Here is a 57671-nt window from a genome sequence, read left to right as displayed (position 1 = left end):
GAAAAGATCCGCGCCTGGCGCCAGTGCATCCCGGATGGCGGCTTTCGTCCGCACATGTGCAATGAGTGGCTGGACCTGGTGGACGACCCCGACTATCCGCGCACGCCCGTGCGCAGCGGCTATGTGCTGCGCACGGGGCGCACGGGCTTGATCGATCTGCTGGGGGAATGGCAGGAAGCGGGCGTCAACCATGCGGCACTGGGCATCCAGCATGGCCGGCGTCCGGCCGCCGAGGTGCTGCAGGAACTGGCGCAGGAAGTGCTGCCGCATTTTCCGTCGCATGCGGCGCCGGCCAGCGCCGTGCCGCGCTGGTAAGTATGGTTAGAACGCCTGGCTGGCGGCGTAAATCAGCAAGCCGGCCAGGCCGCCCACGATGGTGCCGTTGATGCGGATGAATTGCAGGTCGCGCCCGATGGCCAGTTCGATGCGCTCGCTCATTTCTTCCTTGCTCCACAGGTCCAGGCGGGCGGCGATGAAGGCGCCCACTTCGCCCCGGTAACGGCGCACCAGCGATCCGCTGCCGGCGACGATGGCGCCGTTCAGCCATGCCCGCGCATGGTCGTCCGTGCCCAGCACCCGGCCCGTGTTGCGCGCCAGGCTGGCGATCGCTTGCGCCAGCACGGGCTGGTCGGCGTGCAGGTCGGCCAGCACGCGCGTGCTGATGTGCTTCCACACGTCGCCCAGCATGGCTTGCACCGTGTCGCTGGCGATCAGCTGCAGCTGGTAGCGGCGCACCGTGTCCTGCCACTGCGGGTCGGCCTTCAAGTGCAAGGCGCTGTCGGCGATCCAGCCGGCGATGCGCTGGCGCAGCGGGTGCTCCGGATCGATGCGCACGGCGAGCGCGAATTTTTGCAGCGAGGCGATCATGCGCGGCTCGTACGCCTTCACGGCTTTTTTGATCAGCGCGTTCTCGATCTGGAAGGCGCCCAGCACGAAGTCGCCGATGGCCGCGTGGTGCGCCTCGTCGTCGAGGTAGGCGGCGCCGCGGTCGAGCAGGAAGTCCAGCAGTTCCTGCGGCTTGCCGTCGGCGATCAGCGCATCGATGCAGTCGGCCGCCACATCCGACAGATTCAATTGGCCCAGGTAGCCGCTGGCCTGCTCGCGCAGCAGCTGCCCCAGCTTGTCGTGGTCGGCCATCGCCAGCAGCTGCTTCGCCACGCCGGCGCTGGCGACACCCAGTTGCCGCGCGTGGGCCTCGTCGGCCAGCCAGGCGCCCAGGCGCGCGGCGGGATCGGCTTGCGCGATGCGTTCGGCGATGCCTTGCTCGGTAATGAAATGGTTTTCCACGAAGGCGCCCAGGCTACGCCCGATGTCGGCCTTGCTGTTCGGGATGATGGCCGTATGCCACAGGGGGATGCCCAGCGGGTGGCGGAACAGCGCGACGACGGCGAACCAGTCGGCGATCGCCCCCACCATGGACGCTTCGGCGAACGCTTCCACATAGCCCCAGGCCGGGTGGCCGCCGCGCTGCGAGCGGGCCACGGCAAAGACCAGCGCGGCCAGCAGCAGCAAGCCAACGGCCAGCCACTGCATGCTGCGCAGGCGCGCGCGCTTGAGCTGGTCCGTGCTGTGGTCCAGCTGTTTGATGAGGTCGGGGGAGCGTTGCATCGATGGCGGTCTGCGGGGTTGCGAGACCGCCATCTTACTGCGATGGCGCAGTGGAGGGGATTACTGTTGCGGATGCAGCAGCGAACGGCGGCGCGCGTAGCCGAAGTAGATGACCAGGCCGATCACGAGCCAGATGGTAAAGGCCACCCAGGTGACCCAGCTGAGGAAGGTCATCAGGCCCACGCACAGGATCACGGCCAGCGCCGGCACGTACGGCACGCCAGGGCAGCGGAAGGCGCGCGGCAGGTCCGGACGCTTCTTGCGCAGCACCACGACGGCGACGGAGACCATCGTGAAGGCGGCCAAGGTGCCGATGTTGATCAGTTCAGCGAGGATGTTGAGCGGGATCACGGCGGCGATCAGGCCGAAGACGATGCCGACCAGCCAGGTGGCGAAGAACGGCGTGTGGAAGCGCGGGTGCACGGTCGACAGGCGCTTGGGCAGCAAGCCGTCGCGCGACATGGCGAAGATGATGCGCGTCTGGCCGAAGGCCATCACGAGGATCACGGTGGTCATGCCGAGGATGGCGCCCAGGTCGACGAAGCCGGCGATCCAGTTTTCGCCCGCATACTGCAGGGCCAGCGAGACGGGATGGTCGACGCCGAGGAATTTTTGATATGGCACGATGCCCGTCATGATGGCCGACACCACGACGTACAGCACGGCGCACACGGCCAAGGATCCTATGATGCCGATCGGCAGGTCGCGCGACGGTTTCTTGACTTCCTCGGCGGCCGAAGTGACGGCGTCAAAGCCGATGAAGGCGAAGAAGACGAGGGCGGCGGCGCTCAGCATGCCGTGGTAGCCGAACGGCATGTAGGGCTGCCAGTTGGCCGGCTGCACGTGGCGCGCGCCGAAGATGATGAACAGCAGGACCACGCCCACCTTGATGGCCACCATGATGTTGTTCAGGCGCGCCGATTCGCGCACGCCCCAGCCCAGCATGGCCGTCAGCAGCAGCATGATGACGAGGGCGGGCAGGTTGATGAAGGTAGTCACGCCAGGCAGGGCGCCGGGTGCGGCCGTCAGGGCGACGGGCAGGGCGATGCCAAAGCCCGACAGCAGCGACTGGAAGTAGCCGGACCAGCCGACGGAGACGGCGGCCGCGGCCAGGCCGTACTCGAGTAGCAAGTCCCAGCCTATCATCCAGGCGGCCAGCTCGCCTAAAGTGGCATAGCTGTAGGTGTAGATGGAACCGGCCACGGGCACGGTGGAAGCGAATTCCGCGTAGCACAGGGCGGCGAAGCAGCAGGCGACGGCCGCCACGACGAACGACAGCGACAAGGCGGGCCCGGCCGTCAGGGCGCCCGTGCCGGTGAGCACAAAAATGCCCGTGCCGACGATGGCGCCTATGCCCATGAGGACAAGGTCGAAGGGCCCCAGCACTTTTGCCAGACCTCCCGGTTTCTTGCTGTGGGCGATCATGTCATCCAAATTCTTGGTTCTAAATAAGCTCACTGTGTCTCCTGGTGGTTTTTGTCATGGCGCCATTGCCGCCTCGTGAGTAGCACGACGCAGCCAGATTCTAGCCCACGCGCCCTTGATTCCAGAAGGAAAACCGTACGGTGCCGTGCGCGCCAGCCCCGCAAACTTGTCCGGCAGGCAAAAAAACAGCCCCGGATGGTGGCCCGGGGCTGGAAAGGAGACTGCTACAGTTGGTTACTCTGGCTTACTTGGCAAAGTGCGCTTCGATCTCTTCCAAGGTCTTGCCCTTGGTTTCGGGGAGCAAAAACGCTGCCGCCAGGAAATACAGCACCGTGCAGCCGGCGCCAAAGAAGAACAGGGTCGAATAGCCGTGCAAGCCCACGGTCGGCAGGAAGATGGCGGCGATCACCGTCGAGACGAACTGGTTGACCAGCAGCGCGATGCTCATGCCGTTCGAGCGGATGCGCGTCGGCATCAGTTCGGACAGGGCCAGCCACACGCACACGCCCGGTCCCACGGCAAAGCTGGACACGAACACGCAGATGGCAATGGCCACCAGCCAGCCGTGCGTGGACGAGGGCACGGGGCCCAGGCTGGCCTTCTCGATGCGCAGCGGCGCTTCGCGCCCGGCGGCCGGGTCGGCGAACGGATTCAGGTGCAGCTTGCGGAAGAACACGCCGATCACGCTGTCAGGCTGCACGGCGTCGTCGCGGGCGATCGTCACCTGGCGCAGTACGGGATCGTCGCTGCGCAAGCTTTTCACGTTGGTGAACGGGCCGTAGGCGTAGGCGATGGTCAGCTGCTGCGGCGTGCCGTCGGCCGCCGCGCCCAGGGCCGTCAAGGCGGCCGCATCGAGCTGCAAGGCCAGGCCATCGGCCTGCACCTGCGCCGCGATGGCGGGGCGCACGTCGGCCAGGTGGGCTTCGGCGCCGCGGAACAGCAAGCCGGCCGCCAGCAGCGAGACGACGATGCCGCCCGTGCCCAGCATCAGCAGGAATTTGCGGCCCTTGCGGTCGACCAGCAGCACGGCCACCACCGTCATCACGGCATTGAGTACTTTCAGCAAGACGTCGGCCATGTTGGCCGAGGCGCCCGACAGGCCTGCCTGGTTCAGGATATTGACGACATAGGCGAGGATGGAATTGATGCCCGTCGCCTGTGTGCAGGCGAGGATCAAACAAGCGAGCAGGAAGGGCAGCACGTAGCGGCGGCTCAGCAGCGGGTCTTTTGCCTTGCCGCTGGCCTTGGCCGTATTCTCGGGCGTATCTTGCATCTCGCGCAGCTCGATGTCGGCGGCGGCGGGCAAACGCGTACGCAGCAGCGACTGGCGCGCCTGCTCGATGCGGCCCCGTTGCGCCAGCCAGCGCGGCGACTCGGCCAGCAGCAGGGCGCCGACGGTAAACACGAGGCCCGGCGTCAAACAGACCCAGAAGATGCTGCGCCAGGCCTGGTCCTTGGCCGTGAAGATGGCGGCGACGCGGCCCGCTTCCGGCAACGCTTGCGCCGCCTGCGTGGCCGTTTCCACCGTCTGCGCCTGCATCAGGCCGATCAGGGCGGCGGCCACCAGGCCGATGGTCAGCAGCAGCTGGAACAGGGCGGCGCCCCGTCCGCGCTGCTGCGCGGGCAGGCATTCGGCCAAGTACAAAGGCACGACGACGCCGATCAAGCCGCCGCTGATGCCTTGCAGCAGACGGCCCAGCAGCAGCGGCGTGTAGCCGTCGGCCAGCGCGATCAGCGGGATGCTGGCGCTGAACAGGGCGCCGGCCAGGAACATCACCCAGCGCCGGCCCAGCAGGTCGGCCAGGGCGCCGGCGAACAGCGACGACAGCACGGAACCCAGCAGCACGGCGGCGACGATAAAGCTCAGTTGCTGGGCCGTCAGTTTCCAGGCCACGGAGGCCGTCGATTCCAGGTAGGGCAGGGCGCCGGCGATGATGCCGATGTCTATGCCGTACAGCAATCCCCCCATGCCGGCAATAAATAGCAGGTAGCGCATGGCCCACACGGGGGCCTTGTGTGACGTGTCGTGCATGGTAACTCCGGGACGGGGTTGAGGTTGTGGATGGTCTAGCGGGTGGAAAGATCGATGGCCGTGCCTTCGACGAAGACGGACACTGGCTGTAATTGGGAATCGAGGACGACGATATCGGCCCAGGCGCCCGGCGCCAATCGGCCCCGTTCGGATTCGCCCAGGTAGTCGGCCGGGTACAGCGACAAGCGGTTCGAGGCGTCGGCCAGGTCCAGGCCCAGGTCGACGAAATTGCGCAGGGCCTGGTCCATGGTCAGCACGCTACCGGCCAGGGAACCCGTGGCCAGGCGCACGCAGCCCAGGCATTTGTAGACGCGCTGCGTGCCCAGGCCGTACTCGCCATCGGGCATGCCGGTGGCCGAGGTGGCATCCGTCACGCCGTACAGGCGCGGGATGGCGCGCAGGGCCGCGCGCAGGGCGCCCTTGGCCACGTGCTGCAGGTCGGGGATGATTTCCGCGTATTCGGCATGCGCCAGCGCCGCGCCGACCATGCCCGGGTCGTAATGCGTCATGCCCGTCATGCCGTTGTACAGGTGGGTAAAGCCGGACACGCCGGCGTTCAGCGCGGCCACGCCTTCGTCATACGTGCCGGCGCTGTGGCCGATCTGCACGCGGATGCCCATGGCCGCCAGTTGCGGGATCAGTTCCAGATGGCCGGGGATTTCCGGCGCCATGGTCAAGACCTTGATGGGCGCGATGGCGTGAAAGCGCTGCACCAGCGCCAGGCTGGCCTGCACGACGTCGGGCGGCTGCGCGCCCAGGCGGTGCAAATTCAAAAACGGTCCTTCCAGGTGCACGCCCAGCATGCGCGCGCCGTTGGCGGGGCGCTCGGCGATGACGCCGGCCAGGCCTTGCAGGGCGCACAGGATCGACGGTTCCTTGGCTGTCAGGGTCGTGCCCAGCAGGGCCGTGGTGCCGTGGCGTGCGTGCACTTGCGCCACGGTGGCGCCCGCGTTCCCGCCTTCCATGATGTCGACGCCGGCCGCGCCATGCACGTGCAGGTCGATGAAGCCGGGCAGGATGGTCAGCGCGCTGTCGGCGGCAGGGTCTTCTTGTATCTGGACGATGCGCTGGTCAAAGGTGATGGTGCCCGTGATCCAGCCAGATGGGGTAAGGATTCTGCCGCTCAGCATGTGTTATTCCGCTATAAAAAGTTCGATGCCCAGCTTTTGCAGCCCTTCGCGGTACTCCTGGCTGATGCTGGCATCGGTGATGACGGTATCGACCCGGTCCAGCTGCACGATGCGGTGCAGGCTGACGCGGCCGAACTTCGAGGCGTCCGTGAGGACGATGATTTTCTTCGCCCGTTCCACCATCTTGTGGTTCAGGCTTGCTTCCGCTTCGTGGTGGGTGGTCACGCCAAACTGCAGGTCGAAGCCGTCGACGCCCAGAAACAGCTTGTCGAAGCTGTAGGCCTGCAGACAGGTTTCCGCCTGGCTGCCCTGGATCGACAGCGACTGCTTGCGCAGCAGGCCGCCCGTGAGGATCAGGTCCACGCCGGGCGCGTCGGCCAGTTCCCACGCGATGTTCAGGCCATTCGTGGCCACCGTCACGCCCGTCGCATCGCGCAGATGGCGCGCCAGCGAGATGGTGGTGGTGCCCGAGTCGATGATGATGTTGTCGCCCGGTTCCACCAGCCGCGCCGCATAGGCGCCGATGCGCTCCTTCTGCTCGTGGTTGATGGCGTCTTTCTGGCGTATCGTGTGTTCAAGCGGGGGCGTGCGCGTGAGGGTCGCGCCGCCGTGGCTGCGCGTGGCCATGCCTTGCGCTTCCAGCGCATTCAAGTCGCTGCGGATGGTGACAGCGGACACGCCGAGCTTTTCCACCAAGTCGGTCACTTGCACCGAGCCCTGCTGGGCAAGCATTTGGAGGATGGATTCACGGCGTTGGCTGGTATTTCGCATGGTGGCGGGCTCGGTAAAAAGTGAAAATACCGAGCTTAACAGATTGCCGCTTCGGCAATGACGGGGACTGCCGCATTGCGGTTGCAGGCGCGCGCATATTGCGCCAGCAAGCTGCCGATCTTGTGCTCGATCAGGGCCTGCGCCTGCGCCGGCAAGCTGCCCTGCACCACGGCCAGATACTGTTCCGGCAAATGCTGGCTCAGGAGCGGCAGCGGAATGGCCACCGTATCCAGGTTGGCCAGCAGTTTGCCGACGGCGGCCGCCACTTCCGGCTCGCCCCAGTAATAGCGGCAACGGTCGCTCAAGCCGTAGCGGCGCATCAGGCGCTGCTCGTCCGGCGTGCCCAGGTAATGCTTGATCCAGTTCTTCGGCTTGGCCACCATCACGTCGTCGAGCACCTGCATCAGCTGCGAGGTGGCGTGCGCTGGCAGCAGTTCCTCCTCGATCTGGCACAGGGCGAACAGCGCTTCGCGCAGGGCGAAGGTGGCGGCCGGACCCACTTTCAGGATGGCGAAATGGTCGCGCACCATGGCGTGCAGCGCCGTTTCGCGCTGGTAGTCGGTGGAATGGGCTTCGAACACGAGGCCGGGCTGCTCGGCGACAAAGGCCGACAGTTCTGTGGCGGCATCGGCATCGTAATGCTGGATGCTGCTCTGGTCGAAATCGACGCCCGGCTGCACCACCATGGCGATGACGCGGCGCCAGGCGCCATGCAATTCCTTGTCGAGGAAGGCGCGGCGGTGCACGTCGAGCGTACGGCGCGCCGCCTGCGGACTGGTGACGGCGCCGGCCTGCGCCAGCGACGCTTCGCCGCCGGGAACCGGCACTTCCGTGCCGATCACATAGACGGGCGGCGCGAAGCCAGCGGCGGCCGCTGCCTCTTCGGCGACGATGCACAGGCGCGCCGAACGGGCGGCCACGGTTTCATCGTCGAGCTGCAAGGGATCGTCCGCACAGCGCATGCTGCAATCGAGGTGGATCTTATGGAAGCCGGCCGACGCATATGCGGCGATCAGGGTTTCGGCGTGGTTCATCGCGGTGGCCGCATCGAGGTGCTGCCAGGCGTTCGGGCCCAGATGGTCGCCGCCCAGCACGAGGCGGCTGGCGGGGAAGCCCTGTTCGCGAGCCAGGGCCAGCATGGTGTCGCGGAAAACGGCCGGTGTCATGCCCGTGTAGCCGCCGAACTGGTCGACCTGGTTCGACGTCGCCTCGACCAGCAGCACCGTGTCGTACTCGCTGGCCACGCGCATGGCGGCGCGCAGCACGCTCGGGTGGCTGCAGCAGACGGCGTACAGTCCCACGCGCTCGCCGCGGCGGTGCGCCTTGATCACTTGCTGGATCGGGGACAGGGTAAAAATCGGGTTTTCCGCTTGCTTCATCATGTTTACGCCTTTGTATGTTGTCGTATCAAGAGGGCCGCGCCGCGCGCGCCGCCGGCGTCGCCAAAGCGGGGCGGCAAAATCGGCGGCACGTGCACGCCGGGGAACAGATGGCGCTTCACGGCGGCCGGCAGCTTGTCGTACAGGTGCGGCAGCTTGGACAGGCCACCGCCAAGCACGATGACGTGCGGGTCATAGGCCAGCACGAGGCCGGCCAGCGCGTGGCCCAGCACGTCGAGGTGCACGGCCACCGTGCGCTGAGCCACGGCGTCGCCCATGTTGGCGCGCGCGACGATGGCCAGCGGCTCGGCGCCATCGCCGCCAAAGTGGGCGTGGAGTTTGCGCATGGCGGGGCCGGAGACATAGCGTTCCAGGCAGCCCGCCTTGCCGCACGGGCAGTCGTAACCGGCCAGGCCGTGCTGCGCCAGCAGGGTGGCGGGCAGGCTCCAGTGACCCCATTCGCCGGCCACGCCGTTAAAGCCGCGCAGCAGCTGGCCGCCCACGCAATAGCCGCCGCCGGCGCCGGTGCCGAGGATGGCGCCGAACATGCTGGCGGCATTGTCGGCCGCGCCGCCTTGCGCTTCCGACAGGGCGAAGCACTGGCAATCGTTGCCGATGGCGACAGGGCGCTGCAAGGCTTGCTGCAGGGTTTGCGCCACGAGGCGGCCGTTCAGGGCCGGCACGTTGGAGCTGAGCTGGCGTCCGCTGGCGCTATCGATCACGCCAGGCAAGCCGATGCCGACGGGCGCCGTCGTGCCCAGTGCCGCGTCGCCGCGTTCCACCAGGCCGATGATGGCTTGCACGAAGGCGTTGAAATCGTCGCCGGGCGTAGCGACCCGTTCGCGGAACACTTCTTCCAGCGCGCCATCGCGGTCGGCAAAGGCGACCAGCTCTATCTTGCTGCCGCCGATATCGATGCCGTGGTAGCCGGCTGTGTGATTAGAATTGGTCATGGCCATAGATGGTGACGCCTTGCACGACACGGTTGACGATGCCGCCGGCGAATGGATTGTCGGGGCGCAGTTGCAGCAGTGCGGACTGGTGCAGCGCATATTGCTGCGCCATCAGCAGCCACAGCGGGGCCAGCCAGGCGTCGGGCCAGGCCGGCGCATCGGCAGATAAGTCACCGCCGATACCCACGGTCAGGCACGTCTGCGCCACGCTGTCGCGCTGCAGTTCTTTCAATAGGTCGTCTTCGTACTGGCGCGCCAGCGGCTTGCTGCTGCGCAGCAGGATCACGAGCGACTCCGTGGTGACGGCCGATTTCGGGCCGTGGCGGAAACCCAGCGGCGTATTCGCCATCGCCATCACTCTGCCACCCGTCAATTCCAGGATCTTCAATGCCGCTTCCTTGGCCAGCGCTTCCAGCGGGCCGCTGCCAAGGTAGACGACGCGCCGCACGGGTGTCGAACCCAGGTCCGCCACGGGGGCAGACCAGTCGTGCAAGGCGTGTTCGCCCAGCTGTGCCAGGGTGTCCAGGCGCGACAAATCAGTATCCTTGCCCAGTACCGACAGGGCCGCCAGCAGCATGCTGCTGAAACTGCTGGTCATGGCGAAGCCGCGGTCGCAGCTGCCTTCCGGCATCAGCAGGTTGTAGGTGTTGGCATCGTTCGCACCCTGGCGTGCCAGCTTGCCATCGGCGTTGCAGGTGATGTTCAAAAAGCGCGCGCCGGGCACGACCTGGCGCAGCAGTTCCACGGCCGCCAGGCTTTCCGGGCTGTCGCCGCTGCGGGCAAACGAGACGAGCAGGGTGGGCGCATCCGCTTCGAGGTACAGCTCATGGTGCGTCAGCAAAGTCGTGGTGGCGATGGCGCGGATTTGCGCGGGCCAGGCCGCATTCAGGGTATCGACGACGATTTCGCCCACGTAGGCGGAGCTGCCGGCGCCCGTCAGGATGACGCGTTGTTGTGGGTTCGACAGCGCGTCGCCCAGGAAGGCGGCCAGTGTCGCTTGCTCCATGCGCAAGATGCCGGCCAGCGCGCGCCAGATGGCCGGCTGGTGGGCGATTTCCTCGGCCGTGTGCAGGCCGCCGATGTCGCGCCAGGTTTGAATGTCACGCTGAAGAAGGGTAGTCATGAGAGGTCAGTAAAGTGTTTGTTGGAGAAAGCATAAATACTAAATTTCGAAAAGTCAAATACGAAAGTAAAACGAAAGTAAATAGTTGGGCGGCTTGCGAAATAATGTCGTTTTAATGGCCATGAAGCATGCTGCGGTGCAGCGCAAAAGCCCGTGGCGGCGCGGCCTGTCGCTGAAATGCCACGATAACGAAAGTATGTTTTGTGACATTTTGGTGAAACGTAAGAAAAATGCGCCAATTCTGGGCATTTTATTAATAAATTGTCGCTTTAACTTTCTTTTGATTGACGATATTTATTTTTCTTCTTAAAGTATTTCCATCACTTCGATTTTCTGAAAGCCAGCAGATGAAACCTCTCCCGCTTCCCCGCCGCGCCCTTGCCGCCTGTGTCCTGGCCGCCCTTGCCACCCTGGCCGGACCCGGCCTGCAGGCCGCGCCTATCGGTAACCTGACCAGCTTGAGCGCCGTGCATGCGGCCGACGTGGCCAAGGGCGAGGCGCTGGGCTGGGACCTGCGCAGCGACACGGGCATGCAACTGCGCATCAGCCTGCCGCAGGTGGACGTGCTGCGCATCGAGGCCGGCGGCAAGGCAGGCTTGACGGGGCCCGGCGACAAGGCAGCGCCCATCGTCGTGGGCCAGCCTGCCGCACAGGTGGTGTACCAGCTCAAGGAGCAGCCTGACCATATCCTGATCAACACGGATGCCCTGAGCCTGCGCATCGACCGCAAACCGCTGCGCTTTACCCTTTTCCGCAACGGTGATGCGGTGCCCTTGTGGCGCGAGGTGCAGCCGCTGTCGCTCGACGACAAGCAGGGCGTGCAGGTGCTATCGAGCTTGCCGGGCGAGCGTTACTTTGGCGGCGGCCAGCAGAATGGCCGCTTCGAATTCAAGGGCAAGCAGGTGCCCGTATCGTATTCGGGCGGCTGGGAAGAGGGCGACCGGCCGAATCCCGCGCCATTCCTCATGAGTTCACGCGGCTGGGGCATGCTGCGCAATACCTGGTCCGACGGGAACTACGATCTGCGCGACAAGGAGCAGATCTCGCTGCAGCACGCGGAAGGCCGCTTCGATGCGTATTTCTTCGTCGGCAAGGACTTGCGCGACGTCGTCGCCCGCTACACGGACTTGACGGGCCGCGCGCGCATGCTGCCCCGCTGGGCGCTGGAATACGGCGACGCCGATTGCTACAACGATGGCGATAACGTGAAAAAGCCCGGTTCCGTGCCGAAGAACTGGACGGACGGCCCCACGGGCAAGACGCCGGACGTGGTGGAAACGGTGGCGCGCCAGTACCGCGAACACGACATGCCGGGCGGCTGGATACTGCCCAACGACGGCTACGGCTGCGGCTACACGAATTTGCCGGAAACGGTGAAGGGCCTGGCCGGCTACGGCTTCCGTACGGGCCTGTGGACGGAAAACGGCGTCGACAAGATCGCCTGGGAAGTGGGCCAGGCGGGCAGCCGCGTGCAAAAGCTCGACGTGGCGTGGACGGGCAAGGGCTACCAGTTCGCCATGGATGCGAACAAGTCGGCCTACGACGGCATCCTGAACAACTCCGACAGCCGGCCGTTCCTGTGGACGGTGATGGGCTGGGCCGGCATCCAGCGCTACGCCGTGGCGTGGACGGGCGACCAGAGCGCCAGCTGGGACTACATCCGCTGGCACATTCCCACCCTGATCGGCTCGGGCCTGTCCGGCCAGGCCTATGCATCGGGCGACGTGGACGCCATCTTTGGCGGAAGCCCGGAAACCTATCTGCGCGACCTGCAGTGGAAAAGCTTTACGCCCGTCCTGATGGGCATGTCCGGCTGGGCCGCGGCCGAGCGCAAGCACCCGTGGTGGTTCGATGAGCCGTACCGCGACATCAACCGCCGCTATCTGAAACTCAAGATGCGTTTGACGCCGTATATGTATACCCTCGTGCGCGAAGCGGAGCAATCGGGCGCGCCGCTGGTGCGCGGCCTGATGTGGGATTACCCGCAAGACCCGGCCGCCTATACGGAAGCCTATAAATACCAGTTCCTCCTGGGCCGCGACGTGCTGGTGGCGCCCGTCTACCGCAGCCAGGCCGTCAGCGGCGGCTGGCGCAAGGGCATCCACCTGCCGCAGGGCACGTGGTACGACTACTGGGATGGCCGCCAGGCCACGGCCGACGCCAAGGGGCGCGACCTCGATCTGCAGGTGACGCTCGATAAACTGCCCGTGTTCGTGCGTGCCGGCGCCATCCTGCCCATGTATCCGGAAATGCTGTACGACGGCCAGAAGCCGAAGGATCAGCTGACCCTCGATATCTACCCGCACGGCGATTCCGACTACACCCTGTATGAAGACGACGGCAACACGCGCCAGTACCAGGGCGGCGCCTTCAGCCAGCAAGTCATCCGCATGCGCCAGACGGGCGCCGACGTGCAGGTCGACATCGGCGCCGTCGATGGCCAGTACCAGGGCCAGGAAGCGCGTCGCGCTTATGCGCTGCGCATGCTGGCGGGCCAGGCACCGGCCGCCGTGCGGGCTGGCGAGCGCCTGATCGCGGCAGCCGCCGGCCGTGCCGCCTACGACAAGGCGGCAGAGGGCTGGTATTTTGATGCGGCGGACAGGCAAGGCACCCTGCACGTGAAAGTGGCGGCGCAGGATATCCGCCAGCCCTTGATGCTGCAGGTCGCCGGCGCGCTGGCCGTGGCACGCACGGATGCCGACTTCCCGGCCGCGCCCGTGCCGGGCCGCGCCTTGCCGCCCGACGCCATGCAGGTGGTGGCGCGTCCTGCGGAAGAAAGCGGCTATCCGCTGGAAAACGCCTTCGATGGCAAGCCGGAGACGTGGTTCCGCACCGTGCGCAGCCCGTCCGTGAAAAGCGGGCCGCATGAATGGGTGATCGGCTTCACGGAACGGCGCCTGGTGGACGGCGTCGAACTGGCGCCGCGCAACGACCAGCACTGGAAGCATGGCCAGGTGCGCGACTATGAAATCTACATCGGCGACAACAACGGCGAGTGGGGCGCGCCGCTGCAGCGGGGCACCTTGAAGCTGCAGGAAGGCCCGCAGACGATCAACTTCCCCGCCACGGCCGGGCGCTTGCTGCGCTTTCGCGTCATGAGCACGCAAAATCCGGAAGGCGATGGCGCGGCGTCCCTGGACCCGATGGTAACGGCGGCGCAAGCGGGTCCGGTGGCGCGCGCGTTCGACGCGGCGCTGGCGACCGACGTGGCGCCCGTCACCTTGTCCGCATTCCGCGTGCTCGAACACAGAGTGGCCGAAGGCGAGGAAGTGCAGCGCTACCTGTCGGACCTGGCGTTGCCGAAGACTATCGCGAAAGACCGGCCAGCCGGCAAGGCGGCCGAGATGCGCATGAACGGGCTGTGGTTCCGCAAGGGCCTCGGCGTGGGACCCGCCAGCCGCATCGACTTGCAGCTGGCGGGCAACTGGAATCTGCTGCGCGCCGACCTGGGCGTGGACGATAGCTGCCGCAGCGCGGGCGGCTTGCAATTCCAGGTATGGAGCGGTGAGCGGCTGCTGTACGACAGCGGCCTGGTCACGGCTCCCGGGGTGGTCAAACCCGAAATCGACGTGCGCGGCCTGAGCCAGCTCAGTTTGCGCACCCTGGGCGCGCGCGGCGCCCACCCGGCCCAGGTCTGCGGCAACTGGGCCAATGCCGTACTCACCGGCACGGAAGGCGCGACAGTCAAGCCGCGCTAACTGCTTCAATCATTTCACTAAAAAGAGCCCCTCTTCTGACCGGGGAGGGGCTCTTGCAGCCTTGCGAAAACAAATCACTTATAAAAAGGGAGTTGAGAATGCACTTGAAAAAACTGATGGCCGCGATGGTGGCGGTAGGGCTGGCGTCGACGGCGCTGGCGGCGGAGGAGGAGAAACTGGCGCGTGTCGAAGTGACGGGCTCCAGCCTGAAGCGCATCAACGCGGAGACGGCGTCGCCCGTACAGGTGATCAACGCCAAGCAGATCGAGAACATGGGCGCGCTCACCTTGCTGCAAGTGCTCGACAACCTGCCGGCCGCCCGTCCGGCGCAGCAGGATTTCCGCTCGATGTTTACGGGCTCCGATGGCGGTTCGCAAGCGAACTTGCGCGGCATGGGCGCGCAGGGCACGCTGGTGCTTTTGAATGGCCGCCGCCTGTCGTTCTATGGCGCGCCGGCCGGCTTCCAGACCATGTTCGTCAATATCGACGCCATCCCCGCCGCCGCCATCGAGCGCATGGAAATTTTGACGGACGGCGCGTCGGCCGTGTATGGCTCCGACGCCGTGGCCGGCGTCATCAACGTGATCACCAAGAAATCGTACCACGGCCTGGAAGCGCGCGCCAACGGCGAGTTTTCGCCGAGCGTGAAATCGTATGGCGAGCGCCAGGCCAGCGTGCTGTATGGCCTGGGCGACCTGGCCAGCGATGGCTACAACATCTACGGTTCCGTGAACGTCTACCAGCGCGACCGCATCGCGCTGGCCGATACGTACCAGAAGCGTCCCTCGCATTTTTATGTAAACAATCCCAATTTCATCCCGAACATGCGCGTGGGTGTCGGCAGCGAACCGGGCGTGATGAATCCAGGGACCTTCTTTGTCTTCGACAAGGCGAAGAACAATGCGCGCACCCAGCGCGCCGTCAATGGCTGCAACAACAGCATCACCGAAGCGTCGGGCACGCGCTGTGTGTGGAATGCGCTGCCCAACCAGCTCGACACGGGCCCCACCTCGGAGCGCGCCACGGCCTACGTGAGCGGCCGGCTGAAACTCGGTGGCGACATGGAAGCGTTCGCGGAAGGCGCTTTCACCCACATCAAGATGCGCGGCGAGAATGGCCCGTCCAGCTTCAATAGCGGCAGCACGAACAACTGGTTCGCGCGCAACACGGGCAATACCCTGAACACGTTTGCCACGCCTTTCCTGAGCCCCAACAACGTTTACCTGAAAGGCAAGCTCGATGCCGACATGGTGGCCAAGATGGGCGGCGCGGCCGGCTTGAACTATTTGCTGCAGGATGCGCAAGGCCACTTCGGCCAGAAGAACGTCGATGAAAACTACCGCGCGCTCGTCGGCCTGCGCGGCAGCATCGGCGGCGGTTGGGATTTTGAAACGGCGCTCAGCGTGGCGGGCAGCCATTCGACGCTGTTCCAGACGGCGAACATCAACATCAAGGGCTTCGAGCAGGCATTCGGGCCGTTCACGAAAGACCCCGTCAGCGGCCGCACGTATATCTCCGACAATCCCGCCTACAAGTTCGGCGAAATCAGCGAGGCGAATGCGGCGCTGGTGCGCAGCGCCTATCCGACCTTCGCCATCGAATCGTGGACCAAGCTGATGACGTGGGATGCGAAGGTGGAAGGCACCCTGTTCAAGCTGGGCGAGCGCGAAGTGCGCGCCGCCGTGGGCACCAACGTGATGCGCGAGAGTTTCCTCACGCCCGGCAACGCGGATGCGGCCAATGGCCTGATCACGCAGCAGGGCGGTTCCTGGTTCGATGGCCGGCGCACCATCGCGGCCGTGTTTGGCGAAGTGGTGGTGCCGCTCAGCGACACCCTGGAAGTCAACGCGGCCGCGCGGCTGGACAAATATCCGCATTTCTCGGCCAACCTGGCGCCCAAGCTGGGCGTGATCTGGCGCGCGCGTCCCGACCTGATGCTGCGCGGGACGTATTCGGAAGGCTTCCGCGCGCCCAACCTGGCCGAATCGGGCACGGGCGGCGTCTTTGCGCAGGTGGGCGGCATCCGCGACACGGTGCGCTGCGATGAAACGAATGCCATGGCGCGCGCGCTGATGAAGTCCAAGGTGGCGACGGATGCGGACCTGGGCAAGAGTTTGCTCAATTCGAACTGCTCGACGACGGTGGGCGGCCTGACGCCGCCGAACCAGAACCTGCGTCCGGAAAAAGCGAAGATTTCCACGGTGGGCCTGGTGCTGCAGCCGGCCAAGGACGTGAGCATCTCCATCGATTACTGGTTCATCAACCGCCGCGACGAAATCGTGCGCCAGGACTTCAACGAGCTGTTTACGGAACTGGTGGACAAGTACGGCCCGACCCTGGCCGGCACGTCCAGCGCCATCCGCAACGACCTGACGGATACGGACCGGGGCAACGTGGCGGCGGTGGCGGCCATGTGCGCCAATCCCGCCAACGCGGGCGTGTGCACGGGCGGCGTGCCCGGCTACTCGGTGGGCAACCTGGGCGGCTTGATCAACTCGTATTCGAACCGCGGCCGCACCCTGATGGATGGCGTGGACATCGATGCGCGCACGCGCTTTGGGCTCGGTGACTGGGGCAAGCTGAGCACGGGCATCGCGGCCACCATCCGCAAGCGCGACACCCACGACAGCGAAGACGGCAGCGATATCAAGGGCAATACCGTCGGCTACTACGATTCGCCGCGCTACCGTGCCACGGTCAACGCCGACTGGAGCTACCGCAACTTCGTCAGCAGCGTCTTCATCAACTATTCGGGCAAGACGCGCTGGGCCTACGGCCCGTGGGACAAGGACAACACGCCGGAAAACTGCACCGCCGCCTCGGTGGCGCTGCCGGCCGGCCAGTGCAAGGGCGCGCCGTCGTACACGACGGTCAACCTCGCCTTCAGCTGGAAGCCGGTGAAGAACCTGGACGTGGGCCTGAACGTGAAAAACGCGTTCAACAAGAAGCCGTACTACGACCCGAACGGCTGGGAAGGCTACAACCATAGCCAGGACCTGTTCGGCCGCCAGTTCGCCCTGTCGGCCAGCTACAAGTTCTTTTAATACGTGACGCTGCCCCGGCCCGTCTATGCGGGCCGGGGTATTGGCATGGAAAAGAAAAGACAATATTCCGAAATGTACAATACGAAAGATAAACGTAAGTGAAAGCAGAGTGCCATGGCTGCTTTCGCGTTTTTCTCCCCGTTTTTTTGCGCCGATTCACCATTTCTGCTTACCTCGCTGCAGTCGCGTGTATCTGTCATACCACGATAACGAAAGTTATGGGACGCATCACAGATTAAATCGAAAGATAAAATGCCTTTATTTGCCGGATTTCTCGATAAATTGCCGTTATAACTTTCTTTTTGTTGACGATACTTATTTTTCTTTTTAAAGTAATCCCAAGAAAACGAAAATCAGCCGATACGGACTGATTTCCCGGAAGGTGCAACTGCCTGGAGCTACCTTCCGACGACCACCATAAAAATTGCATCCCCCCGGCTTCGCCCTGGAGCGGGGAGGGCGCGCATAACCCTCGATATAGACGGAGACACACCATGCATACCACCGGACTCAAATTGCGCGACATCAGCCGCGCCGCCGCGATCGTGATCGCCCTGGCGGCCGGCGTGCCAGGCCAGGCCTGGGCACAGTCGAACGCCACCAGCACCATTTTCGGCGAAGTGAGCGCACCGGCCGGCGCCACCGTGGTGCTGGAAAACCTGGCGACGGGCGTGCAACGCACCTTGACGCCCGATACGTCGGGCCGCTACGTGGCCAACTCCATGCCGCCAGGCCGCTATGCGGTGCGCGTGCTGCGTGCCGGTTCGGTGGAAGCATCGCAGGAAGTCGAAGCCTTGATCGGCGCGGGCGCGGAGGCCAACTTCGGCCCGGTCAGCGCGGCGGGCACCGTGGGTCAGGAGCAGACCGTCGTGGTGAAGGCGTCGCGCAATCCGATCGACGTGTCGAACACGAACAATGGCGTGATCTTCACGGCCAAGGAATTGAAGGCGCTGCCGGTCGGCAATGATGTGGCGTCCATCGTGCAGCTGACGCCGGGCGTCTCGCGCGGCACCAACAGCGTGTACGGCAATGCGCCATCGATCGGCGGCTCAGGACAGTCGGAAAACGCGTTCTACGTCAACGGCTTCCCCATCACGAATATCCTGACCCAGGTGGGTGCGTCGGAGCTGCCGTTTGGCGCGATCTCGAACCTGCAGGTGCTGTCGGGCGGCTACGGTTCGGAATTTGGCCGCTCCACGGGCGGTGTGATCAACATCACCACAAAGAGCGGCGGCAACAAGGTCGAATTCGGCGGCAAGGTCTCCATCATTCCCCGTTCGCTGAAGGGCGAGCCGGAAAACACCTATTACCCGAACACGGGCGCCAATCCCAAGACGGACGGCAATCTGCTGTACTGGAACCGCGACAATGGCAGCACCAGCAAAGTGGTGGGCCTGTACGGCAGCGGCCCGCTGATCAAGAACAAGCTGTTCGCCTTCGTGGCGCTGGAACAGACGCGCACGGACAGCCAGTCCGTTGCCGCCGCCGCCGACTCGGGCACGGCCCTGGCGCGCGGCTGGAGCACGAGCCAGAGCAAGGTGGACCGCATGATGGCCAAGCTCGACTACAACCTGACGGACGACCATCACTTCGAATACACCAAGCTGTATGACCGCACGAAGACGGACAGCCAGGCATATGGCTACAGCTACGCCACGCACGCGAGCAATGGCGTACAGGCAGGCAAGGGCGAGACGACGGTCAACTGCTGCGGTTCGTCGGCCGCGCCGGGCGCCAACATCGACATATTCAAGTACACGGGCTACCTGACGGACAACCTGACCGTGACGGCCATGATGGGCGAGTCGCGCACCTCGCACACCCGCACGCCGAACGGCTACAACCCGCTGCTGGCGCAAACGTCGTCGAATACCTCGACCCAGGTGCCTGGCCTGACGTACGCCAATCAGCAAACGGTGACGGGCACCCTGGTCGACCCGTCGTCGGAAGACCGCCAGAAAGCCAAGCGCCTCGATCTCGAATACAAGCTGGGAAAGCACTCGCTGCGCGGCGGCATCGACCGCATCGACGTGGAATCGAAAGTGGGCCTGAGCCTGGCCGGCGGCCACCGCTGGAGCTATCAGCGCGCGACGGATCCGAACCGGGCCATCAACGGCGCCTTTGAGACGCCGGCCCAGGGCGGCGGCTACGGCGCGCAAGGCTATTACGTCAGCAAGGACTTGAACGCCAACCTGGCGCGCCCGACCAGCGTGCAATCGGCGCAATACATCCAGGACCATTACCAGGTCACGGAACGGGTGCTGCTGGACCTGGGCCTGCGCCGCGAACAGTTCACCAACTACAGCACCGATGGCGTGGCCTTCATTTCGCAGCGCAACATGATCGCCCCGCGCGTGGGCGCTACCTGGGATTACCTGGGCGACGGCACGCTGAAATTCTTCGCCAATGGCGGCCGCTACCACTTGCCCGTGCCATCGAATTTGTCGAGCAACATGGCCAGCCCCTTCCTGGCCACCAGCGAGATGTACACGTACACGGGCATCGATCCCGTCACGGGCGCGCCGACGGGCCTGCACGCGATCAGCAAGCCGTATTCGGCAAACAATGCGTATGGCCAGAGCCGCGATGCGCGCGAAGTGACGGCCATCGGCTTGAAGCCGCTGTCGCAGGATGAATTCTCGCTCGGCTTCGAACGCGCCCTGAGCAAGAAGCTGGTGGTGGGCGCCAGCGTCCTGTACCGCAAGCTGAACGACACCAACGACGACACCTGCGACGCGCGTCCGCTGCAAGCCTGGGCCACGCGCAACAGCGTCGACACGAGCAATTGGGGCGGCTTCCAGTGCGCCATCATCAACCCGGGCCGCGACAACAGCCTGATGGTCGATTTTGATGATGGCAAGGGCTTGCGCCGCGTGGATATTTCGGCGGCGGAGTGGGGTAATCCGAAACCGGCACGCACCTACCGCGCCCTGAACCTGTTCATCGAGCACCCGTACACGAATGGCTGGTACGGCAAGCTGACCTACACCCTGTCCGGCTTGAAGGGCAATATGGAAGGCCAGACGGACAGCATCGGCGGCGGCGACGTGGGCCTGACGGTCAGCGACGACCACAAGGAACTGATGTACAACGCCTATGGCTATCTGCCGGGCGACCACCGCCACGCCTTCAAGGCCTACGGCTTCATGCAGGTCATCCCGGACGTGACGGTCGGCGCCAACCTGTCGCTGACGTCGGGAGCGCCGCGCAACTGCATCGGCGCGCTCCCCGACAACCTGAAGTTCGAGAACGACTACGGCGATTCCTACTTCTATTGCGATGGCAAAGCGGCGCCGCGCGGCAGCCAGGGCCGCCTGCCTTGGCAAGCCCAGCTGGACATGAATCTGGCCTATACTCCCAGCGCCGTCAAGGGCCTGAGCCTGAAAGTGGACGTGTTCAATGTGTTCAACAGCCAGACCGTGACCCGCTACAACGAGACGCGCGAAGACCATGGCGCCATCGCCCGCAGCTATCTGCAGGTGGCCGGCCGCACGGCGCCGCGTTCCGTGCGCTTCACGGCGGAATACACCTATTAAACTGCAGCCGGCCTGCCGTGCGGCGGACCGGCGACGATCATTACCAATGGAAGCGAGAAGAGACCAATGACGACACAAATCAATCGACGCAATTTCCTGTCCGCCAGCGCCGCGCTGGCCGGTGGCGCCATGACCGGCAGCGCACTGCTGCCTGGCGAGGCCAACGCCGCACCCGCCGCCGGCCGCGACAAGGTCCGCCTGGGCCTGATCGGCACGGGCATGCGCGGCCAGGTGCTGCTGGCCGAACTGGTGCGCCGCGACGACGTGGAAGTGGTGGCCCTGTGCGATATCGAACCGATCATGCTGAAACACGCGCTGGGCCAGGTGGCCAAGGCCGGCAAGCCCCGTCCGCGCACGTATGGCGAAGACCGCGACCAGAAAGCCTACAAGCGCATGCTGGACGCGGGCGGCCTCGATGGCGTGATCATCGCCACGCCGTGGGAATTCCATGCGCCGATGGCGATCGCCGCCATGCAGGCGAAGATCGCCGTCGGCTGCGAAGTGGTGGCCGGCATCACCCTGCAAGACCACTGGGATGTGCTCAATACCCAGCTGAAAACGGGCACGCCGTACATGTTGCTGGAAAACGTGTGCTACCGCCGCGACGTGATGGCCGCGCTGCAGATGGTGCGCGCGGGCCTGTTTGGTGAACTGCTGCACCTGCAGGGCGGCTACCAGCACGATTTGCGCGCCGTGAAATTCAACAGCGGCAATCCGGCCAAGCCATATGGCGGCGGCGTGGAGTTCGGCGAGAAGGGCTGGTCCGAAGCCCATTGGCGCACGCAGCACTCGGTCGAGCGCAATGGCGAGCTGTATCCAAGCCACGGCATCGGTCCGTGCGCCATGTACACGAACATCAACCGCGGCAACCGTTTTACGCGCATCAACGCCTTCGCCACCAAGGCGCGCGGCTTGCACGACTACATCGTCAAGCAGCCGGGCGGCGCGCAGCATGCGAACGCCAAGGTGAAATTCAAGCTGGGCGACGTCGTCACCACCACGCTGGCGTGCGAGAACGGCGAAACCATCATCCTGCAGCACGATACGAGCTTGCCGCGTCCGTATTCGCTGGGCTTCCGCGTGCAAGGCACGGACGGCCTGTGGATGGACTTGAACAATTCGATCCATATCGAAGGCGTCAGCAAGCCGCACCAGTGGGACGACTTCAAGGCTTACCAGGACAAGTATGAGCATCCGGTGTGGCGCAAGTACGCGGCACAAGCGGAAGGCGCTGGCCACGGCGGCATGGACTTCTTCGTCATCCACGCCTTTGTCGAAGCGCTCAAGGCCAACGCGCCGATGCCGATCGATATCTACGATGCCGTGACGTGGAGCGCCATCACGCCGCTGTCCGAGCAATCGATCGCCGCCAACTTCCAGACCCTGGACTTCCCGGACTTTACGGGCGGGCAGTGGAAATCGCGCAAGCCGATCTTCGCCCTCGACGGCAAGTACTAAGCTCCATTCGCCCGCTACCGCACCAGTTGCCGTAGCGGGTTTTTTCTGTCCACCCAGTTTTTCAACCGCGGCGCAGGTGCGCAGGCCCGTGTTCGCCCGCCGCAAAGCTGTACCACCAGGAGACGTTGATGAAACACAGAAGTTCATTACTCTATGCCATCCTTCCCGCCATGCCCTTGCTGCTGGCGGCCTGCGGCGGCGCCACCGCCACGGGCAACGGCAATACGGCCTTGCTGGCGGCCAGCGTGGCGGCGCCCGCCACGACGGCGACCGTGGAACTGGCCGGTAACGCCTTCATCACCAGCGGGGACGCAGGCGCCGTCATCAACGAACGCGGCCTGGCCGGCTGGAGCAATCCCGATGCCGTCGCCAGCACGTATTTCCGCGTGGCCGAGGCGGGCTCCGTGCAGGTGGCGCTCGACGCCAGCCTGGCCGATGGCGGCAACAGCACCATCCGCGTGAAGATCAATGGCACGCCGTTCGACGTCAAGCTGGCCGGCAAGGAGCGCAAGACCTATGCCGTCGGCACGGTCAATGTGCCGGCGGCCGGCTATGTAAAGGTCGACATGCAGGGTCTCAAGCGCGTGAAGGGCACGTTTGGCGACGTCGCGGCGCTGAAGGTGACGTCGAATACGGCGCTCACCTATGCGAATGACCCCGCCAACTACTACTGGTCGCGGCGCGGCCCGTCCGTGCACATGGGTTATACGGTGCCGGCCAATACCGAGTATTTCTATAACGAGATGACGATTCCCCAGGGCCAGGACGCCATCGGCTCCTACTTCATGGCCAACGGCTTTGGCCAGGGCTACATGGGCATACAGGTGAAGTCGCCGAGCGAGCGCTGGATATTGTTCTCCGTGTGGGATGCCGACAATGGCGCCAAGACCACCCTGGTCAGCAAGGGCGCCGGCGTGGTCGACAATGCGTTTGGCGGCGAGGGCACGGGCGGCCAGACCTATCTGTCGTATAACTGGGCGGCTGGCACGACGTACCGCTTCATCACGCGTGCGCGGCCCGACGGCAATGGCGGCAGCGATTATTCGGCTTGGTTCTTCGCGCCCGAGACGGGCAAGTGGCGCTACATCGCCACCTGGAAGCGGCCGGCGATCTCCACGTATCTGACGGGCGTGCATTCCTTCCTCGAGAACTTTATCGATACCCTGGGCTACACGGAGCGCCGCGTCCAGTTCGGCAACCAGTGGGCCAGGAACGTTTCCGGGACATGGACCGAAGTGACGGCGGGAAGGTTCACCGGCGACGCCACGGCCACGAATGCGCAGCGCATGGATTATGCGGGCGGGCTGGAAAACGGCAAGTTCTACCTGCATAACGGCGGCTTCTTCGCCGACTATGTGAAAACCAGCCAGAACTTTACGCGGCCCGCGACGGGCCAGGCGCCGGCCGTCGATGTCAGCGCCTTGCCGATGCAGTAAGTCTTACCCTGGCCGCTTGCCTACCATCGCATCGATGCCGCGATAGTAGGTGAGCGGCCGGCCTATCGTCACGCCCATCAATGCCGCCGCCTGGATGATGTCGTCCGTGTCGCGCCGGTAGACGATCAGCGCATCCATTTCGTCGGAGCCGTTGCCGTCGATCTGGATCAGGTCATAGCCGCCTTCTTCCACGGCGCGCTGCGCCAGTTCCGTATCCAGCCACTCGAAATAGGGCAGCACGCTGCCGCCGCTTTCCTTGAGCAGTGCGTACGGGAAGTCGGGGAATTCGTCGAACATGTCCTGTATCTGTTCGTGCAATTCATCGATCTTGTCGCTCGACGCCATATGGCCGCCCAGCTGCGAGAGGAGTTCCAGCGCGTAGGCTTGCGCATCGCTGTCGACCCATTCCTCGCGCGGCGCGGAGGGAGCTTCGGTGATGGCGGCGACGGCGTCGTCGAGTTCCTCGCCTTCCAGATCACCGCAGGTCAGCTTGGTCAATAGTTCGGATAAGAGCATGGTTGCCTTTCAGGGGAGCAGCACGGCCACGGTGGCTGCCTTGTCGATGAAGTTGCCAATACTATCATTGCCGTGCAGCTTGCCGCGTTCCGCAGAAGTCGTATGGCGTCCTTTGACTACTTGTCAACTAGACATTTTCGTGCCAGGCGGATACACTGAAAATATTTCCAATTAGCAATATTTATCTGGACTCATGCAGGCACAGGCGCGCTTGCCGTCCTTTGCCCTTTGCCCATCACTTGTGACCCATTTCTTCATTTTATTCAGGATCATCCATGTTTGTCCGAACCACCATGCTGCGCGCGCTGGCGTGCGCCGTCTTGCTGCCTGCGCTGTTGTCGGCCTGTGTCACCGGCCGCAATAGCGCGCCTGCGTTTACCTACACGACACCCGACCTTGCCAAGGGCGTTGTCGTCGGCACCGTGTTCGAGAGCTCCGTCTTCGAGGCGCATGGCGCCAGGTTCGGCATCGTCAGCAGCGACCCTGCCGCCCTCGAGGGCAAAAGTCTGTGGTTATCCAGCCATGCTCCCGCCGGCCAGGTCGCCTTGCAGAATGTCTTGCCAAAAGTACCTACGGGCAAAGGCAGCACCTTTGCGCTGCAGCTGACGCCGGGACGCTACAGCGTCATCATCTGGCTGCTTGACTATGGATTCAGGTCCAGGTACTCCGAATCGTCGCCGAAGCCGATCGAGTTTGACGTCGTTGCTGGCAAGGTCATCTACCTGGGACGTCTGGATGCCAACCGTTTCCTGCAAGTGGCTTCGATACACGACAATTTCGAGGAAGATATCGCATACCTGAAGAAAAATCCCTTGCTGGCCAATGCCAGCATCGAGAACAAGGCGCTCGAGGTGCGTGAATGGTGGCTAGAGGACGCCCTTGGCAAGGAAATTCAGGAAAGAAACCGCGCCAAATAAGCACCTGCAGGTCGCGCCGCGCACGCGTCACTCTGTACTGCAGGCGCGACCCTGCGCTACATTTTTTGCTGCATCAGAGCGGCCAGGCCTGTTTGGTCACGGCTACGGCGACGATGTAGGCGAAGACCAGCACGGCGAGCGCGAAGGCGGCGCCGCGCACGGCCGGCGTCTTGCCCCGTTTCAGCGCGATGGTGCCCAGCACGATGTAGGCCACCAGTGCGCACAGCTTGGCGGCCAGCCAGGGCTGGCTGCCCGGCGACTGGCCGCTCCACACGGCCAGGGTGATGGCGCTGGCCAGCAAGGCCGTGTCGACCAGGTGCGGCAGGATTTTTACCCAGCGCTGCTGCAAGGCGGGCGAGGCGCGCAGCATCCATGCGCCGCGCAAGAGGAAAAGCAGGCCGCTGGCGGCGGCGCAAGCCATGTGGAAATGCTTGAGGCTCAGATAGTCCATATGTCCATGCGGTCGTTATTCAAAGTAGCGCCAGCATAGCCGCCTTTGGCGCGCCGCGCCATACGCCGTCGGAGGGACGCGCAATCAGCGGCACCATTTCATGTACACGAGCTCCGGGTCTCCCTCGTCGAGATGGTCGATCTGTCCGCTGCGCACGAAACCCGCGCTGGCGAACAGCCGTTGCGCGGCCAGATTGGACTGGTTCGTCGAGGTGAATAGCTTCGCCGTCGTGCACGCGGCTTCGGCGGCGGCCAGCAGGCGCACGCCCACGCCGCGCCGCTGGTGGCCGGGAGCGACCACCACCAGCGAGACAAAACCGTAATCGAAGAAATCGTCGCGCGTGAGGACATAGCCTGCCACCTGGCCAGCCTGGATGGCCACTTGGCAGTGCCCCTGGCCGACGGCGGCGCGCACGGCATCGCCCCGGCTGGCGTGCGCCTGCGCATAGGCATCGCAGGCCAGCATGGCGTCCACATCGGCCGGCAGCGCCGCGCGCGTGATGATACCGTCTGTTTCGTCTCTGTTCTGCATGGCGTTCTTTTTCTCCAGGCGCCGAGTGTGCCAAAAATGCGTCCGTTTGTAAAACACTCGCCATCCAGGCTAGGTTCATACCCCGCCATCTAGTCACTTTTGCCGATGCGGCTATCCAGATTGCCTTTCCAGAATCACCCTGTGGCCGATAGTGCCTTTCGACTCTGCCACGTAAGCTGGTCGGGACGGCTGGCCAGACGGCCAGTGCATTCATGGAGAAACATCGTGGCTACCCTAGATGGCACTAAGAACAACAGTAGTAACAAGGCAGTCGAACCCGGCATGCGGCGCAAGCAGGCGTCCGTGCTGATCAGCAGCACCTTCGCATTTACCATCTGCTTTGCAGTCTGGATGATGTTTGCCGTGCTGGGCATCCCCATCAAGACCAGCCTGGGCTTGACTGAAACACAATTCGGCCTGCTGGCCGCCATGCCCGTGCTGACGGGCTCCCTCGTGCGCGTGCCCTTGGGCATCTGGACGGACAAATACGGCGGACGCCGCGTCTTCTTCTGGCTGATGCTGGCCAGCGTGGTGCCGATCTACCTGATCTCCTACGCCACCGCCTATTGGCACTTCCTCGTGCTGGGCATGTTCGTGGGCCTGGCGGGCGGATCGTTTTCCGTCGGCACGCCCTACGTGGCGCGCTGGTATGAAAAGGAGCGCCGCGGCCTGGCGATGGGTATCTTCGGCGCCGGCAATTCCGGTTCCGCGCTGACCAAGTTCGTCGCCCCGGGCATCGTCGCCGCCTTCGGCTGGCAAATGCTGCCCAAGGTGTATGCGGTAGCCATGCTGGCCACGGCCATCATCTTCTGGCTGTTTTCGTACACGGACAAATCGCATCTGGCGCCATCGGGCGAAAGCTTCAGCGCACAGATGAAGGTGCTGAAGGATCCGCGCGTGTGGCGCTACTGCCAGTACTACTCGGTGGTGTTCGGCGGCTACGTGGCGCTGGCGCTGTGGATGACGAAGTACTACGTGGCCGAATACGGTTTTGATTTGAAACACGCGGCGCTGCTGGCCGCCTGCTTCTCGCTGCCGGGCGGCGTGCTGCGCGCCGTGGGTGGCTGGATCTCCGACAAATACGGCGCGGCGAAAGTCACCTGGGCCGTGATGTGGGTGTGCTGGGTGTGCTTCTTCCTGCTGTCGTATCCGCAAACACAGATGGTCGTGGAAACCGTCACCGGTCCGCTGGCCTTCCATATCGGCCTGTCGCCGCTGTGGTTCACCGTGCTGCTGTTCATCGTCGGTATCGCCATGGCCGTGGGCAAGGCGTCCGTCTTCAAGTTCATCGGCGATGATTTTTCCGACAACATCGGCGCAGTCTCGGGCGTGGTCGGCCTGGCCGGCGGCTTGGGTGGCTTCATCCTGCCCGTGATGTTCGGCGCCCTGGTGGACTTCACGGGCGTGCGTTCGAGCTCCTTCATGCTCCTGTACGGCACCGTCTGCGTCTCCCTCGTCTGGATGTATTTCTCGTTTAAGCCGCTGCGCGCGGCACCTACCAACCAACTCGCAGGAGCTAAAGCATGAGCCGCTACATGATCAATACGTGGGAGCCGGAAACCCCGAGCTTCTGGCAAAACACGGGCAAGGCCACGGCCGCGCGCAATCTGTGGATCTCGATCCCCGCGCTGCTGCTGGCATTCGCCGTGTGGATGGTGTGGAGCGTGGTGGTGGTCAACCTGCCCAACATCGGCTTCACCTACAGTAACAACCAGCTGTTCTGGCTGACGGCCTTGCCCGGCCTGTCCGGCGCCACCTTGCGCATCTTCTATTCGTTTATGGTGCCGATCTTCGGCGGGCGCCGCTGGACGGCCATTTCCACGGGTTCCTTGCTGATTCCCGCCATCGGCATCGGCCTGGCCGTGCAGGATGTGAACACCGGTTATCCGACCATGCTGATCCTGGCCCTGCTGTGCGGCTTCGGCGGCGGCAATTTCGCTTCGTCGATGGCCAACATCAGCTTTTTCTATCCTAAGGCCAGCAAGGGCTTCGCGCTGGGCATGAATGCTGGCCTGGGCAACCTGGGCGTGTCGGTGGTGCAGTTCGTCGTACCGCTGGTGATCACGTTTGCCGTCTTCGGCGCCTGGGGCGGCGATTCGCTCACCTGGGTCAAGAATGGCGTGAGCAAGGACATGTGGCTGCAAAACGCGGGCTTCATCTGGGTGCCGTTCATCGCGCTGTCGACCTTGCTGGCCTGGTTCGGCATGAATGACCTGGCATCGGCGAAAGCATCGTTTTCCGAGCAGGCAGTGATCTTCAAGCGCAAGCACAACTGGCTCATGTGCTGGCTGTACACGGGCACCTTCGGCTCCTTTATCGGTTATTCGGCCGCGTTTCCGCTGCTGATCAAGATCCAGTTCCCCGACGTGAACCCGCTCGATTACGCCTTCCTCGGCCCCCTCGTCGGTGCGCTGGCGCGCGTGGCCGGCGGCGTGATTTCCGACAAACTGGGCGGCGCCAGAGTCACCCTGTGGTCCTTCCTCTTGATGATCGGTGCCGTGCTGGGCGTGCTGTACTTCATGCCGCAAGCGGGCGTGGGTGGCAGTTTCAATGGCTTCTTCTGGATGTTCATGCTGCTGTTCGCCGGCACGGGCATCGGCAACGCGTCGACCTTCCGCATGATCCCCGTGATCTTCCTGACGGAACACCAGCGCGCGGCGGCCGGCAAGGGCAAGGCGGCGCAGGAGCAAGCCATCGTCGACGCCAACAAGGAAGGCGCGGCCGTCCTGGGCTTCACCTCGGCCGTGGCCGCGTATGGCGCCTTCTTCATCCCGAAAAGCTACGGCACGTCGATTGCGCTGACGGGCAGCCCCGACGCGGCCCTGTGGTGCTTCATCGGCTTTTATGTCAGCTGCATCGCGATCACATGGTGGTGCTATGCGCGCAAGAACGCGCCGATGCCTTGCTAGTTAGCGTCAGAACGCCGGGCGAGTCCTGCTTGCCTGGCGTTGAACACAGTAAGAGGTAGTCATGGAAGAACTGGAAAAATTCGTCAACGGCTTCAGCCTGTTTCAGCAGCAGTATTTCAGCGAGCCGCAAACCTTGTACGACAGCCTGCGCGACGGGCAGCGGCCCTCGACCCTGCTGATCGGCTGCTGCGATTCGAGGGTCGACCCCATGCTGCTGACGGGCAGCGACCCGGGCGACATGTTCGTCGTGCGCAATATCGCCAACCTGGTGCCGCCGTGTACCCCGGACGCGCCGCCCGGCGTCAGTTCGGCCATCGAGTTCGCCGTCTGCAAGCTTGAAGTGGCCAGGGTCATCGTGCTCGGCCATGCGCGCTGCGGCGGCATCCGCGCACTGCTGGAACCGCAGCCGCGCGCGGAAGGCCAGGAAACGGACTTCGTGGGCCAGTGGATGCGCATCGCCGAACCGGTGGCGCAAAGAGTGCGGCGCGAGCTGGCGCACCGTTCATCGGCGGAACAACACCACGCGTGCGAGCTGGCCAGCATATTGCAGTCGCTGGACAACCTGCTCACCTACCCATGGCTGAAGCGCAGGGTGGAGCAGGGCGTGTTGAAATTGCATGGATGGTATTTTGATATCGACAGCGGGGCGCTGATGGCGTATTCCGCGCGCCAGCAGCAGTTTTTGCCCCTCGTCTGTCCAATAGAAAGGGCGCGGCATTTGCATGAGCGCCCTTGGCCGGATGCAGGCAGATAATCCGAAACGTGCGGCCAACAAGGTGTCGGATTACGCTACGCTAATCCGACCTACGTCGCTCCACAGTTGCCTCGTCAGGTAGGTCGGATTAGCCCGCAGGGCGTAATCCGACAAGCTCCCTCAACTAAAACGTAACAAATCCCCGCTGCGGTCAAACGCCAGCAGGCTGTCGATGCGGCCTTGCTCGATGGCCGTCACCATGGCGCGCAGGGGCGCCTCGCATTCCTGCGCGGCCGGCGGCTGGCCTTCGCGACCCGCAAGTCCCGCCACGAAGACCACATCCCAGTGCGTCTGCATCTGTTTCGACTCCTCCTTCAATGTCTCGAAGCTGTCCAGTTCCTCGGGCAGCTTGTCGGCGCACATCACGGGCGTGAGGGACTTGCCCTGGCCGCCAGGCTGGGCCTGCGCCTGGGTAAAGGTGAACAGCAGGCGTTGCGGCTGCTCCTGGTTGCGGGCGCTGCTCAGCAGGCTGGCGTAATCGGTAATCGGCATGATGCTCTTTCTCTGTGTTGAACGATGACGACAGGTATACCGCAGCTCCGCCGCGCCGCCCATAGGCAATAGTGACTATCCGGGTGACTACGCGCCTATGCATTCCTGGTGCCGGAAACCGACTTCTTGCCAATACCGCCGGGCACGGCGCATCGATAGACTGTTTGTATCGACGCTTGAGCCATCGTGCTTGCAGCGTTTTTTAAGACCTGGCGCCGCTGTCGGCGGCGCAATGTGGAGGTAGCATGAGTCACTTTCTGGACCGCCTGAAATTTTTTAGCAAGCCCGCCGAGCCGTTTTCAAACGGCCACGGCACCGTGGTCGATGAAGACCGTACCTGGGAAAACGCCTACCGCCAGCGCTGGCAGCACGACAAGATCGTGCGCTCCACGCATGGCGTGAACTGTACCGGCTCGTGCAGCTGGAAGGTGTATGTCAAGAATGGCCTGATCACCTGGGAAACGCAGCAAACCGATTACCCGCGCACGCGGCCCGACCTGCCCAACCACGAACCGCGCGGCTGCCCGCGCGGCGCCAGCTATTCCTGGTACGTGTATTCGGCGCAGCGCGTGAAATACCCGATGGTGCGCGGCCGCCTGATGGAAATGTGGCGCGAAGCGCGCAAGACCATGGACCCCGTCACGGCCTGGGACTGGATCAGCCAGGACCCCGTGCGCTCGCAGCAGTACAAATCCATCCGCGGCCTGGGCGGCTTCGTGCGCGCCACCTGGGAAGAATCGAATGAAATCATCGCCGCCGCGAATGCGCTGACGATCAAGAAATACGGCCCGGACCGCATCGTCGGCTTCTCGCCGATTCCCGCCATGTCCATGGTCAGCTATGCTTCCGGCACGCGCTATCTGTCCCTGATCGGCGGCGTGGCCCTGAGTTTCTACGACTGGTACTGCGACTTGCCGCCAGCCAGCCCGCAAGTGTGGGGCGAGCAGACGGACGTGCCGGAATCGGCCGACTGGTACAACTCGACCTATCTGATGGTGTGGGGCTCGAACGTGCCGATGACGCGCACGCCGGACGCCCACTTCTACACGGAAGTGCGCTACAAGGGCACGAAAACCGTCGCTATCTCGTCCGACTACGGCGAAATGGTGAAGTTCGGCGACATCTGGCTGGCGCCGAAGCAGGGCACGGACGCCGCGCTGGCGCTGGCCATGGGCCACGTCATCCTCAAGGAATTCCACTCGGAAGGGCAGAGCGCTTACTTCCGCGACTATGCGCGCCAGTACACGGACTTCCCCATGCTGGTGCTGCTCAAGGAACATAACGGCACCCTCGTGCCCGACTACTTCCTGCGCGCTTCGCACCTGGACAACAACCTCGACGAAACGAATAATCCTGAATGGAAAACCCTCGTCATCGACGAGACCACGGGTGCGATTACCGCGCCGGCCGGCTCCATCGGCTTCCGCTGGGGCGAGTCGGGCAAGTGGAATCTGGAACAGAAGGCTGGCGGCAGCGGTGCGCCCATCGTGCCGATGCTCTCCATGATCAATGACAGCGACGCCGTCACGGAAGTGGGCTTTGCCTACTTCGGCGGCAAGGATGCGTCCGACATGTTGCTGCGCAAGGTGCCGGTGAAAACCATCCGCCTGGCCGATGGCACGACGGGTCTCGTCACCACCGTGTTCGACCTGACCCTGGCCAACTACGGCATCGACCGCGGCCTCGGTGGCGAAAACGTGGCGGAAAGCTATGACGATGACGTGCCGTACACTCCCGCATGGCAGGAAAAGCACACGGGCGTCAAACGCGCCGACGTCATCACCGTGGCGCGCCAGTTTGCGGAAAACGCGGACCAGACGCGCGGCAAGAGCATGGTCATCGTCGGTGCCGGCCTGAATCACTGGTACCACATGGACATGACCTACCGCGGCATCATCAACATGCTGATGATGTGCGGCTGTATCGGCCAGTCCGGCGGCGGCTGGGCCCATTACGTGGGCCAGGAAAAACTGCGTCCGCAAACGGGCTGGACGCCATTGGCCTTCGCCCAGGACTGGGTACGTCCGATGCGCCAGATGAACGGCACCTCGTTCTTCTATGCCCACACGAGCCAGTGGCGCCACGAAAAGCTGGAAACGGGCGATATCGCCTCGCCATCGGCGGCCGGCGGCACGGGCGACCTGACCCTGCTCGACTACAACGCCAAGGCCGAGCGCATGGGCTGGCTGCCATCGGCGCCGCAGCTGCAAACGAATCCGCTGGAAGTGGCCAAGGCCGCTGCCGCCGCAGGCCAGAAGCCGGCCGCGTATGCGCTCGACCAGATCAAGGCGGGCCAGCTGCAGTTCTCGTGTGATGACCCGGACAATCCGGCCAACTTCCCGCGCAATATGTTTGTGTGGCGCTCGAATATCCTCGGCAGCTCGGGCAAGGGCCACGAGTACTTCCTGAAATACCTGCTCGGCACGCAAAACGGCTTGCTCAGCGACGAAGACGACTGCCTCACGCCGAAACAGGTGAAAGTGCGCCCGGCCGCCGAAGGCAAGCTCGATCTGCTCGTGGTGCTGGACTTCCGCATGTCGACCACGTGTTTGTATGGCGACGTGGTGCTGCCGACGGCCACCTGGTATGAAAAAGACGATCTGAATACGTCGGACATGCATCCGTTCATCCACCCGCTGTCCGAAGCCGTGCAGCCGCTGTGGCAATCGAAGTCGGACTGGGAAATCTACAAGGGCATCGCCGAGAAATTCTCTGAAATCGGCGGCGAGCTGCTGGGTACCCAGCAAGACATTATCCTCACGCCGCTGATGCACGACACCCCGGGCGAACTGGGCCAGCCTTTCGATCCCAAGGATTGGCGCGCCGGCGAATGCGAAGCCATTCCCGGCAAGACCATGCCGAACATGACGGTGGTCGAGCGCAATTACCGCGACGTGTACAAGAAGTTCACCTCGATCGGCCCGCTGCTGGAAACCATCGGCAACGGCGGCAAGGGCATTTCCTGGAAAACCGGGCATGAAGTCGACGTCCTGCGCGGTATCAACCGCACGGTGCTGGACGAGGGCGTGTCGCAGGGCCAGCCGCGCCTCGATACGGCCATCGATGCGGCCGAGATGATTTTATCGCTGGCGCCGGAAACGAATGGCCACGTGGCCGTGAAAGCCTGGGCCGCGCTGTCCTCCATCACGGGACGCGATCATACGCACCTTGCATTGCCGCGCGAGCATGACAGCATCCGCTTCCGCGATGTGCAGGCGCAGCCGCGCAAGATCATTTCCTCGCCCACCTGGTCGGGCCTGGAAAGCGAAGAAGTCAGCTACACGGCCGGCTATACCAACGTGCATGAACTGATCCCTTGGCGCACCCTGACTGGCCGCCAGCAGTTCTACCAGGATCACCTGTGGATGCGCGATTTCGGCGAGGGACTGTGCGTCTACAAACCGGCCATCAACACGAAGACGACGGAAGCGCTGCTGGGCACCAAGCCGAACGGCAACAAGGAACTGGCGCTGAACTTTTTGACGCCGCACCAGAAGTGGGGCATCCACTCCACGTATTCGGACAACCTGCGCATGCTGACATTGTCGCGCGGCGGACCGCACGTGTGGCTGTCGGAGACGGACGCGCAAGCTGCCGGCATCGTCGACAACGATTGGATCGAAGTCTTCAACGTCAATGGCAGCCTGACGGCGCGCGCCATCGTCAGCCAGCGCATCCCGGCCGGCATGACGATGATGTACCACGCCCAGGAAAAGATCATCAACGTGCCTGGCGCGGAGATGACGGGCAAGCGGGGCGGCATCCATAACTCGGTGACGCGTGCCGTGCCCAAGCCGACGCACATGATCGGCGGCTACGCCCAGCTGGCGTACGGCTTCAATTACTACGGCACGGTGGGCTCCAACCGCGATGAATTCGTATTGGTGCGCAAGATGAACAAGGTCGACTGGCTCGAAGGCCCGTTGCAGGAACAAGGAGCATAGTATGAAAATCAGAGCGCAAATCGGCATGGTGCTGAACCTGGACAAGTGCATCGGCTGCCACACCTGTTCCGTCACCTGCAAGAACGTATGGACCAGCCGCGACGGCGTCGAGTACGCATGGTTCAACAACGTGGAAACCAAGCCCGGCATCGGCTATCCGAAGCAGTGGGAAAACCAGGACAAGTGGAACGGCGGCTGGCGCCGCACGGATGCGGGCAAGATCGAGCCGCGCCAGGGCAGCCGTCTGAAGATTCTGGCGAATATCTTCGCCAACCCGAACCTGCCCGCCATCGACGAGTACTACGAGCCGTTCACCTACGACTACGAGCACCTGCAAAGCGCGCCGCTGTCGCAGACGCCGCCGACGGCCCGTCCGATCTCCGTGCTGACGGGGAAAAAGATGGAAAAAATCGAGTGGGGTCCGAACTGGGAAGATGACCTGGGCGGCGAGTTTGCCCAGCGCAGCAAGGACAAACTGTTCGACAACATGCAGAAGGAGATGTACGGCACGTTCGAAAACACCTTCATGATGTATCTGCCGCGCCTGTGCGAGCATTGCCTCAACCCGACGTGCGTGGCGTCTTGCCCATCGGGCTCCGTGTACAAGCGCGAAGACGACGGCATCGTGCTGATCGACCAGGACAAGTGCCGCGGCTGGCGCATGTGCATCTCCGGTTGCCCGTACAAGAAGATTTACTACAATTGGTCGTCCGGCAAGGCGGAGAAGTGCACGTTCTGCTTCCCCCGCATCGAAGCTGGCCAGCCTACCGTGTGCTCGGAAACGTGCGTGGGCCGCATTCGCTACCTGGGCGTGCTGCTGTACGACGCCGACAAGATCGAGGCTGCCGCCTCCGTGCCGCAGGAGCAGGACCTGTACCAGGCGCAGCTCGACCTGTTCCTCGATCCGCACGACCCGGCCATCATCGCCGAGGCGCGCCGCCAGGGCATCCCCGACCTTTGGCTGGAAGCGGCCGTCAAGTCGCCCGTCTACAAGATGGCCGTCGAGTGGAAAGTGGCGTTCCCGCTGCATCCCGAATACCGCACCTTGCCGATGGTGTGGTACGTGCCGCCGCTGTCGCCGATCCAGGCGGCCGCCGAATCGGGCAAGCTGGGCGTAAACGGCATGCTGCCGGACACCCAAAGCCTGCGCATTCCCGTGCAGTACCTGGCCAATCTGCTGACGGCCGGCGACCAGCCGCCCATCGTCACGGCGCTGGACCGCATGCTGGCCATGCGTGCCTACATGCGCAGCAAGACCGTCGAGAAGGTGGAAAACCTCACGGTCCTCAAGCAAGTGGGCTTGAGCAAGGCGCAGGTGGAGGACATGTACCACATCATGGCCATCGCCAATTACGAAGACCGCTTCGTCATCCCCAGCAGCCACAAGGAAATGGCCGAGGACAGCTTCAACGAGAAGGGTTCGTGCGGCTTCAGCTTCGGCAACGGCTGCTCGGACGGCACCAGCGAACCGACCTTGTTCGGCAAGAAAAAACACGGTTCGGCCATCTTCATGCAGATGCCGAAGTCGCGCAAAACGGCGCCAGGCGCTTAAGGAGCTGATATGGAACACGCTATGCATCACTACCAAGTCCTTTCGCGCCTGCTGCTGTATCCGGAGCCCGAGCTGATCACCCACCTGCCGCAGCTGGACGCCGCGCTGGCGGCCGTGCCGGAGCAGCACGCGCTGCTGCGGCCCTTGCTGGCGCACCTGGAAAGCAGCAGCCTGATCGACCTGCAGCAGCAGTACGTGGCCACGTTCGACCGCAACCCGTCGCACTCGCTGCATCTGTTTGAGCATATCCACGGCGAATCGCGCGACCGGGGCCAGGCCATGGTCGACCTGATGGAGGAGTACAAGCGCCACGGCCTGCAAATGGTGGGCGACGACTTGCCCGACTTCGTGCCGCTGTTCCTGGAATTCCTCGCGCAGCTCGACGAGGAAGTCTCGGCGCCGCTGCTGGGCGACGCCGTCCACGTGCTGGCGCACATCGGCCGCAAGCTGACGGCCAACGGCAGTCCGTATGCGCCCGTCTTCACCGTGCTCGAACGCCTGAGCCCCGTGGCGGCGGAAATGCTGGCCGAACCGCCGGTGCGCGACATGGATGAAGCGCTGGAAACCTTCGGTCCCGGTGCGGACGGCGTCGAGCCGCTGCTGCGCCAAGGTCCGGCCCAGGTTCCGGGCGGCGTCCATCCCGTGCATTTTCACCCGCAGCCGCGGCGCGCCGCTTGAAGCGCGTCCGCATGAGGAGAGTACATCATGAGTAATTACTTGCATCAATTTGTGTATGGCATTTATCCATACATCGCGCTGGCCATCTTTTTCCTCGGTAGCCTGATCCGTTTCGACCGCGAGCAATACACGTGGAAGTCCGATTCTAGCCAGCTGCTGCACCGCGGCAGCCTGCGCCTGGGCAATATCCTGTTCCACATCGGCATCATCGGCCTGCTGTTCGGCCATGCGGCCGGCTTGCTCACCCCCGTCTGGGTGTGGGATACCCTGGGCGTGTCGCATAGCCTGAAGCAGGGCGTGGCCATGGCGGCCGGCGGCGTGATGGGCGGCCTGTGCCTGGTCGGCATCCTGATCCTGCTGGTGCGCCGCTTCAGTAACGACCGGCTGCGCGCCGTCACCACGGCCGGCGACAAGCTGGTGATGGTGTGGATCCTACTGACCTTGCTGCTGGGCCTGTCCTCGATCTTCGTCTCGGCTTCGCACATGGATGGCCACATGATGGTCTTGCTGATGAACTGGGCGCAGCACATCGTGACCTTCCGCGGTGACGCCGCCAGCTTCATCGTCGATGCGCCGCTGGTGTTCAAGCTGCACCTGTTCATGGGTATGTCGCTGTTCGTCATCTTCCCGTTCACCCGTCTGGTGCACGTGTGGAGCGGCTTCGGCGCCATCGGATATCTGGGCCGCGCCTATCAACTGGTGCGCCGCCGCTAAGAAAGGAATCACATCATGGGAATCTCCGTCAATGGCATCGATATCGACGATGCCGACATCGCGCAGGAACTGCCGCATCACGACGGCGCCGGCAACCCTTTGAAGCAGGCCGTGCATGAACTGGTGCTGCGCCGGCTGCTGCTGGAAGAAGCCGAGCGCCTCGGCGTGCAGGGCGGCAGTATTGATGACCGCATCGAAGCGCTGTTCGCGCAGGAAGTGCGCGTGCCGCCCGCCGATGATGCGGCTTGCCGCACCTTTTATGCGCAGCGCCCGCAGCTGTTTAGCAGCGGGGCGCTGGTCGAGGCGCGCCACATCCTGTTCCAGGTGACGCCCGAGGCGCCCCTGGAGCTGCTGCGCACGACGGCGCAAGCCGTGCTCGACGCCTTGAAACTGGCGCCCGAACGCTTCGGCGAACTGGCGGCGCAGTATTCGAACTGCCCGTCGGGCGCCCTGGGGGGCAACCTGGGCCAGCTGTCGCCGGGCCAGAGCGTGCCGGAATTCGATGCGCTGCTGTTCCGCCTGGAAGCGGGCGCGCTGGCCGGCCATTTGCTGGAAACGCGCTTCGGCTACCACATCGTGCAAGTGCTGCGCCGGGTCGAGGGCCAGCCCATCGCCTACGAGGCCGTGCAGGCGCAGATCGCCGACCGCCTGTCGCGCGCCGCGTGGCAGCGGGCCGTGCACCAGTATCTGCATTTGCTGGTGGGACGCGCCGAGATCGCAGGCATCGAGCTCGAAGGCACGGCCAACCCGCTGGTTCAGTAGGTAGAAATGCGTAGGCCGAAAGGCGTAGGCCGCTAGGCCTTCTGGGGCACAGCCAGATCGTGCCCCAGCCTTTACAATCAAGTAAGAAACAGGAGTAGCGTCATGGGTAGCGTCAAGTTGCAGGACCGTTTTGGCCGTTCGATCGATTATGTGCGGCTGTCCGTCACCGACCGCTGCGACTTGCGCTGCAGTTACTGCATGCCCAAGGGCTTTCGCGGCTTCGAGGAGCCGAAGGACTGGCTGACGTTCGACGAGATCGAGCGCCTGCTGGGCATCTTCGTTCGCCTCGGCACGCGCCGCGTGCGCCTGACGGGCGGCGAACCGCTGTTGCGGCGCAATTTGCCGGAACTGGCGCAGCGGCTGACGGCATTGCCTGGTTTGCAGGACTTGTCGCTGTCGACCAACGCCACCCAGTTGGGCAAGCACGCCGTGGCTTTGCGCGCGGCGGGCGTGGACCGCATTAACGTCAGCCTCGATTCGCTCGACCGCGCCTGCATGCAGCAGATCACGGGGCGCGACAGCCTGCAGCCGATTCTCGATGGGCTGATGGCGGGCAAGGCGGCCGGTTTCGACCCGATCAAGATCAATATGGTGGCCATGCGCGGCATCAATGACGGCCAGATCGAGGCCATGGCGGCGTTTTGCATCGAGCAGCAGTTCATCCTGCGCCTGATTGAAGCCATGCCGATGGGCAGCACGGGCCGCAATGCCAGCTATATGCCGCTCGGTCCCGTGCGCGAGCGCCTGGCGGCGCGTTTTGGCCTGGTGCCGCAGGCAACAGAGCTCGGTGGCGGGCCGGCGCGCTACATGGCGACAGCCGATGGACGCTCGAGCATCGGCTTCATTACGCCCATGTCGCAGCATTTTTGCGCCAGTTGCAACCGCGTGCGCCTGTCCGTCGATGGTACCCTGTATTTGTGCCTGGGCCAGGAAGAGAAATTCGCCCTCGGCCCCATGCTGCGCGGCGGCGCCACGGATGCGGAGATCGAGGCGGCGATCCGCGCCGCCATCGAACTGAAGCCGCAGCAGCATGATTTCAATACGCAGCCCGATAAAATTATCAGGTTCATGGCACAGACGGGCGGCTGAGGCAGTTTGCATTTACATTCAAGGGCGGTATGAAATTCAAGGCGATGTTTTCCTCCTGGCAGAAGCTGTCGACCAAGATCGTCGGCGCGCTGCTGCTCATGCTGGTGCTGGCCTTGAGTGCCATCGGCTGCACCCTGTTCCTGTCCTGGCAGCTCGAAGGCAGTTCGGCCGCCATCAACGAGACGGGCCGGCTGCGCATGCAGACCTACCGCCTGACCCTGCTGCTTGCCAGCGACGCGCGCGAACAGGCGCGCCAGCAAGTGCTGCTGATCGACGAGACCCTGGCCAAGATCGGCCACGGTGACCCGCAGCGCCCCCTGTTCCTGCCCCCCAGCACGGCCATCAAGTCCGAATTCGAACGCATCGGCACGGCCTGGCGCGGCGCCTTGCGCCCGGCAGCGCTGGCCGCCGACTCCACCGCGCGCGCGCGCCAGTTCGAGCACGACGCCGATACCTTCGTGGGGCAGGTCGATCAACTGGTGCGCCTGATCGAGCATGATAGCGAACAGCGCACCTTCTGGCTGCGCGCCTCGCAGCTGATCCTCGTCGGCATGGCCGTCATCGGCACGGTCAGCATGATTTACCTGATGTTCATGCTCATCATCGAACCGGTGACGCGGCTGCGCCTGGGCATGCAGCGCATGAAGGAACGCGATTTCAGCGTGCGCCTGGCAGTGGAAAGCAATGACGAATTCGGCCAGCTGGCCAGTGGCTTCAACCAGATGGCCGACCGCCTGCAGGCGCTGTACGGCAACCTGGAAGAGGGCGTGCGCAGCAAGACGGCCACTCTCGAATACCGCAACCGCGAACTGGCGCTGCTGTACGAAAGCGCCGCTTTCCTGCAGCGCCCGCAGCCGCTGGAAGACATCTGCGGCGGCTTCATGCAGCGCATCGTCGATTATTTCGAGGCGGACGGTTCCACCGTGCGCGTGCTCGACGCCGAGCGGGGCAACCTGCACATGGTCGTGCATACGGGCCTGTCCGAGGAACTGGTGGCGTCCGAGCATTGCCTGAAGGTGGGCGACTGCCTGTGCGGCACGGCCGTCGAGATGAAGGTGGCGAAGGTGCACGACATGCGCCGCATCGACAAGGCGCACGAGCTGCGCTGCCACCGCGAGGGCTTTGCCACTGTCTCCGTCTTCCATATCCACGCGCACGAACAGCACCTGGGCTTCTTCAACCTGCATTTCCGCCATGCGCGCGTGTTTTCCGCGCGCGAGCTGGCCTTGCTGGAAACCCTGGGCCAGCTGCTGGGCATCGCGCTGGAAAACCTGCGACTGGCCGCGCGCGAACGCGAAATGGCCATTTCCGAAGAGCGCAACCTGGTGGCGCAGGGCCTGCACGACAGCATCGCGCAAAGCCTCAATTTCCTCAACCTGCAGGTGCAGATGCTCGACGACTCCGTGCGCAACGCCCGTTTCGACGAGGTGGCGGGCATCGTGCCGGCCCTGCATGCGGGCGTGAAGGAAAGCTATGAAGACGTGCGCGAATTGCTGGCCAACTTCCGCAGCCGCCTGATGGAGGACGATTTGATCGGCTCCCTGCGCGCGGCCGTGGACAAATTCCGCCGCCAGACGGGCATCGACGCCGAACTGCTGGCCGATGTGGACGGCGCGCCGTTCCCCCGCGAGCAGCAATTGCAGTTATTATTCATCGTGCAGGAAGCGCTGTCGAATATCCGCAAGCACGCCCAGGCCAGCCACGTCGAAGTGCGCCTCGCCGATCACCAGGACTTTACCCTGACGATCAGCGATAATGGCGTCGGCTTCGACGCTGCCGCCGTGCTGGAAAAGGGCGACAGCCATGTCGGCATCCATATCATGCGCGAGCGCGCGCAGCGCATCGACGCCACGTTCGACGTGCATGCCTGCCAGGGCGGCGGCACCACGGTCGAACTGCATCTGTCGCGCGAGCAGCGCCGCGCCGCCTGAGTAACTACCTGAAAGTAAAAAAATGGAGACACCCGATAAACCGATCACCGTCATGCTGGTCGATGACCACGCACTGTTCCGCAGCGGCATACGCTCGCTGCTGCAGCGGCATACGGATTTTGCCGTCGTGGGCGAGGCGGCCGATGGCGTGGAAGGCATCAAGCGTGCCATCCAGCTGCAGCCCGATGTGGTGCTGCTGGACCTGAACATGGCCGGCATGTCCGGCGTGGAAGCGCTGCAGCTGATGCAGCACGACTGCCCCGACACGGCCATCGTCATGCTGACCGTGTCCGAAGACGCGGAAGACCTGGCCACGGCCCTGCGGGCGGGCGCCTGCGGCTATCTGATTAAGAATATCGACGCCGACTACCTGGTGCGCGCCATCCGCCGCGCTGCCGCCGGCGAAGTCGTCATCGCCGAAGCGATGACGGGCAAGCTGGTGGCGCAGCTGCAGGCGGGCACGCGGCGCGAGGAACCCGTGTCGGAACTGGACAAGCTCACGCCGCGTGAAAAGGAAATCATCGATTGCCTGTCGCGCGGCGAGAGCAACAAGGGCATCGCGCGCACCCTCGACCTGGCCGAAAGCACGGTCAAGATCCACGTGCAGAACGTGCTGAAAAAACTCAACCTCACGAGCCGCGTGCAGGCGGCCGTGTACGCGGTCGAGCACCGGCAAGGCAAGTAGCCGCGTAGTTGGGGTCAGGCCCGCCGGGCCGGCCCCATGGCCGCTGCCAGTCATTCTTCTAGTCCTTTTTGCCGATGGCCGCCATCGCGCTTTTAAAGTAGTATATTGAATATATCTTTAAAAGAGAGCCCATCATGGCCATCACCCCGATCAGCGAACCATCTTCTCCTCCCGCCGACGCCAGCGCCGCGCCCTGGCATGCGGGCCACGCCGTCTGGCAACTGGGTTTCCGCCCGTTCTACCTGCTGGCGGCCGTGTTTGCGGCCATCGGCATTCCCCTGTGGCTGGCCAGTTATGCGGGCTGGCTGACGGGCGGCCTGCAGGTGGGGCTGGGCTGGCACATGCATGAAATGGTGTTCGGTTTCGCGCTGGCCGTCGTCGTTGGCTTCCTCTATACGGCGGGGCGCAACTGGACTGGCTTGCCGACGCCGCACGGCGCCCAGCTGATGGCGCTGGTGGCGTTGTGGCTGGCCGGGCGCGTGGCCATGCTGTGCGGCCCGGGCCTGTTGCCGGCGCTGGTTGACTGGCTGTTCCTGCCGCTGGCCGCCTGGCCTTTGTACCTGGTGCTGCGCCGCTCGGGCAATACGCGCAACCTGTTCCTCGTCGGCTTGCTGGCCCTGCTGGCGCTGGCCAATGGCCTGTTCCATGCGGCCGTGCTGGGCTGGCTGCCGCTGTCGCTGTTTGTGCCCGTGCAGGCGGCCATTTTCATCATCGTGCTGATCGAATCGGTGATCGGCGCGCGCGTGATCCCCATGTTTACGCGCAATGGCGCACCGGGCAGCACGCCCGTGGCCAGTCCGAAACGCGCGCTGGCGGCCGTGGCCTGCATGGCGGCCGCCGCGATCGCGTGGCTGGCCGGCGCGCCAGCCTGGCTGACGGCGCCGCTGGCCTTCTGCGCCGCCGGCGTGTCGCTTGCCAACCTGCTGGCCTGGCAGCCGCAACGTACGGTGCGCGTGCCGCTGCTGTGGATTTTGCACCTGTCGTATGCGTGGATAGGCATCGGCTTTGCGCTGTTGGCGGCCGCCAGCCTGGGCCTGCTGCCGGCCAGCGCCGCCTTGCACGCGCTGACGGTGGGCTCGATGGCGGGCCTGATCATCGGCATGATGACGCGCACCACGCTGGGCCACACGGGGCGGCCGCTCAAGGGCGGGAAGGCGGAAGCGGCGATGTACTGGCTGATCCAGCTGGGCGCGCTGGCGCGCCTGCTGGCCGCCGTCGGTCCCGCCGCGCTGTCCATGCCGCTGCTGCTGGCGGCGGGAGCCTGCTGGTCGCTGGCCTTTGGCCTGTATGCATGCGTGTATGCGCCGTATCTGTGGCGCGCCAGGGTGGATGGCCGCGAAGGCTAGGCTGGTATCAGGAAGGGCGCCAGACCAGCAGTTCCCGGATTTCCGGCGCCCAGTAGGACAGCGATTCGCCCACGACGAATAGCAGCATGCCCAGCATGAAGGCTCTCAGCAGTAAATCCCTGCACCAGATCATGGCGTCTCCCTAAATTTCACGTCGACAGGTTTGTCATTGGCACGGCCGCCTGGCCGGGCGGCGTCTGTGCCGTGAATGCGGCGGCGGCCTCGATGGCCTGCGCCAGTGCCTGTTCCAGTGCATCGAGGGCGGCCGACGCATCGTCGCCCGCGTGCAGCAGCTGTTCGGCTTGCTGGGCCGCGTGCACGGTGGCGGGCAGGGCCAGGCTGCCGGCCACGCCGGCCAGCTTGTGCGCCAGCGCGGCGGCGTCGGCGCGTGCATCGGCCGCCAGCAGCGCGCGCATGGCGCCCACCGTGTTGCGGTAGGTGCTGCCGAAGTGCGACAGGTGCTGGCGGTAGGGTGCTTCATCGAGCCACTGCTCCATGCCTTGCACCAGGTCGATCACGGGCGCCGCGCCGCCCGCCCGCACGGGCATCGCCGCTTCGGCGACGACGGGCGGCAGGGCCGGCAGCCCTTGCGCGTGGCGCCGGTGCGCGCGCGCGATCAGGGCAATGGTCTGCGGCACGTCGAACGGTTTGCTGATGAAATGGTTCACCCCCGCTTCCAGCGCCGCCGCGCGCTGCGTCTGGAACGCCCCGGCCGTCAGCGCCACCACGGGCAGGTCCTGGAACTGCGGCAGCTGGCGCAGCGCGCGCGTCGCCTGCAAGCCGTCCATGACGGGCATCTGCACATCCATCAGCACGATGTCGACGTCGGCCGGGTGGGCCAGCAGCCAGTCCAGCGCCTGCTGGCCGTCGCAGGCGAACGAGGGCAGGGCGCCCTGGTCGCACAGGATATGGTTGACCACGTCGCGGTTGATGTCGCTGTCGTCGACCACCAGCACGCGCACGCCGGCCAGCACGCGCTCGCCCTGCGCCCCATGAACAACGTCCAGGCCCACGTCCAGGCCGGCCGCTTCGGCGCGCCGCTGGCGCGCTTCCATCGTCGCGTTGTACAGGCTGGAAGCCGTCACCGGTTCATTGAGGATGGCATCGGCCGGACTGGCCGGGTCCGTACGGCGGCGCGCGGGCGCTGTCGCCGGCGTGCCGCTGGCCGCCAGGATGACGATGGGGCAATCCTGCGGCGGCAGGTGCTCGCGCAGGGCGCGCGCCGTGGTTTCGCCGTCCATGTCGGGCATGCGCGCGGCCAGCACGATGACGCCGGGCCGCGCGTCGTCGGCACAGGCCAGCGCATGCTCGAGCGCCGCCTGGCCGCCGGAGACGGCATGCACGCTCCAGCCCAGGCCCTGCGCCACGGCGGCCACGGCGCCGCGCGTGTCGGCCTTGCCATCGGCCAGCAAGACGCGCAAGCCCTGCATGTCGGGCGAGGACGGGACGCTGGCTGCCATCAGCTGCAGCGGCACCGTGAAACTGAAGGTGCTGCCCTGGCCCGTGACGCTGGTCAGGCGCATGGAGCCGCCCATCAGGCGCACCAGCTGGCGGCAGATGGTCAGGCCCAGGCCCGTGCCGCCGAAGCGGCGCGTGGTGGACGTGTCGGCCTGGGCGAAGGCGGAAAAGATCGCCTCCTGCACTTCGGGCGCGATGCCGATGCCCGTGTCGCGCACGCTGAAACACAGCACCGCGGCGTCGCCGTCGCGGCTTTCCAGTGCGCTTGTCAGCTCGACCGTGCCCTGCGTCGTGAACTTGATGGCATTGCTGGTCAGGTTGACCAGCACCTGTTCCAGCCGCAGCGCGTCGCCCATCACCTGGTCGACGCCGTCGGGCAGCGGCCCGATGCGCACCTCGATCGGCTTGTCATGCGCGGCAACGCCCATGCTGGCGGCGATCTTCTCGATCACGTCGGCCAGGCGGAACGGCGCCTGTTCGATGGTCATGTGGCCCGCCTCGATTTTCGACACGTCGAGCACGTCGTTGATGATGCCCAGCAGCGACTGGCCCGCGGCGCGGATCTTGCGCGCCATCTGCAGCGCCTCGCCATCGAGGCCGTCGCGTTCCAGCAGCCAGGCCATGCCGAGGATGGCGTTGAGCGGCGAACGGATTTCATGGCTCATGTTGGCGAGGAATTCCGCCTTGCTGCGGTTGGCCGCTTCGGCCGCGTCGCGCGCCAGCAGCATGGCCTCTTCGGCCTGTTTTTGCGCGCAGATATCCTGGGCAAAGATCAGGGTGGCCGGTCCATCCTTGAGCAGCACGCGCGTGGTGGTCTTGAACATGGGCACGGGCAGGCCCTGCTTGCCCAGGCCGACGGCCTCGAACACCTGTTCACTGGGCGAATCGGCCTCGATCAGCGCTTCGTTGGCGGCCAGCGCCGCCAGCGATGGCGGGGAAATCATGGCGGACCAGGGCAGGCCGTTCAGATTGTCTTCCATCGTGTAGCCGTGCAGATTGCGGTAGCGGGGATTCGAATAGATGAAGTGGCCGTGGCGCAGGATGGCGATGGCCACGGGCGCATCTTCGATCAGGGTGCGAAAGCGCGTTTCGCTGTCGGACACGGCCTGCATGGCCTGGCGCTCGCTTTCCTGTTCCGCATGCCAGGCGGCCTGCTGCCGGCGCCGCCGCTGGCTCCAGAACAGCAGGCTGGCCGCGGCCAGCGCCAGCACGGCAAAGGAGAGGACGTAGCCGAGCGCCTGGCGCCGCAGCGGGGCGGCGATGGCCGCTTCTTCGCGGCTCAGGCCGATGATCAGGGCGCGGTCCATGTGCAGGGCCGTGGGGGCGATGGTCGCCATGGCCATGATGCGGGGGGCGGTGTGGGCGCCGGCGCCGGCAATCTCGACGCCGCTCAGGACACCCGCCTGGTAGCCGCTGTCGCGAAAGCGCCGCAGGAAGCTGCCGGGGACGTCCATATTGCCGCCATTGGCAGTCCTGGCCGGGTAGTTGAGGAACTGCTGGCCGTCGCCATGCAGCACCACGGCCCACACGTCGGGAGCGTACATGGCGGTATGGAACTTGGCCGTGAAGTATTCGGGGGCGAAGGTGGCCACCACCACGCCGGCAAAGCGGCCCTGTTTGTCCTGCACCATGCGCGATGCCGTGATGACCAGGTCGCCCTTGAAGGAATGGAAGGGCGCCGAGATGTACAGCATGCGCGCGTCGGGGGCGTCGCGCGCCGTCTGGAAGTAGCCGCGGCGCGAAAAATCCTGGTTTGCCAGTTCCGTGATGTTGGTGGCGACCGCCTTGCCTTGCGCATCGATGACGAGCATGGTGCGCACGCCCGGCATGGCGTCGACCAGCGCGGCCAGGCGCCGCGGCAGCGCCTGGCCGGCGTCCGGTGCGGGGCCGGCGGCCAGATAGTCGCGGATCACGCCGCCGAGCACCAGGTTGGTCGCCGCCAGGTCGACTTCGATGTTTTTTGCCAACAGCGCCGTCAGCACGCTCAGGCGCTCGCGCTCGGCCTCGTCATGCCGCGTCGCTTCGGCCAGGTGCGCGTAGGCGAGGGCGGCAGCGACGATCAGCAGCCCGAGAAGCAGGAACAGCCACTCGATCCATCGTCTGCGCAACGCCGCCGCCTCTGTGTGATAGCTCATGTGGCGATGCTATACCCGATAGGGATGGAGAACAACTTTTGCGCACAACTGGCGCAACTATGCATGTGATAGTGTGGTCAATTTGCCGCCCAGCGGCAGCCGCAGGCGGAAGACGGCGCCCTGGCCCGGCGCGGATGCGACGCCGATGCTGCCGCCCATCAGCGCGACGAGCTGGCGCGCGATGGCCAGGCCCATGCCGGCGCCGTCATGGGCGCGGCTCGGCGAGTCGTCGGCCTGCGAGAATTTGTCGAAGATGAGGCCCTGCTGCGCCTGCGCGATGCCGATGCCCGTATCGCGCACCTCGATCTGCAGGTCCGCGCCGCTGTGCGTGACGTGCACGTCGACCCGCCCGGCGGCCGTATAGCGGATGGCGTTATCGAGCAGGATGTCGAGCACGCGCACGAGGCGGGTGCGGTCGCAATCGATGCTGGACGGCGTGGCGGGCGCCACTTGCGCGGCCAGCTGCAAGCCCTTGTGCGCCGCGCGCGGCCGGTGCGGCGCCAGCGCCAGTTCCAGCAACTGGTCCAATGGCGCGGCGGCGGACTCCAGCCGGACTTGGTCGTGCTCGAGCGCGCTCAATTCCATCGCCGCCTCGACCATGGACAGCAACTGGCGGCCGCTGTCCTGTATCGTTTGTGCATAGGCGGCCTGTTCCGGCTCGCGCAGCTGCTCTTGCAGCAGCTCGGAGAAGCCGAGGATGCCGTTGAGGGGCGTGCGCAATTCATGCGACATGTTCGACAGGAAGCGCGACTTGGCTTCGCTGGCGGCGATGGCCCTGGCGCGGCTGTCGACCAGGCGGCCGATCAGCAGCACCAGCGCGGCCCACGACAGCACGATCAGCAAGCTCGTGACGGCCGCCATCAGCAAGGCCTGGTTGCGGCGCGAGACGTAGTCGGCCAATACCGTGTCGCGGTCCAGCCCGACCAGCATGTACAGCGGGTAGCCGGCCAGTTTTTCGAATGCGTAAAAGCGCACGATGCCGTCGACGGGGCTGCGTTCGGTGAAGCCGCCCCGCGTTTTACCTTGCATCAAGGAAAATACCTTGCTGGCGCCGATATCCTGGCCGATGGTGTCGGCGGCGCCGACCCGGCGCGCGCGCACCACGCCGTCGCTGCCGACAAGCTCGGTGGAGCTGTTGTCGCCGAGGTCGACTTCGTCGTACAGGCGGGTAAAGTAATACGGATCCATCGAGACCACCACCACGCCCTTGAACCGGCCATCGGCATGGTTGATGCGGCGCGTCAGCTGGATCGACCATTTTTGCGATACGCGGCCCAGCACGGGCTTGCTGATATACAGTTCGCCGCTATCGCGCTGCATGTGTACGCGGATGTGCTCGCGGTCGGCCAGGTTGGTCGGCTGGAAGGGGCGGCTTGACAGCACCATGTCGCCTTGTTCGTCGACGATGGTAAACAGGTTGTACAGGGGGCCGGGCCTGAGGCCTTGCCGCAGGTCCGTCACGATGTCGAGGCCGCTACCCAGCACCTGGTAGCGGCTGCGCAAATACGTGGCCGCCTGGTCCGCCGCCTCGATCGTGCGGATCGCATGCTCGTCGAAGACGCGCGCCATGCTGCGCGCATCGCGTCCGGCGCCGGCGATGGCACTGTCGTAGGCGTGCCGCAGTTGCAGCACGGTGATGCTCCACAGCCCCGCCAGCAGCACGGCCATGAAGAGCGACAGCAGGGTGCGCGCATCCCAGCGCTCCCAACGCTGCCAGGTCATGGCCTTCCGGTATCTGTGCTGTTGCATGCTGCCTCCGCGAGGGTTTTCATTCTGTGCGTGATTTATCAATTATAGTGAATATAATTGAATTTATCGAATAAAATGATTTTTATGCGGGAAGTGTTGTATTGAGCGCTGGCCCTGGCGGCTAGCGCGTCGCCGCCTGGCGCGTCAGCCAGCGCTCGACCATGTCGCGCAACTGGGCGGCCGTAAACGGCTTGGACAGGTAGTCGTCCATGCCGGCCGCCACGCAGCGCTGCCGGTCGTCCTCGGTGACACCGGCCGTGAGGGCGATGACGGGCAGGCGCGGCGCGCCGCTGGCCGCTTCGCGGACGCGCAGGGCCTCGCACGCCTGGTAGCCGTCCATGACGGGCATCATGCAATCCATCAGCACCAGGTCGTACTGCCGTTCGGCCAGCGCCTGCAGGCCCAGCGCGCCGTTCTCCGCCGTGTCGATGCTGTAGCCGCGGGATCCCAGCTGCAGGCACACGAGCTGGCGGTTCAGCGCCGTGTCCTCGACCAGCAGGATGCGCGCGCCCGGTTCCGGGGCGGATTCCGGCGCTGGTGCAGGCGCGGGCGCGGGTGTGGATTCGGATGGCGCTGCTGTCTCCGGCTCCGGCGATGTGGCGGCCGGCGTCCGCGGCGCCAGCGCCACGGGCAGAGCCGCCTCGTGTTCCTGGCGCCGCAGCAGGGACATGATCAGCGCGATGGCCCCGGCCAGCACGAGCAGGCTGACGACGGCCGCGCCGCCCATGGTGCGCAGCATGCGCCGCCAGCCCGCCAGGTAGACCTCGTCCGTCACGGTGACGTTGACGGCCAGCGGATAGTCGCGCACCAGCCGTATGCCGGCCAGGCGCTTGACCGGGCGGCCCTGCTCGGCTGCGCGCGGCGAGTCCACCTGCAGCACGCCGTCGGTCTTGCCCTGTTCCAGCAGGCGGTAGGTGCTGCCCGTCAGGTTGCGTTTGCCCATCATGGCGGGCACGGCCGGCCAGCGGGCCAGCAGCGTGTAGTCGCTGCGGTACAGGGAAAAGGCCGTGTGTTCGCCGATGCTGGTGCTCTGGAAGAATTTGCTGAAGAAATCGCACGACAGGCCGACCAGCACCACGCCCAGGAAACGGCCGTCCGGCCCGCTGATGCGCCGGCTGATATAGAAGGTCCAGGCGCCATTGCCCTTGTTTTGCACGGGCGCGCTCACATGCATGCCGCCGTGCGGGTGGCGCCGGTGATATTCGAAGTAGTCGCGCTCGTCGAGGTGGATGGACGGCGCGGGAAAGGCGCGGCTGAAGGCCAGCACGCTGGCATCGCTGCCGACGATGGATACCACGTCCACTTGCGGCACGCCGCCGATCTTGTGCCGCAGCATCTGGTGCATGGCCGGGGTGCCGACGGCGGCGGCCAGCGCCTGCGCGTCCGCAGGGGCGGCGGCCTCGATCTCGCTGCTGACGCTGTCGAGCACCAGGCTGGCCGCCGTCATGCTCTGCGCCGTGTTTTCCGCCAGCAGCAGCGACAGGTTGGACAGGTCCTGTTTCCAGTCATCGACGGCTTCGCGGTGCAGCACCACGCCGGAGACGACGATGCGCAGCGCCAGCAGGCCCACCAGTACCAGGCCCACGATGGCCGCCGTGGTGCGCGGCCGATAGTGGTGCACCAGGCGCAGGACGGCCTGGCGCGCGTTCATGCCTGCGCGCCCGTGTATTCGCGCATGCTGCGGCGTACTTCCTGCTCCACTGCGCCGATCAGCGCCGCCGTTTCGGCCAGCCAGTCCGGTGCCGCCACGCCCTGATGGCGCACCAGCTGCTCGAGTGCCGCCAGGCGCGCCACGAGGGCGCCGGCGCCCAGCAGGGCCACGGTGCCGCGCAAGGTATGGCAGCTATGCACGATGGCTTGCGCCGCACCGCCGCGCACGGCCTGCTCGACGCGCGCAAACATGGCCGGCGACGTGTCGAGGTAGGTCTGCGACAGGGCGCGGAACATCTCCAGGTCGTGGCCGGTGGCGTGGAACAGCACGGCAGGATCGATGTGGCGATAGACTGGCATGGCGGCTCCGTGGCGAGGGGAAATCGGTGGCGGGTCAGGCGGCCAGGCTGTTGCGCCGCGCATGGCCGGCGCAGCAGGCGCGCAGATAGCCGCGCAGCTCGTCGTAATTGACGGGCTTGGCAAAGAACACCACGCCGGGCGGCACGCCGCCCCGTTCTTGCAGCTCTTCCTGCGTCAGGCTCGACAGCATGGCGATGTGCATGTCCGCCAGCAGCGGGTCGGCCAGGATGGTGCGGATCACTTCGTAGCCGTCGATGCCTTCCATGACGATGTCGGCCAGCAGGATGTCGGGCTGGTCGCGGGCGATTTCCATCAGCGCCTGATAGCCGTTCTCGCAAAAGCGCAAGTCCGCCTGCAAGCCCCATGAACCGATCTGCTTTTCATACAGCGCGCGCTCGATCGGATTGTCTTCGATCACCAGGATGGACGGCGGGCGGCCCGATGGGGCGGGGCGGCTGGCCCGCGCCGCGCGCTGGTCCTGTCCCGGCTGGCCGGGATTGCCCTTGTAGGCTTCGACGGCCGCGAGGGGAATGCGCCGGTGGCCGCCCTTGGTCTTCCACGCTTCGATCACGCCGGCCTCGACCAGTTGCTGCACTGAGGTGACCGAGATGCCGAGGATTTCGGCGGCCTTTTGGGTGGTGCAGACGTCTGCAGTGTGCATAATGGGCTTTATGGTCGCGATGAAGTTGATGGGAATGATACGCAATCGGGCTCAAAAAATCAATTTCAACGAATTAGATGAATTCACTAAAAACCTGGCGTGCGGCTGGCCGGACCCGCGTGCGCGTACGGCAGGGGGCGACATGGCTGTGCGGTTCCAGGATATCGCGCCATTCGCTCCACTCCGCATTGCTGTGGCGTAGCAGGGTTTCCATGTGGCCTGCGTCCAGGCCCAGTACCCGCGCCGTGGCCAGGGCGGACTCGCGCGGCCCCGCGCCGTTGCGCAGTATCAGGTCGGCGAAGCTGCTGGCCAGCTTCAGCAGCTTCGCCAGGTCCGTCATGCGCCCGGCCCGTCCGAAGCCGGGCGGCGCGGCATGGCAGAGCACGGCGTCGCACAGGATGTCCGCCATGGCCCAGTCCCGCATGAGGATGGCCGACAGGGCCAGTTGGTGGTGGCCGAAGCGCTGCGATTCTTCGCCCAGCAGCCGGGCCGTGACGCCATTGCCGTACTGGCCCAGCAGTTCTCCATATTCCTGCGGATGCACGGTGGCCAGGGCCAGCTGGCCGCAGTTGGCCAGCAAGCCGCAACTGTACAGCTCATCGGCCGGCGCCAGCTGCAGCGCGTCACCGGCCACACGGGCGGCGCACGCCATGGCCAGCGAGTGCGACCAGTAGCGCTGCGCGTCGAAGTGCGCGCACGTGGGCGCTGGCGGGGCCGGAGTGGCGCACGCCTGGCGCAGGGCGGGCAGGCCGATGGCCGCCAGCATCGCGGCGCTGACGGCCGCATGCCTGCGCCCGCCCGGCGGCACGCCCGCATTCGCCAGGCCGATGAGCTTGCCGGTCATGGCCGGATCGCAGCCCAGCTGTTCCGCCAGTTCATCGAGCGCCACCTGCTGCTGGCACAAGGTGGCCAGCCAGTGGCGCCGCCAGGCGGGAGAAGGCAGGATGGCGCCGCCGGGCAGGCACGCCAGGTCGATGTGCGCGCTCATGGCCGGCTTCCTACGCCGTTGCAGTCATCGGCCTGCGCCGTGCCCGCCGTCTGCAGGGCCGTGACGGCTTGCGACAGCGCATCAAGCGCCATCAGCAGTTCCGCATGCAGGCGGTGCAGGGCGCCGATATCGTTGGAAAAGCCCGCATGCACGGCCTGGCGCGACAGCGCCTGCAATGGGAGCAGGCCCATGGACTGGCTGCCGTCGAGAATTTCCTGTGCCAGCACTCTTGCCGGGGCGGCCCGCTCGCAGCGCAGCGCATGGGCGATGCCGGCGAGGCGGTCGCGCGTCTCGGCCACGAACAGGGCCAGGATCTCGCCCTGCAGGCGCCGGTCGTGGCCGAACATGGCGTCCAGGCGGGCCGCGTCGAATGGCGGCGTGTCCGGTGTCTTGGGCGCTGTCGACGGTGGTGCGCTGTCAGCCGCCTTGGCCGGCGGGACCGCTTTGCGCATTTGCAGCAGCGCATGCAGATCGGCCGGTGCCGCGCCGGCGGCCTGTGTGCGGTCGGCCTGCTGCCAGCGGGTGCGGCGCCAGAGCAGCGCGGCCAGCAGCAACAGCAGGCCTGCCAGCGCCAGCGCCGGGCGCATCAGCGAGAGGTCTTCGCAGCGAAGGAAGGGGTGAATGGCGAGAAAGGAGTTCATGGCAGTGCTCCAGTGCGTTCTATGCGAGTGATCCTGTGTGATGGCGGACCTAAAATACGTCCCAGTCGCCCGAATCGGCGGCGGCCGGCGCCGCTTTCCTGGCTTGCCCTGCCGGGCGCGTGGCGACCAGCTTGAGCGTCGCCTTGTGCGGCGCGGGCCGCGGCGCGGCAGGCGCGCGCGGCGCCCCGCCGGCCTGTCCCTGCGCCAGCTTGAAGGCGCCCACCACGCCGGCCAGCCTGGCTGCCTGCTCCTGCAGCGATTGCGATGCCGCCGCCGCTTCTTCGACCAGGGCCGCGTTCTGCTGCGTGACTTCATCCATCTGCGTGATGGCGCGGTTGATTTCCTCGATGCCCGTGCTTTGCTCCACGCTGGCGGCCGAGATTTCGCTGACGATGTCGGTAACGCCGCGTACCGTGTCGACCACTTCCGTCATGGCCGCGCCGGCCTGCTGGACCAGCTTGCCGCCTTGGCCCACCTGTTCCACGGAGTCGCTGATGAGTACCTTGATTTCCTTGGCGGCCGCGGCCGAACGGTGCGCCAGGTTGCGCACTTCGGTGGCCACGACGGCAAAGCCGCGTCCCTGTTCCCCGGCGCGCGCCGCTTCCACGGCCGCGTTCAGGGCCAGGATATTGGTCTGGAAGGCGATGCCGTCGATGACGCCGATGATGTCGGCGATCTTGTTCGACGCGCTGTCGATCGCTTCCATCGTGCGTATCACGTCGCCCATCACTTGCCCGCCCCGTTGCGCCTTGTCCGAGGCGCCGATGGCCATTTGCTGGGCCTGGCGGGCATTGTCCGCGTTTTGCCGCACGGTGGCCGTCAGTTCTTCCATGGCCGAGGCGGTTTCTTCCAGGGAGCCCGCCTGCTGTTCCGTCCGCGCCGACAGGTCCAGGTTGCCGGACGCGATCTCGCCCGAGGCCGTGCCGATGCTGTCCGTGCCGGAGCGCACTTCGGCCACGATGCGCACCAGGCTCGCGCTCATGTCCGCCATGGCCTGCATCAGCTGGCCCACCTCGTCGTTCGAGGTGGCGCGGACCTGCACGCTGAGGTCGCCGTCCGCGATGGTGCGGGCCACGCCGATGGCGTCGGCCAGCGAGGCGGCGATGCGCCGCGCCAGCAGCAGGCCCATGCTGGCTACGAGCGCCGTCACGGCCAGGGCCAGGCCGATGGCAATCCAGCGCGCGCTGGCAGCGGCGGCGGCGCCATCGGCCGCACCTTTGGCCGCCAGGTTTGCGTTGTAGCGGTGGTGGGCGGCGAGGGCGTCGACCAGTTCCTTGATGATGGGCTGGTTTTGCACCAGCAAGTCGCGCGCCGCGTCCAGTTCACCGGCCTTCGACAGCGCCAGCACCTTGTCGCGCACTTCATCGTAGCGCAGCAGCACGGCGCGGTCGGCGGCCAGCAGCGCGCGGTCCTGTTCATCGGTGATATCTTCTTTTTCATACTGGTCGAGCGCCTTACCGACGGCCGCGCGCGCTTCCCCGATGCCCGCTTCCAGCTTGGCGCGTCCGGTCGCATCCTTGCTGGCCATGTGCTGCCAGACGGCCGTGCGCATCTGCGCGAACGGCACAAAAGCCTCGTTCAAGGTGAGCAGACTGGGTACCGTGTTGACAGTGGCATAGCTGGCCGCCGTGTACACGCGGTCCATCTGGTAGATGCCAAAGCCCGCCAGGGCGGCCAGCCCGAGGACGACGGAGAGGATCAAGGCGTACAGCCGTTTAGCGATGGTCATGATGGGCGCCGCTCCAATGAAGTGAAATTCAAGAAAAATGTTTGGCTTGGGTGGTTTTTCCATTTTACGATAAAAATTCGTTTTATTCGAGAAATTTGTTGTTGAATTAATTTATTCAATGATTTTCATTGAAAACATATGCTTATAGCGGGCTGGACGGTAAGGCCGTGTATAAAAAGCCACACGGCGTGTACCTGGCCTTCTGGCGTGTGGCACGCTTTGCCGATTAGTGAAAAAATGGAATTCCTTGATTGCCATCAAATACGGTGCGCAGGCGCGTGCCGCCGACTGACTCTTGTAAAGGAGCATCATGACTGCCTCTGCCCGGCCTGGACCCTTGCTTGTCATCACCGCAGTCATCTTCATCTTGCTGGGCCTGGCACTTGCCGGCGGCGGCGCCTGGCTCGTCAGCCTGGGCGGTTCCTGGTATTACGTCGTGGCCGGCATCGGCATGCTCGTCGCGGGCGCACTCGTGTGGAAGGGGCGGCGCAGCGCCCAGCTGTTTCTCGCGCTGCTGTTGTTCGCCACCCTGATCTGGTCCGTGATCGAAGTGAAGTTCGACTGGTGGCAACTGCTGCCGCGCCTAGATATCTGGTTCGCCGCCGCCGTCTGGCTGCTGCTGCCCTTCGTCGACCGCCGCCTCGATCCGCCATTGACGGCCGGAGCGAAACCGCGCGACGCGGGCAAGAGCGCGCTGGCCGCCGCCGTGGTACTGACGGCCGCCGTGGGCGTGTTCTCGCTATTTCAGGACTACTACACCTTGCATGGCGAAGTGCCGGCCGAGAACATGGCAGCCGCGCCGCAAGGCGATTTCGCGCCCGGCGTGGCGCCCAACGACTGGGCCGCGTATGGCCGTTCCGGCTATGGCGACCGCTATGCGCCGGCCGCGCAGATCACGCCGGCCAACGCGTCGCAGCTGAAACAGGCATGGGTGTACAACACGGGCGACTTCAAGGGTCCGAACGATCCGGGCGAGATTGCCAACGAAGTCACGCCGCTGAAAGTGAACGGCATGCTGTACCTGTGCACGCCGCATAACATCGTCATCGCGCTCGATCCGGACACGGGCAAGGAGATCTGGCGCCACGATCCGAAAATCAACCGCGACGCATCGACCTACCAGCACATGATCTGCCGCGGCGTCGCCTACTGGGACGTCAACGCGGGCCGCGCCAAGGGCGACCCGGCACCGGAGGCGGCCGGCATGGAATGCCCGCGCCGCATCCTCGCGCCCACCATGGATGCGACCCTGATCGCCGTCAACGCCGACACGGGCGTAGCCTGCAAAAGCTTTGGCGAAAACGGGGTGATCGGCCTGTACCACGGCATGGGCATGAAGAAGCGGGGCTTTTTGATGCCGACGTCGCCGCCGGCCGTGGCGCAAAACGTGGTGGTGATGGCCGCCAGCGTCACCGATAACTTTTCCACGGAAGAACCGTCGGGCGTGATCCGCGGCTACGATCCCGTCACTGGCAAGCTGATGTGGAACTGGGATGCCTCGAACCCCGACGACACGGCGCCGATTGCCGACGGCAAGACGTACACCAACAACTCGCCCAATTCCTGGGGCGTGTCCAGCATCGATGAAAAACTGGGCATGGTGTACATCCCGATGGGCAATGAAACGCCGGACACGTGGGGCGGCAACCGCAATCCCCATGGCGAAAAATACAATAGCGCCATCGTCGCGCTGGACCTGGCGACGGGCAAGGTGCGCTGGGTTTACCAGACCGTGCACCACGATATCTGGGACATGGATATCGGCGGCCAGCCCACCCTGGTCGACATCGACACGCCGAAAGGCAAAGTGCCGTCCGTCGTGGCCACGACGAAACGGGGCGACATCTATGTGATCGACCGGCGCGACGGCAGCCTGGTCGTGCCGGCGCCGGAAAAACCGGTGCCGACGAACAACCCGGCTCCCGGCGACCGCCTGTCGCCCACGCAGCCGTTTTCGGCCCTCACTTTCCTGCCCGAGAAAAACATCAGCGAAACAGATATGTGGGGCACGACGCCGTTCGACCAGCTGGCGTGCCGCATCATCTTCCGCCAGCACCGCTACGAAGGGCCGTTCACGCCGCAAACGGTGGCCGAAGGCAAGATCAAGGGGGCCATCATCTCGCCGGGCCCGCTCGGTATCTTCGAGTGGGGCGGGGCGGCCATCGACCCGGGCCGGCAATTGTTGCTGGTGAACCCCGATTACATGGGCTTTCTGGAACGCCTGGTGCCGCGCGCGCAAGCCAATGCGAAGGGCGGCACGGGATCGGAAATGGGTTTGCAGCCGCAGACGGGCGTGCCGTTTGCCGTGGAAATCAAGCCTTTTCTTTCGCCGCTGGGCTTCCCGTGCCAGGCGCCGCCGTGGGGCTATATCGCCGCCGTCGACTTGCGCACCATGAAAAAAGTGTGGATGCACAAGAACGGCACCACGCGCGACAGCGCCCCCGTGCCCATCGCCTTGCCGCTGGGCGTGCCCAGCCTGGGCGGCATCAGCACCACGGGCGGCGGCGTGGCCTTCCTCAGCAGCACGCTCGACTACTACATCCGCGGCTACGACGTGCGCAATGGCAAGACCGTATGGAAAGCCCGCCTGCCTGCCGGCGGCCAGGCCACGCCGATGAGCTATGTCTCCGACAAGACGGGCAAGCAATATGTCGTCGTCATGGCCGGCGGCCATGGTTCGCTCGGCACGAAGATGGGCGATAGCCTGGTGGCGTTTGCGTTGCCGGATGAGGCTGTGGAGAAGAAAAAGTAAAGGGCTTAATGTGCATGCTGCGGGATGCTTGGAGCCCACAGCAAAGAGCCGGGGTCAGACCCGACGGGTCTGACCCCAGATTTTATTGCGCCGCCAATCCCAGTTTCAGTCCCACCAGCTTGCCCGGCGCGGCCTCCGTTTTTTCCGGCGCACCGGCGCTGACCCTGGCCGCAGGCGTGCCGTCCTGCTGCAGGGCGGCCAGAATCGCCGCGCTGCGCTGGGTGCCCAGCTTGCTCAAGGCGTCGGCAGCCAGGGGCTGCTTAGCTTCCAGCTGCTCGCGCAAGCCCTTGTAGAAGGCGCCCGTGTCGGCCACTTGCGGCTCGCCTTCGATCAGCTTGCCCAAGCGTTGGAATACGGGGATTTTTGCCGGAGCCGATGCGTCAGCTGATGCGGCCGCTGTGGCAGGAGCGGCCGATTCCGCCGCCTTTTTCTGCTTGTCCAGCTCGGCCTTCCCGAAGCGTTCGCCGTACAGGTCGCGCAGGGCGCCCCGTATCTTGCGTTCGCCCAAGTTCAACGGTCCCGGTTCTTCGCCCGCTTCCAGCTTGATGCCGGCCTTGGCGGCGACGGCGCGGCGCACGGCCTGGGCGCGCAGGGCGGCCGCGTCCGTGTCGCTGTACTGACCAGGTACGGCCAGCTTCAGCTGTTCGCGCTTGGCGAGGATTTGCGCCACCTGCTTGAGTTTTT

The 57671-nt window shown here is 65.0% G+C and carries 42 protein-coding genes (2 of these 42 cut by a window edge); 20 read left to right on the top strand and 22 right to left on the bottom strand.

Going from position 1 to position 57671, the window contains the following annotated elements:
* Window positions 1-315, top strand: the final stretch of a protein-coding gene (locus tag KO538_RS20285; protein WP_257620469.1) for an LLM class oxidoreductase. 711 nt of this gene lie to the left of the window's left edge; 315 of the gene's 1026 nt are visible here — the last part of the coding sequence; the start codon falls outside the window, past its left edge; its stop codon occupies window positions 313-315.
* Window positions 316-321: 6 nt separating this feature from the next.
* On the opposite strand, the gene KO538_RS20280 is transcribed toward KO538_RS20285, so the two are convergent.
* The 8 genes from KO538_RS20280 to KO538_RS20245 form a co-directional block, all read right to left on the bottom strand.
* Window positions 322-1608 carry a DUF445 domain-containing protein gene (locus tag KO538_RS20280; protein ID WP_219329453.1) on the bottom strand — a complete coding sequence of 429 codons (1287 nt, stop codon included), beginning with the start codon at window positions 1606-1608 and terminating at the stop codon, window positions 322-324.
* Window positions 1609-1668: 60 nt separating this feature from the next.
* On the bottom strand, window positions 1669-3066 hold the full coding sequence (locus KO538_RS20275; protein WP_034751289.1) for an amino acid permease: 1398 nt from the start codon (window positions 3064-3066) through the stop codon (window positions 1669-1671).
* Window positions 3067-3277: 211 nt separating this feature from the next.
* A complete protein-coding gene (locus KO538_RS20270; RefSeq protein ID WP_219329452.1) occupies window positions 3278-5065 on the bottom strand; it encodes an MFS transporter in 1788 nt (595 codons plus the stop codon).
* A gap of 35 nt (window positions 5066-5100) precedes the next feature.
* Window positions 5101-6195, bottom strand: coding sequence for an N-acetylglucosamine-6-phosphate deacetylase (locus KO538_RS20265; protein ID WP_219329451.1), 1095 nt, complete (start codon window positions 6193-6195; stop codon window positions 5101-5103).
* Window positions 6196-6198: 3 nt separating this feature from the next.
* Entirely contained in the window at window positions 6199-6966 is a 768-nt protein-coding gene (locus tag KO538_RS20260) for a DeoR family transcriptional regulator (RefSeq protein ID WP_034751280.1), read from the bottom strand.
* 35 nt (window positions 6967-7001) lie between these two features.
* Window positions 7002-8345 carry a D-tagatose-bisphosphate aldolase, class II, non-catalytic subunit gene (locus KO538_RS20255; RefSeq protein ID WP_219329488.1) on the bottom strand — a complete coding sequence of 448 codons (1344 nt, stop codon included), beginning with the start codon at window positions 8343-8345 and terminating at the stop codon, window positions 7002-7004.
* A 5-nt stretch (window positions 8346-8350) separates the two neighbouring features.
* Window positions 8351-9298, bottom strand: coding sequence for an ROK family protein (locus KO538_RS20250; protein WP_219329450.1), 948 nt, complete (start codon window positions 9296-9298; stop codon window positions 8351-8353).
* Window positions 9285-10421: an SIS domain-containing protein gene (locus KO538_RS20245; RefSeq protein WP_219329449.1), complete on the bottom strand. Its 1137-nt coding sequence runs from the start codon at window positions 10419-10421 to the stop codon at window positions 9285-9287. Before KO538_RS20245 ends, KO538_RS20250 begins: the two co-directional genes overlap by 14 nt.
* Before the next feature lie 347 nt (window positions 10422-10768).
* On the opposite strand from KO538_RS20245, the gene KO538_RS20240 reads away from it, so the two are divergent.
* From KO538_RS20240 to KO538_RS20220, 5 genes are all read left to right on the top strand, one after another.
* Window positions 10769-14119 (top strand): TIM-barrel domain-containing protein, encoded by a 3351-nt coding sequence (locus KO538_RS20240; RefSeq protein ID WP_034751274.1) that lies wholly within the window; start codon window positions 10769-10771, stop codon window positions 14117-14119.
* A gap of 98 nt (window positions 14120-14217) precedes the next feature.
* On the top strand, window positions 14218-17163 hold the full coding sequence (locus KO538_RS20235; protein ID WP_219329448.1) for a TonB-dependent siderophore receptor: 2946 nt from the start codon (window positions 14218-14220) through the stop codon (window positions 17161-17163).
* 494 nt (window positions 17164-17657) lie between these two features.
* A complete protein-coding gene (locus KO538_RS20230; RefSeq protein WP_219329447.1) occupies window positions 17658-20699 on the top strand; it encodes a TonB-dependent receptor in 3042 nt (1013 codons plus the stop codon).
* A 66-nt stretch (window positions 20700-20765) separates the two neighbouring features.
* On the top strand, window positions 20766-22157 hold the full coding sequence (locus KO538_RS20225; protein ID WP_200873015.1) for a Gfo/Idh/MocA family protein: 1392 nt from the start codon (window positions 20766-20768) through the stop codon (window positions 22155-22157).
* Between the two features lie 128 nt (window positions 22158-22285).
* On the top strand, window positions 22286-23593 hold the full coding sequence (locus KO538_RS20220) for a DUF3472 domain-containing protein (protein WP_257620468.1): 1308 nt from the start codon (window positions 22286-22288) through the stop codon (window positions 23591-23593).
* Between the two features lie 3 nt (window positions 23594-23596).
* Here the strand turns inward: KO538_RS20220 and KO538_RS20215 are convergent, their stop codons facing one another.
* Window positions 23597-24109, bottom strand: a complete 513-nt coding sequence (locus tag KO538_RS20215) for a hypothetical protein (RefSeq protein ID WP_139143520.1) — start codon at window positions 24107-24109, stop codon at window positions 23597-23599.
* A 275-nt stretch (window positions 24110-24384) separates the two neighbouring features.
* Here KO538_RS20215 and KO538_RS20210 point away from each other — a divergent pair, with 275 nt between their 5' ends.
* Window positions 24385-25026: a hypothetical protein gene (locus KO538_RS20210; RefSeq protein ID WP_139143519.1), complete on the top strand. Its 642-nt coding sequence runs from the start codon at window positions 24385-24387 to the stop codon at window positions 25024-25026.
* Window positions 25027-25099: 73 nt separating this feature from the next.
* Here KO538_RS20210 and KO538_RS20205 read toward each other — a convergent pair whose 3' ends face one another.
* Window positions 25100-25477, bottom strand: coding sequence for a SirB2 family protein (locus KO538_RS20205; RefSeq protein WP_034751260.1), 378 nt, complete (start codon window positions 25475-25477; stop codon window positions 25100-25102).
* Between the two features lie 84 nt (window positions 25478-25561).
* A complete protein-coding gene (locus KO538_RS20200; protein ID WP_219329446.1) occupies window positions 25562-26008 on the bottom strand; it encodes a GNAT family N-acetyltransferase in 447 nt (148 codons plus the stop codon).
* A gap of 282 nt (window positions 26009-26290) precedes the next feature.
* Here KO538_RS20200 and KO538_RS20195 point away from each other — a divergent pair, with 282 nt between their 5' ends.
* From KO538_RS20195 to KO538_RS20185, 3 genes are all read left to right on the top strand, one after another.
* On the top strand, window positions 26291-27535 hold the full coding sequence (locus tag KO538_RS20195; RefSeq protein WP_034751255.1) for a nitrate/nitrite transporter: 1245 nt from the start codon (window positions 26291-26293) through the stop codon (window positions 27533-27535).
* Window positions 27532-28917: a NarK family nitrate/nitrite MFS transporter gene (locus KO538_RS20190; RefSeq protein ID WP_219329445.1), complete on the top strand. Its 1386-nt coding sequence runs from the start codon at window positions 27532-27534 to the stop codon at window positions 28915-28917. The genes KO538_RS20195 and KO538_RS20190 overlap by 4 nt, the downstream gene beginning before the upstream one ends.
* 61 nt (window positions 28918-28978) lie before the next feature.
* On the top strand, window positions 28979-29671 hold the full coding sequence (locus tag KO538_RS20185; protein ID WP_034751250.1) for a carbonic anhydrase: 693 nt from the start codon (window positions 28979-28981) through the stop codon (window positions 29669-29671).
* 120 nt (window positions 29672-29791) lie between these two features.
* On the opposite strand, the gene KO538_RS20180 is transcribed toward KO538_RS20185, so the two are convergent.
* The gene (locus tag KO538_RS20180; RefSeq protein ID WP_034751248.1) at window positions 29792-30163 is read right to left on the bottom strand and encodes a hypothetical protein; all 372 of its coding nucleotides are present in this window, start codon (window positions 30161-30163) and stop codon (window positions 29792-29794) included.
* Window positions 30164-30408: 245 nt separating this feature from the next.
* Between KO538_RS20180 and KO538_RS20175 the strand changes: the two genes are divergently transcribed.
* The 9 genes from KO538_RS20175 to KO538_RS20135 all read left to right on the top strand — a co-directional run bounded on the left by KO538_RS20175 (window position 30409) and on the right by KO538_RS20135 (window position 42864).
* Window positions 30409-34107, top strand: a complete 3699-nt coding sequence (locus KO538_RS20175; RefSeq protein WP_219329444.1) for a nitrate reductase subunit alpha — start codon at window positions 30409-30411, stop codon at window positions 34105-34107.
* 1 nt (window position 34108) lies between these two features.
* Window positions 34109-35659, top strand: a complete 1551-nt coding sequence (gene narH / locus KO538_RS20170; protein ID WP_034751243.1) for a nitrate reductase subunit beta — start codon at window positions 34109-34111, stop codon at window positions 35657-35659.
* Window positions 35660-35668: 9 nt separating this feature from the next.
* Window positions 35669-36337, top strand: a complete 669-nt coding sequence (gene narJ, locus KO538_RS20165) for a nitrate reductase molybdenum cofactor assembly chaperone (RefSeq protein ID WP_257620467.1) — start codon at window positions 35669-35671, stop codon at window positions 36335-36337.
* Window positions 36338-36364: 27 nt separating this feature from the next.
* A complete protein-coding gene (gene narI / locus KO538_RS20160) occupies window positions 36365-37051 on the top strand; it encodes a respiratory nitrate reductase subunit gamma (RefSeq protein ID WP_070305903.1) in 687 nt (228 codons plus the stop codon).
* Window positions 37052-37066: 15 nt separating this feature from the next.
* Complete coding sequence (locus KO538_RS20155; RefSeq protein ID WP_219329443.1) at window positions 37067-37813, top strand: peptidylprolyl isomerase; 747 nt, start codon at window positions 37067-37069, stop codon at window positions 37811-37813.
* 102 nt (window positions 37814-37915) lie between these two features.
* Window positions 37916-38902 (top strand): GTP 3',8-cyclase MoaA, encoded by a 987-nt coding sequence (gene moaA / locus KO538_RS20150; protein ID WP_034751232.1) that lies wholly within the window; start codon window positions 37916-37918, stop codon window positions 38900-38902.
* A 44-nt stretch (window positions 38903-38946) separates the two neighbouring features.
* Window positions 38947-40833, top strand: a complete 1887-nt coding sequence (locus tag KO538_RS20145; protein ID WP_235194215.1) for a type IV pili methyl-accepting chemotaxis transducer N-terminal domain-containing protein — start codon at window positions 38947-38949, stop codon at window positions 40831-40833.
* A gap of 22 nt (window positions 40834-40855) precedes the next feature.
* Window positions 40856-41518, top strand: a complete 663-nt coding sequence (locus KO538_RS20140; RefSeq protein ID WP_034751227.1) for a response regulator — start codon at window positions 40856-40858, stop codon at window positions 41516-41518.
* Between the two features lie 134 nt (window positions 41519-41652).
* Window positions 41653-42864 carry an NnrS family protein gene (locus KO538_RS20135; protein ID WP_219329442.1) on the top strand — a complete coding sequence of 404 codons (1212 nt, stop codon included), beginning with the start codon at window positions 41653-41655 and terminating at the stop codon, window positions 42862-42864.
* Window positions 42865-42871: 7 nt separating this feature from the next.
* Here the strand turns inward: KO538_RS20135 and KO538_RS29460 are convergent, their stop codons facing one another.
* The 9 genes from KO538_RS29460 to KO538_RS20095 form a co-directional block, all read right to left on the bottom strand.
* Window positions 42872-42997 carry a hypothetical protein gene (locus KO538_RS29460; RefSeq protein WP_257620466.1) on the bottom strand — a complete coding sequence of 42 codons (126 nt, stop codon included), beginning with the start codon at window positions 42995-42997 and terminating at the stop codon, window positions 42872-42874.
* A 16-nt stretch (window positions 42998-43013) separates the two neighbouring features.
* Complete coding sequence (locus KO538_RS20130) at window positions 43014-46457, bottom strand: response regulator (protein ID WP_219329441.1); 3444 nt, start codon at window positions 46455-46457, stop codon at window positions 43014-43016.
* A gap of 57 nt (window positions 46458-46514) precedes the next feature.
* The gene (locus KO538_RS20125) at window positions 46515-48206 is read right to left on the bottom strand and encodes an ATP-binding protein (protein ID WP_257620465.1); all 1692 of its coding nucleotides are present in this window, start codon (window positions 48204-48206) and stop codon (window positions 46515-46517) included.
* 121 nt (window positions 48207-48327) lie between these two features.
* Window positions 48328-49857: a response regulator gene (locus KO538_RS20120; RefSeq protein ID WP_219329440.1), complete on the bottom strand. Its 1530-nt coding sequence runs from the start codon at window positions 49855-49857 to the stop codon at window positions 48328-48330.
* Window positions 49854-50216 (bottom strand): Hpt domain-containing protein, encoded by a 363-nt coding sequence (locus KO538_RS20115; protein WP_219329439.1) that lies wholly within the window; start codon window positions 50214-50216, stop codon window positions 49854-49856. The genes KO538_RS20120 and KO538_RS20115 overlap by 4 nt, the downstream gene beginning before the upstream one ends.
* Window positions 50217-50250: 34 nt before the next feature.
* A complete protein-coding gene (locus KO538_RS20110; protein WP_070306043.1) occupies window positions 50251-50877 on the bottom strand; it encodes a response regulator in 627 nt (208 codons plus the stop codon).
* 73 nt (window positions 50878-50950) lie between these two features.
* Window positions 50951-51865: an HDOD domain-containing protein gene (locus KO538_RS20105; protein WP_219329438.1), complete on the bottom strand. Its 915-nt coding sequence runs from the start codon at window positions 51863-51865 to the stop codon at window positions 50951-50953.
* Window positions 51862-52506, bottom strand: coding sequence for a hypothetical protein (locus KO538_RS20100; RefSeq protein WP_219329437.1), 645 nt, complete (start codon window positions 52504-52506; stop codon window positions 51862-51864). Before KO538_RS20100 ends, KO538_RS20105 begins: the two co-directional genes overlap by 4 nt.
* A gap of 49 nt (window positions 52507-52555) precedes the next feature.
* A complete protein-coding gene (locus KO538_RS20095; protein ID WP_219329436.1) occupies window positions 52556-54235 on the bottom strand; it encodes a methyl-accepting chemotaxis protein in 1680 nt (559 codons plus the stop codon).
* 310 nt (window positions 54236-54545) lie between these two features.
* On the opposite strand from KO538_RS20095, the gene KO538_RS20090 reads away from it, so the two are divergent.
* Entirely contained in the window at window positions 54546-56987 is a 2442-nt protein-coding gene (locus KO538_RS20090; protein WP_219329435.1) for a membrane-bound PQQ-dependent dehydrogenase, glucose/quinate/shikimate family, read from the top strand.
* Window positions 56988-57069: 82 nt separating this feature from the next.
* On the opposite strand, the gene KO538_RS20085 is transcribed toward KO538_RS20090, so the two are convergent.
* On the bottom strand, window positions 57070-57671 hold the end of the coding sequence (locus KO538_RS20085) for a DUF748 domain-containing protein (protein ID WP_374106867.1). The gene runs 2863 nt beyond the window's last position; the window shows 602 of its 3465 coding nt (coding positions 2864-3465); its start codon lies beyond the right edge, outside the window; it ends in the stop codon at window positions 57070-57072.

This window comes from Janthinobacterium sp. NKUCC08_JDC (assembly GCF_019345575.1).
In the GTDB taxonomy this organism is placed as follows: Bacteria; Pseudomonadota; Gammaproteobacteria; order Burkholderiales; family Burkholderiaceae_D; genus Janthinobacterium; species Janthinobacterium aestuarii.
The sequence above is the reverse complement of the archived record's forward strand: the minus strand, read 5'-3'. Positions and strand labels throughout refer to the sequence as shown.

Bases quoted from the DNA above. Each gene is read 5' to 3' on its own strand.
- KO538_RS20280 (WP_219329453.1), bottom strand. From the start codon at position 1,608: ATGCAACGCTCCCCCGACCTCATCAAACAGCTGGACCACAGCACGGAC.
- KO538_RS20270 (WP_219329452.1), bottom strand. From the start codon at position 5,065: ATGCACGACACGTCACACAAGGCCCCCGTGTGGGCCATGCGCTACCTG.
- KO538_RS20265 (WP_219329451.1), bottom strand. From the start codon at position 6,195: ATGCTGAGCGGCAGAATCCTTACCCCATCTGGCTGGATCACGGGCACC.
- KO538_RS20260 (WP_034751280.1), bottom strand. From the start codon at position 6,966: ATGCGAAATACCAGCCAACGCCGTGAATCCATCCTCCAAATGCTTGCC.
- KO538_RS20255 (WP_219329488.1), bottom strand. From the start codon at position 8,345: ATGAAGCAAGCGGAAAACCCGATTTTTACCCTGTCCCCGATCCAGCAA.
- KO538_RS20250 (WP_219329450.1), bottom strand. From the start codon at position 9,298: ATGACCAATTCTAATCACACAGCCGGCTACCACGGCATCGATATCGGC.
- KO538_RS20245 (WP_219329449.1), bottom strand. From the start codon at position 10,421: ATGACTACCCTTCTTCAGCGTGACATTCAAACCTGGCGCGACATCGGC.
- KO538_RS20240 (WP_034751274.1), top strand. From the start codon at position 10,769: ATGAAACCTCTCCCGCTTCCCCGCCGCGCCCTTGCCGCCTGTGTCCTG.
- KO538_RS20235 (WP_219329448.1), top strand. From the start codon at position 14,218: ATGCACTTGAAAAAACTGATGGCCGCGATGGTGGCGGTAGGGCTGGCG.
- KO538_RS20230 (WP_219329447.1), top strand. From the start codon at position 17,658: ATGCATACCACCGGACTCAAATTGCGCGACATCAGCCGCGCCGCCGCG.
- KO538_RS20225 (WP_200873015.1), top strand. From the start codon at position 20,766: ATGACGACACAAATCAATCGACGCAATTTCCTGTCCGCCAGCGCCGCG.
- KO538_RS20220 (WP_257620468.1), top strand. From the start codon at position 22,286: ATGAAACACAGAAGTTCATTACTCTATGCCATCCTTCCCGCCATGCCC.
- KO538_RS20215 (WP_139143520.1), bottom strand. From the start codon at position 24,109: ATGCTCTTATCCGAACTATTGACCAAGCTGACCTGCGGTGATCTGGAA.
- KO538_RS20210 (WP_139143519.1), top strand. From the start codon at position 24,385: ATGTTTGTCCGAACCACCATGCTGCGCGCGCTGGCGTGCGCCGTCTTG.
- KO538_RS20205 (WP_034751260.1), bottom strand. From the start codon at position 25,477: ATGGACTATCTGAGCCTCAAGCATTTCCACATGGCTTGCGCCGCCGCC.
- KO538_RS20200 (WP_219329446.1), bottom strand. From the start codon at position 26,008: ATGCAGAACAGAGACGAAACAGACGGTATCATCACGCGCGCGGCGCTG.
- KO538_RS20195 (WP_034751255.1), top strand. From the start codon at position 26,291: ATGCGGCGCAAGCAGGCGTCCGTGCTGATCAGCAGCACCTTCGCATTT.
- KO538_RS20190 (WP_219329445.1), top strand. From the start codon at position 27,532: ATGAGCCGCTACATGATCAATACGTGGGAGCCGGAAACCCCGAGCTTC.
- KO538_RS20185 (WP_034751250.1), top strand. From the start codon at position 28,979: ATGGAAGAACTGGAAAAATTCGTCAACGGCTTCAGCCTGTTTCAGCAG.
- KO538_RS20180 (WP_034751248.1), bottom strand. From the start codon at position 30,163: ATGCCGATTACCGATTACGCCAGCCTGCTGAGCAGCGCCCGCAACCAG.
- KO538_RS20175 (WP_219329444.1), top strand. From the start codon at position 30,409: ATGAGTCACTTTCTGGACCGCCTGAAATTTTTTAGCAAGCCCGCCGAG.
- narH (WP_034751243.1), top strand. From the start codon at position 34,109: ATGAAAATCAGAGCGCAAATCGGCATGGTGCTGAACCTGGACAAGTGC.
- narJ (WP_257620467.1), top strand. From the start codon at position 35,669: ATGGAACACGCTATGCATCACTACCAAGTCCTTTCGCGCCTGCTGCTG.
- narI (WP_070305903.1), top strand. From the start codon at position 36,365: ATGAGTAATTACTTGCATCAATTTGTGTATGGCATTTATCCATACATC.
- KO538_RS20155 (WP_219329443.1), top strand. From the start codon at position 37,067: ATGGGAATCTCCGTCAATGGCATCGATATCGACGATGCCGACATCGCG.
- moaA (WP_034751232.1), top strand. From the start codon at position 37,916: ATGGGTAGCGTCAAGTTGCAGGACCGTTTTGGCCGTTCGATCGATTAT.
- KO538_RS20145 (WP_235194215.1), top strand. From the start codon at position 38,947: ATGTTTTCCTCCTGGCAGAAGCTGTCGACCAAGATCGTCGGCGCGCTG.
- KO538_RS20140 (WP_034751227.1), top strand. From the start codon at position 40,856: ATGGAGACACCCGATAAACCGATCACCGTCATGCTGGTCGATGACCAC.
- KO538_RS20135 (WP_219329442.1), top strand. From the start codon at position 41,653: ATGGCCATCACCCCGATCAGCGAACCATCTTCTCCTCCCGCCGACGCC.
- KO538_RS29460 (WP_257620466.1), bottom strand. From the start codon at position 42,997: ATGATCTGGTGCAGGGATTTACTGCTGAGAGCCTTCATGCTGGGCATG.
- KO538_RS20130 (WP_219329441.1), bottom strand. From the start codon at position 46,457: ATGAGCTATCACACAGAGGCGGCGGCGTTGCGCAGACGATGGATCGAG.
- KO538_RS20125 (WP_257620465.1), bottom strand. From the start codon at position 48,206: ATGCAACAGCACAGATACCGGAAGGCCATGACCTGGCAGCGTTGGGAG.
- KO538_RS20120 (WP_219329440.1), bottom strand. From the start codon at position 49,857: ATGAACGCGCGCCAGGCCGTCCTGCGCCTGGTGCACCACTATCGGCCG.
- KO538_RS20115 (WP_219329439.1), bottom strand. From the start codon at position 50,216: ATGCCAGTCTATCGCCACATCGATCCTGCCGTGCTGTTCCACGCCACC.
- KO538_RS20110 (WP_070306043.1), bottom strand. From the start codon at position 50,877: ATGCACACTGCAGACGTCTGCACCACCCAAAAGGCCGCCGAAATCCTC.
- KO538_RS20105 (WP_219329438.1), bottom strand. From the start codon at position 51,865: ATGAGCGCGCACATCGACCTGGCGTGCCTGCCCGGCGGCGCCATCCTG.
- KO538_RS20100 (WP_219329437.1), bottom strand. From the start codon at position 52,506: ATGAACTCCTTTCTCGCCATTCACCCCTTCCTTCGCTGCGAAGACCTC.
- KO538_RS20095 (WP_219329436.1), bottom strand. From the start codon at position 54,235: ATGACCATCGCTAAACGGCTGTACGCCTTGATCCTCTCCGTCGTCCTC.
- KO538_RS20090 (WP_219329435.1), top strand. From the start codon at position 54,546: ATGACTGCCTCTGCCCGGCCTGGACCCTTGCTTGTCATCACCGCAGTC.